Origin of the sequence: Mesorhizobium yinganensis, assembly GCF_040081985.1 — a bacterium.
GTDB classification, from domain to species: Bacteria; Pseudomonadota; Alphaproteobacteria; order Rhizobiales; family Rhizobiaceae; genus Kumtagia; species Kumtagia yinganensis.
This window is the reverse complement of sequence record NZ_JBEBMH010000002.1, coordinates 54,777-109,662: the sequence shown is the minus strand read 5'-3', so window position 1 is coordinate 109,662 and position 54,886 is coordinate 54,777. Positions and strand designations below refer to the sequence as shown.

The 54,886-nt window shown below is 62.1% G+C and carries 61 protein-coding genes (2 of these 61 only partly in view); 24 read left to right on the top strand and 37 right to left on the bottom strand.

Translation table 11 applies throughout. The annotated features are described in order from the left end of the window. Positions 1-1,253: the 5' portion of a M10 family metallopeptidase gene (locus ABMA59_RS04115; protein ID WP_349004041.1), read on the bottom strand. It extends 667 nt beyond the left edge of the window; the window shows 1,253 of its 1,920 coding nt (coding positions 1-1,253); it begins with the start codon at positions 1,251-1,253; its stop codon lies beyond the left edge, outside the window. A 225-nt stretch (positions 1,254-1,478) separates the two neighbouring features. Next, the gene (locus tag ABMA59_RS04110; RefSeq protein WP_349004040.1) at positions 1,479-2,798 is read right to left on the bottom strand and encodes a calcium-binding protein; all 1,320 of its coding nucleotides are present in this window, start codon (positions 2,796-2,798) and stop codon (positions 1,479-1,481) included. 157 nt (positions 2,799-2,955) lie between these two features. On the opposite strand from ABMA59_RS04110, the gene ABMA59_RS04105 reads away from it, so the two are divergent. Next, positions 2,956-3,687, top strand: a complete 732-nt coding sequence (locus ABMA59_RS04105) for a hypothetical protein (protein ID WP_349004039.1) — start codon at positions 2,956-2,958, stop codon at positions 3,685-3,687. A gap of 108 nt (positions 3,688-3,795) precedes the next feature. Then, on the top strand, positions 3,796-5,211 hold the full coding sequence (locus ABMA59_RS04100; RefSeq protein ID WP_349004038.1) for an APC family permease: 1,416 nt from the start codon (positions 3,796-3,798) through the stop codon (positions 5,209-5,211). A gap of 60 nt (positions 5,212-5,271) precedes the next feature. On the opposite strand, the gene ABMA59_RS04095 is transcribed toward ABMA59_RS04100, so the two are convergent. Next, entirely contained in the window at positions 5,272-6,252 is a 981-nt protein-coding gene (locus tag ABMA59_RS04095; protein ID WP_349004037.1) for an SDR family oxidoreductase, read from the bottom strand. A 151-nt stretch (positions 6,253-6,403) separates the two neighbouring features. Here ABMA59_RS04095 and ABMA59_RS04090 point away from each other — a divergent pair, with 151 nt between their 5' ends. Together ABMA59_RS04090 and ABMA59_RS04085 are read left to right on the top strand one after the other, a co-directional pair. Continuing rightward, positions 6,404-7,135 (top strand): dienelactone hydrolase family protein, encoded by a 732-nt coding sequence (locus ABMA59_RS04090; RefSeq protein ID WP_349004036.1) that lies wholly within the window; start codon positions 6,404-6,406, stop codon positions 7,133-7,135. 18 nt (positions 7,136-7,153) lie between these two features. Next, positions 7,154-7,591: a DUF1810 domain-containing protein gene (locus ABMA59_RS04085; protein WP_349004035.1), complete on the top strand. Its 438-nt coding sequence runs from the start codon at positions 7,154-7,156 to the stop codon at positions 7,589-7,591. Positions 7,592-7,641: 50 nt separating this feature from the next. Here ABMA59_RS04085 and ABMA59_RS04080 read toward each other — a convergent pair whose 3' ends face one another. After that, a complete protein-coding gene (locus ABMA59_RS04080) occupies positions 7,642-8,022 on the bottom strand; it encodes a COG4315 family predicted lipoprotein (RefSeq protein ID WP_349004034.1) in 381 nt (126 codons plus the stop codon). 139 nt (positions 8,023-8,161) lie between these two features. On the opposite strand from ABMA59_RS04080, the gene ABMA59_RS04075 reads away from it, so the two are divergent. The 4 genes from ABMA59_RS04075 (at position 8,162) to ABMA59_RS04060 (ending at position 12,103) form a co-directional block, all read left to right on the top strand. Continuing rightward, positions 8,162-8,728: an RNA polymerase sigma factor gene (locus ABMA59_RS04075; protein WP_349004033.1), complete on the top strand. Its 567-nt coding sequence runs from the start codon at positions 8,162-8,164 to the stop codon at positions 8,726-8,728. A 2-nt stretch (positions 8,729-8,730) separates the two neighbouring features. Further along, a complete protein-coding gene (locus ABMA59_RS04070; RefSeq protein WP_349004032.1) occupies positions 8,731-10,794 on the top strand; it encodes a vWA domain-containing protein in 2,064 nt (687 codons plus the stop codon). A 193-nt stretch (positions 10,795-10,987) separates the two neighbouring features. Beyond that, complete coding sequence (locus ABMA59_RS04065) at positions 10,988-11,584, top strand: PadR family transcriptional regulator (protein ID WP_349004031.1); 597 nt, start codon at positions 10,988-10,990, stop codon at positions 11,582-11,584. Positions 11,585-11,647: 63 nt separating this feature from the next. Next, complete coding sequence (locus ABMA59_RS04060; protein WP_349004030.1) at positions 11,648-12,103, top strand: hypothetical protein; 456 nt, start codon at positions 11,648-11,650, stop codon at positions 12,101-12,103. 4 nt (positions 12,104-12,107) lie between these two features. On the opposite strand, the gene bmt is transcribed toward ABMA59_RS04060, so the two are convergent. Then, positions 12,108-13,118, bottom strand: a complete 1,011-nt coding sequence (gene bmt, locus ABMA59_RS04055) for a betaine--homocysteine S-methyltransferase (protein WP_349004029.1) — start codon at positions 13,116-13,118, stop codon at positions 12,108-12,110. 118 nt (positions 13,119-13,236) lie between these two features. Then, positions 13,237-14,079: a helix-turn-helix domain-containing protein gene (locus ABMA59_RS04050; RefSeq protein ID WP_349004028.1), complete on the bottom strand. Its 843-nt coding sequence runs from the start codon at positions 14,077-14,079 to the stop codon at positions 13,237-13,239. Positions 14,080-14,300: 221 nt separating this feature from the next. Here ABMA59_RS04050 and ABMA59_RS04045 point away from each other — a divergent pair, with 221 nt between their 5' ends. The 4 genes from ABMA59_RS04045 to ABMA59_RS04030 all read left to right on the top strand — a co-directional run bounded on the left by ABMA59_RS04045 (position 14,301) and on the right by ABMA59_RS04030 (position 17,334). After that, positions 14,301-15,308: a fatty acid desaturase gene (locus tag ABMA59_RS04045; protein WP_349004027.1), complete on the top strand. Its 1,008-nt coding sequence runs from the start codon at positions 14,301-14,303 to the stop codon at positions 15,306-15,308. A gap of 992 nt (positions 15,309-16,300) precedes the next feature. Further along, positions 16,301-16,714 carry a coiled-coil domain-containing protein gene (locus ABMA59_RS04040; protein WP_349004026.1) on the top strand — a complete coding sequence of 138 codons (414 nt, stop codon included), beginning with the start codon at positions 16,301-16,303 and terminating at the stop codon, positions 16,712-16,714. After that, the gene (locus tag ABMA59_RS04035) at positions 16,711-16,938 is read left to right on the top strand and encodes a hypothetical protein (protein ID WP_349004025.1); all 228 of its coding nucleotides are present in this window, start codon (positions 16,711-16,713) and stop codon (positions 16,936-16,938) included. Before ABMA59_RS04040 ends, ABMA59_RS04035 begins: the two co-directional genes overlap by 4 nt. Before the next feature lie 12 nt (positions 16,939-16,950). Beyond that, complete coding sequence (locus ABMA59_RS04030) at positions 16,951-17,334, top strand: hypothetical protein (protein WP_349004024.1); 384 nt, start codon at positions 16,951-16,953, stop codon at positions 17,332-17,334. Positions 17,335-17,378: 44 nt separating this feature from the next. Here ABMA59_RS04030 and ABMA59_RS04025 read toward each other — a convergent pair whose 3' ends face one another. The 9 genes from ABMA59_RS04025 to ABMA59_RS03985 form a co-directional block, all read right to left on the bottom strand. Further along, a complete protein-coding gene (locus ABMA59_RS04025) occupies positions 17,379-17,984 on the bottom strand; it encodes a hypothetical protein (protein WP_349004023.1) in 606 nt (201 codons plus the stop codon). 77 nt (positions 17,985-18,061) lie between these two features. Further along, entirely contained in the window at positions 18,062-18,223 is a 162-nt protein-coding gene (locus tag ABMA59_RS04020) for a hypothetical protein (protein WP_349004022.1), read from the bottom strand. Between the two features lies 1 nt (position 18,224). Continuing rightward, positions 18,225-20,624 carry a glycoside hydrolase family protein gene (locus ABMA59_RS04015; protein WP_349004021.1) on the bottom strand — a complete coding sequence of 800 codons (2,400 nt, stop codon included), beginning with the start codon at positions 20,622-20,624 and terminating at the stop codon, positions 18,225-18,227. Positions 20,625-20,632: 8 nt separating this feature from the next. Next, positions 20,633-22,285, bottom strand: a complete 1,653-nt coding sequence (locus ABMA59_RS04010) for a terminase large subunit (RefSeq protein ID WP_349004020.1) — start codon at positions 22,283-22,285, stop codon at positions 20,633-20,635. Further along, a complete protein-coding gene (locus ABMA59_RS04005; protein ID WP_349004019.1) occupies positions 22,254-22,598 on the bottom strand; it encodes a phage terminase small subunit P27 family in 345 nt (114 codons plus the stop codon). Before ABMA59_RS04005 ends, ABMA59_RS04010 begins: the two co-directional genes overlap by 32 nt. Positions 22,599-22,644: 46 nt before the next feature. Continuing rightward, complete coding sequence (locus tag ABMA59_RS04000) at positions 22,645-22,968, bottom strand: phage head closure protein (protein WP_349004018.1); 324 nt, start codon at positions 22,966-22,968, stop codon at positions 22,645-22,647. Beyond that, positions 22,965-23,381, bottom strand: a complete 417-nt coding sequence (locus tag ABMA59_RS03995) for a DUF3168 domain-containing protein (RefSeq protein WP_349004017.1) — start codon at positions 23,379-23,381, stop codon at positions 22,965-22,967. Before ABMA59_RS03995 ends, ABMA59_RS04000 begins: the two co-directional genes overlap by 4 nt. Beyond that, positions 23,374-23,787 (bottom strand): HK97 gp10 family phage protein, encoded by a 414-nt coding sequence (locus ABMA59_RS03990; protein WP_349004016.1) that lies wholly within the window; start codon positions 23,785-23,787, stop codon positions 23,374-23,376. Before ABMA59_RS03990 ends, ABMA59_RS03995 begins: the two co-directional genes overlap by 8 nt. Then, entirely contained in the window at positions 23,774-24,091 is a 318-nt protein-coding gene (locus ABMA59_RS03985; RefSeq protein ID WP_349004015.1) for a head-tail connector protein, read from the bottom strand. Before ABMA59_RS03985 ends, ABMA59_RS03990 begins: the two co-directional genes overlap by 14 nt. A gap of 121 nt (positions 24,092-24,212) precedes the next feature. Here ABMA59_RS03985 and ABMA59_RS03980 point away from each other — a divergent pair, with 121 nt between their 5' ends. Next, on the top strand, positions 24,213-24,371 hold the full coding sequence (locus tag ABMA59_RS03980) for a hypothetical protein (RefSeq protein WP_349004014.1): 159 nt from the start codon (positions 24,213-24,215) through the stop codon (positions 24,369-24,371). Positions 24,372-25,256: 885 nt separating this feature from the next. Here the strand turns inward: ABMA59_RS03980 and ABMA59_RS03975 are convergent. The 12 genes from ABMA59_RS03975 to ABMA59_RS03925 all read right to left on the bottom strand — a co-directional run bounded on the left by ABMA59_RS03975 (position 25,257) and on the right by ABMA59_RS03925 (position 33,965). Further along, entirely contained in the window at positions 25,257-25,646 is a 390-nt protein-coding gene (locus ABMA59_RS03975; RefSeq protein WP_349004013.1) for a hypothetical protein, read from the bottom strand. A 10-nt stretch (positions 25,647-25,656) separates the two neighbouring features. Further along, on the bottom strand, positions 25,657-26,859 hold the full coding sequence (locus tag ABMA59_RS03970; RefSeq protein WP_349004012.1) for a phage major capsid protein: 1,203 nt from the start codon (positions 26,857-26,859) through the stop codon (positions 25,657-25,659). 16 nt (positions 26,860-26,875) lie between these two features. Beyond that, positions 26,876-27,376 (bottom strand): HK97 family phage prohead protease, encoded by a 501-nt coding sequence (locus ABMA59_RS03965; RefSeq protein ID WP_349004011.1) that lies wholly within the window; start codon positions 27,374-27,376, stop codon positions 26,876-26,878. After that, positions 27,376-27,822, bottom strand: coding sequence for a hypothetical protein (locus tag ABMA59_RS03960; protein WP_349004010.1), 447 nt, complete (start codon positions 27,820-27,822; stop codon positions 27,376-27,378). Before ABMA59_RS03960 ends, ABMA59_RS03965 begins: the two co-directional genes overlap by 1 nt. Further along, complete coding sequence (locus tag ABMA59_RS03955; protein ID WP_349004009.1) at positions 27,819-29,039, bottom strand: phage portal protein; 1,221 nt, start codon at positions 29,037-29,039, stop codon at positions 27,819-27,821. Before ABMA59_RS03955 ends, ABMA59_RS03960 begins: the two co-directional genes overlap by 4 nt. Further along, positions 29,020-29,424 (bottom strand): MerR family transcriptional regulator, encoded by a 405-nt coding sequence (locus tag ABMA59_RS03950; protein ID WP_349004008.1) that lies wholly within the window; start codon positions 29,422-29,424, stop codon positions 29,020-29,022. Before ABMA59_RS03950 ends, ABMA59_RS03955 begins: the two co-directional genes overlap by 20 nt. Before the next feature lie 634 nt (positions 29,425-30,058). Next, positions 30,059-30,496 carry a hypothetical protein gene (locus tag ABMA59_RS03945; RefSeq protein ID WP_349004007.1) on the bottom strand — a complete coding sequence of 146 codons (438 nt, stop codon included), beginning with the start codon at positions 30,494-30,496 and terminating at the stop codon, positions 30,059-30,061. After that, positions 30,493-31,857, bottom strand: a complete 1,365-nt coding sequence (locus tag ABMA59_RS03940; RefSeq protein ID WP_349004006.1) for a hypothetical protein — start codon at positions 31,855-31,857, stop codon at positions 30,493-30,495. Before ABMA59_RS03940 ends, ABMA59_RS03945 begins: the two co-directional genes overlap by 4 nt. Next, positions 31,844-32,086: a hypothetical protein gene (locus ABMA59_RS03935; protein WP_349004005.1), complete on the bottom strand. Its 243-nt coding sequence runs from the start codon at positions 32,084-32,086 to the stop codon at positions 31,844-31,846. The genes ABMA59_RS03940 and ABMA59_RS03935 overlap by 14 nt, the downstream gene beginning before the upstream one ends. Before the next feature lie 128 nt (positions 32,087-32,214). Continuing rightward, positions 32,215-32,499, bottom strand: a complete 285-nt coding sequence (locus tag ABMA59_RS03930) for a hypothetical protein (protein WP_349004004.1) — start codon at positions 32,497-32,499, stop codon at positions 32,215-32,217. 82 nt (positions 32,500-32,581) lie between these two features. Continuing rightward, positions 32,582-32,791 (bottom strand): helix-turn-helix transcriptional regulator, encoded by a 210-nt coding sequence (locus ABMA59_RS37120; RefSeq protein WP_425475862.1) that lies wholly within the window; start codon positions 32,789-32,791, stop codon positions 32,582-32,584. Positions 32,792-32,870: 79 nt separating this feature from the next. Then, a complete protein-coding gene (locus ABMA59_RS03925; protein WP_349004003.1) occupies positions 32,871-33,965 on the bottom strand; it encodes a tyrosine-type recombinase/integrase in 1,095 nt (364 codons plus the stop codon). 117 nt (positions 33,966-34,082) lie between these two features. On the opposite strand from ABMA59_RS03925, the gene ABMA59_RS03920 reads away from it, so the two are divergent. Both ABMA59_RS03920 and ABMA59_RS03915 read left to right on the top strand, forming a co-directional pair. Then, entirely contained in the window at positions 34,083-34,868 is a 786-nt protein-coding gene (locus ABMA59_RS03920) for a PhnD/SsuA/transferrin family substrate-binding protein (protein ID WP_349004002.1), read from the top strand. A gap of 180 nt (positions 34,869-35,048) precedes the next feature. Beyond that, positions 35,049-35,306, top strand: coding sequence for a hypothetical protein (locus tag ABMA59_RS03915; RefSeq protein ID WP_349004001.1), 258 nt, complete (start codon positions 35,049-35,051; stop codon positions 35,304-35,306). On the opposite strand, the gene ABMA59_RS03910 is transcribed toward ABMA59_RS03915, so the two are convergent. The 3 genes from ABMA59_RS03910 to ABMA59_RS03900 all read right to left on the bottom strand — a co-directional run bounded on the left by ABMA59_RS03910 (position 35,296) and on the right by ABMA59_RS03900 (position 40,955). Next, the gene (locus tag ABMA59_RS03910) at positions 35,296-36,615 is read right to left on the bottom strand and encodes a M24 family metallopeptidase (RefSeq protein WP_349004000.1); all 1,320 of its coding nucleotides are present in this window, start codon (positions 36,613-36,615) and stop codon (positions 35,296-35,298) included. The genes ABMA59_RS03915 and ABMA59_RS03910 overlap by 11 nt on opposite strands. A gap of 131 nt (positions 36,616-36,746) precedes the next feature. Beyond that, the gene (locus ABMA59_RS03905) at positions 36,747-39,335 is read right to left on the bottom strand and encodes a GcvT family protein (protein ID WP_349003999.1); all 2,589 of its coding nucleotides are present in this window, start codon (positions 39,333-39,335) and stop codon (positions 36,747-36,749) included. Positions 39,336-39,377: 42 nt separating this feature from the next. Beyond that, positions 39,378-40,955 (bottom strand): trimethylamine methyltransferase family protein, encoded by a 1,578-nt coding sequence (locus ABMA59_RS03900; RefSeq protein WP_349003998.1) that lies wholly within the window; start codon positions 40,953-40,955, stop codon positions 39,378-39,380. 93 nt (positions 40,956-41,048) lie between these two features. Here ABMA59_RS03900 and solA point away from each other — a divergent pair, with 93 nt between their 5' ends. The 6 genes from solA to ABMA59_RS03870 all read left to right on the top strand — a co-directional run bounded on the left by solA (position 41,049) and on the right by ABMA59_RS03870 (position 47,377). Next, positions 41,049-42,194, top strand: coding sequence for an N-methyl-L-tryptophan oxidase (solA, locus tag ABMA59_RS03895; protein ID WP_349003997.1), 1,146 nt, complete (start codon positions 41,049-41,051; stop codon positions 42,192-42,194). A gap of 313 nt (positions 42,195-42,507) precedes the next feature. After that, positions 42,508-43,692, top strand: coding sequence for an MFS transporter (locus ABMA59_RS03890; RefSeq protein ID WP_349003996.1), 1,185 nt, complete (start codon positions 42,508-42,510; stop codon positions 43,690-43,692). After that, positions 43,688-44,863 carry an MFS transporter gene (locus tag ABMA59_RS03885; protein ID WP_349004632.1) on the top strand — a complete coding sequence of 392 codons (1,176 nt, stop codon included), beginning with the start codon at positions 43,688-43,690 and terminating at the stop codon, positions 44,861-44,863. The genes ABMA59_RS03890 and ABMA59_RS03885 overlap by 5 nt, the downstream gene beginning before the upstream one ends. Before the next feature lie 203 nt (positions 44,864-45,066). Further along, positions 45,067-46,449 (top strand): aspartate aminotransferase family protein, encoded by a 1,383-nt coding sequence (locus ABMA59_RS03880; protein WP_349003995.1) that lies wholly within the window; start codon positions 45,067-45,069, stop codon positions 46,447-46,449. Positions 46,450-46,524: 75 nt separating this feature from the next. After that, a complete protein-coding gene (locus ABMA59_RS03875; protein WP_349003994.1) occupies positions 46,525-46,935 on the top strand; it encodes a carboxymuconolactone decarboxylase family protein in 411 nt (136 codons plus the stop codon). Between the two features lie 73 nt (positions 46,936-47,008). After that, positions 47,009-47,377, top strand: a complete 369-nt coding sequence (locus ABMA59_RS03870) for a hypothetical protein (protein ID WP_349003993.1) — start codon at positions 47,009-47,011, stop codon at positions 47,375-47,377. 286 nt (positions 47,378-47,663) lie between these two features. On the opposite strand, the gene mmsB is transcribed toward ABMA59_RS03870, so the two are convergent. The 3 genes from mmsB to ABMA59_RS03855 all read right to left on the bottom strand — a co-directional run bounded on the left by mmsB (position 47,664) and on the right by ABMA59_RS03855 (position 50,223). Then, complete coding sequence (gene mmsB, locus ABMA59_RS03865) at positions 47,664-48,548, bottom strand: 3-hydroxyisobutyrate dehydrogenase (protein ID WP_349003992.1); 885 nt, start codon at positions 48,546-48,548, stop codon at positions 47,664-47,666. A 78-nt stretch (positions 48,549-48,626) separates the two neighbouring features. Beyond that, on the bottom strand, positions 48,627-48,995 hold the full coding sequence (locus ABMA59_RS03860; RefSeq protein WP_349003991.1) for a four helix bundle protein: 369 nt from the start codon (positions 48,993-48,995) through the stop codon (positions 48,627-48,629). A gap of 61 nt (positions 48,996-49,056) precedes the next feature. Next, entirely contained in the window at positions 49,057-50,223 is a 1,167-nt protein-coding gene (locus tag ABMA59_RS03855) for an isobutyryl-CoA dehydrogenase (protein WP_349003990.1), read from the bottom strand. A 116-nt stretch (positions 50,224-50,339) separates the two neighbouring features. Here ABMA59_RS03855 and ABMA59_RS03850 point away from each other — a divergent pair, with 116 nt between their 5' ends. The 3 genes from ABMA59_RS03850 (at position 50,340) to ABMA59_RS03840 (ending at position 52,917) form a co-directional block, all read left to right on the top strand. Then, positions 50,340-50,939 carry a dimethylsulfonioproprionate lyase family protein gene (locus ABMA59_RS03850; RefSeq protein WP_425475861.1) on the top strand — a complete coding sequence of 200 codons (600 nt, stop codon included), beginning with the start codon at positions 50,340-50,342 and terminating at the stop codon, positions 50,937-50,939. Between the two features lie 2 nt (positions 50,940-50,941). Beyond that, complete coding sequence (locus ABMA59_RS03845; protein WP_349003989.1) at positions 50,942-52,411, top strand: cobyric acid synthase; 1,470 nt, start codon at positions 50,942-50,944, stop codon at positions 52,409-52,411. 86 nt (positions 52,412-52,497) lie between these two features. Beyond that, positions 52,498-52,917, top strand: coding sequence for a nuclear transport factor 2 family protein (locus ABMA59_RS03840; RefSeq protein WP_349003988.1), 420 nt, complete (start codon positions 52,498-52,500; stop codon positions 52,915-52,917). Here ABMA59_RS03840 and ABMA59_RS03835 read toward each other — a convergent pair. From ABMA59_RS03835 to ABMA59_RS03820, 4 genes are all read right to left on the bottom strand, one after another. Continuing rightward, positions 52,914-53,336 carry a cupin domain-containing protein gene (locus ABMA59_RS03835; protein ID WP_349003987.1) on the bottom strand — a complete coding sequence of 141 codons (423 nt, stop codon included), beginning with the start codon at positions 53,334-53,336 and terminating at the stop codon, positions 52,914-52,916. The genes ABMA59_RS03840 and ABMA59_RS03835 overlap by 4 nt on opposite strands. Positions 53,337-53,341: 5 nt before the next feature. Further along, a complete protein-coding gene (locus tag ABMA59_RS03830) occupies positions 53,342-53,764 on the bottom strand; it encodes a VOC family protein (protein ID WP_349003986.1) in 423 nt (140 codons plus the stop codon). 78 nt (positions 53,765-53,842) lie between these two features. Further along, the gene (locus ABMA59_RS03825; RefSeq protein ID WP_349003985.1) at positions 53,843-54,661 is read right to left on the bottom strand and encodes a helix-turn-helix domain-containing protein; all 819 of its coding nucleotides are present in this window, start codon (positions 54,659-54,661) and stop codon (positions 53,843-53,845) included. 97 nt (positions 54,662-54,758) lie between these two features. Beyond that, positions 54,759-54,886, bottom strand: partial view of a DUF805 domain-containing protein gene (locus ABMA59_RS03820; RefSeq protein WP_349003984.1) — the 3' portion only. It continues 421 nt past the right edge of the window; the window shows 128 of its 549 coding nt (coding positions 422-549); its start codon lies beyond the right edge, outside the window; the stop codon is at positions 54,759-54,761.

Sequence of the window (54,886 nt, the reverse complement as noted above, 5' to 3'; positions counted from 1 at the left end):
GTGTTGCCTGTCAGGTCGATCGATGAAGTGCCGGTGGTGCCGTTTGTGGTCAACAATTCGATGCAGGCCTTTGCACCCAATACATAATCCACCGCCGCCATGACGCGGTCGGCCGTGCCCTGCGTCGAGGCTTCGACGATGATGTCGCCCGAATTATAGACCCTGTAGGTGTCGTTGCCGCCGAGGCCCTGCATAGTGTCCGCAGCGCCCCCGCCGCTGCTGAGCACATTGGCTGCGGCGTTGCCGGTCAGCTCATCGGCGAATTTGCTGCCGGTGACGTTTTCGATGACCGTCGTGAAGGACAGGCCGAGATTGTTTTCCCACTCATAGGCCGGTGTGCTGGGATTGTTCATCGCATTCGTGATGAAGCTCGCGAACTGGGATCCATGCTGGGCGATAAGGTCGTCGATCTGGTCGGCCGTGCTGTAATAGGCGATGTCGGAATAGGCTCCTGGCCGCAGATCGACCTTCGAGCCGCGGCTCAGGGCCGAAAGATCGATCGTGTCGGTTCCGCCGGCGTCGTAGATCGCCTGCCTGCCGTCGAGGCTGGTGTCGGTGAAGGTATAGACGGTGTTGCCTGCGGCGGTCGTTTTGTCGGCGCCGTAGAGGGATTGGATGGCGGCGATGTCGAGCACCATCGGGGTGAAGTCGACCGTGGGTGCATAGTTCAGGAAAATGCTCCCGCCGCCCGAGGACCATTGGTAGAAATAATCCTGGGTCGTATAGCTCATCACCGTATAGGTCTTGCTGTCATAGCCGGCCGGCAGCGTGGGCGACTCGAACGGATGCTTGAGGCCGAGCGAATGGCCGGCTTCGTGCAGCAGCGTCTGAAATTGCGACGTGCCGCGCGCGAAGGTCGCGCCCTTGAGCGTCTCGTCGATCCACACGTCGCCATGCACCGGAACCTCGGGACCGATCGGCGGGCCATAGGCTGAGGCGCTGATGTTCGGGCCTTGCCGGGCGGTCACGTCGGTGAACGCCACCCTGATGTTGCCGGGCGTGGCGTCGTCGACCTCGCTGATGGATGGCGCGATGTAGGAATCCCAGATCGCCATCACGGCGCCGAAATTGGCCGCCTGGGTGCTGTCCAGCGTGCCGTATTGCGCGTCGATCGGCTCGCCCGTGCCATAACCCGCCAACCACGTGGCTCCCGGTCCCGGGATGGAATAGGTGATGTTCCCAGCCCACTTTGCGTTGCTTGGGTCGACAAGACCCGCATGCGCCTCGGCCGTCGTCACATTGGTTGTGGTCATGAATTTCCTCGCGCGGAAGTGATGCCCCGCGCGACAATTACGTGTGGGATGGCCGGTTGTCTATCCGAATACAATCAGCGATATTTGCCGGGCGCATCGCAGGTTGAACAAATGCTCGGCCAGCTTGCCGGAATCTTCGCCATCACGGGAAGCTTCGCAGCCAATGCATACGGTTTTTGCGATCTCGCCGGAGCCGCGCTCCACAAGTACCTTGCGGTATCCGGTTCAGATCACCACGAAATCCGCATTGGTGAGCCCGAGACCGATGCCGAGTTTTGCGAACAGGATGCCGTCGCCCGAGGCGTTGCCATTGGCGTCGTAGTAGAGTTCGCCGGTATCGTTCTCGTAGATGATGCGGTCGTCGGCATCCTGCGCCAGCCCCGTCGTGTTGGAGCGGAAGGCGCCGGCGGCGAGCACGCCCGCCGACAATGCCGTGAAGATTGCGTCGTCGAGTTGGATCGTGTCGGCGGCGAAACTGAAATCGGTGATGGCGTCGGCATTGGTCGAGGCATTCAGCGCGGTGTTGAAGACAAACGTGTCGGCGCCGCTGTAGCCGGTCAGCGTGTCATTGCCGGCATAACCCTTGATGGTGTCGTTGCCGGCGCCGCCGTTGATGGCATTGTTGCCGCCGTTGCCGTTGAGCGCGTCATCGTAGTTCGAGCCGCTCAGGTGCTCGATCGACACGAAAGTGTCGCCCTTGGCGTCGCCGCTGTTGATCGCGGGATTGGCAAGGCTGACGATCACCGCCTTGCCTGACGAGGCGTAGGATACCCGGTCGCTGCCGCTGCCGCCGCTGAGATAGTCGGCGCCGGCGCCGCCCATCAGCGTGTCGTTGCCGTCCTGGCCGAAAAGCCGGTCGTTGCCGGCGCCTGCATAGAGCCGGTCCTTGCCGACGTCGCCGAAGACGTCGCCGTCGATGGTGCCGAGGCGGCCATCGTAAAGATCGTCGCCGCCGCCGAGATACGCATCGCCGATCATCGTGCCGTTGTTGGTGATCTCATCCTTGGCCACCCAGATGGTCAGCGAGTCGTAGGACTCCCCGCCGCCTTTGATCGTGCCGGTGTTGAAGACGGTCAGGGTCTCGGTGGTCGTGCCGCTGCCTCCGTGGGAGATGGCTACCTTTTCGGCGTCGATGATCCCGGTGTTGACGATGGAGGACGCGCCGGTGGCGGCCTGGCCGTTCATGACGATGGCAAACCCGGCGCTCTCGATCAGGCCGTGGTTCACCAATCCCATATCATAGCCGTTGATGCGGATCGCACCCGCCTCGAAATTGCGGACCTGTCCGGTCTCCTCGACCGTGATGACGGAGCTGTGTTCGATTGCGGAACTGGTTCCGATCGAGATGGTGTCGTTGCTGGCGTTGGCAACCGTTCCGGCGATGACGACCTGGTGGTTGCTGAGCGTGCCGCGGATGGTGTTGTATCCTGGACCTTCCACGGCGAGGTAGACTTCGCGCGCCACAAACACGCTCTCGCCATCCTCGTCGAGGATGACGGCGTTGGCGCCGGTAACTGTCTGCGATTGCGGAAATTGCCATGCCATGAGACTGCTCCTTCGATCTGTCGAAATGAACGTCGGAAACGAATGCAAATCCTGGAAAGCATAGCACGATTGCGCAGATCGGAATTGTGCCGCCGGCGATGGCGAAAGTATCCACGAAGCATTGGCGCGGCGGCGTTTGTCGGCATAGGGTGCCGGCATGGAGCCAGCGAAGGCCAAAACGGGCACAAACACCATTCCCGCCGGAACTGTCGTCGAGGCCGATGCCGACATAGCCGTCGCGCTGTCCACCTGCGGCCTTATTGCGCGCGGCGGCTTCGATTTCCTGCCGGATGAAGACGCTCCGCCCGGACCGAACGGCGCGCCAGCGAAGGCTGTACTGCTGGTGGGGCAGGCGGGTGCCGGCGCCTGGCCGCACTTTCTCGCGTGGCGGGAGCGACAGCCGGCTGGCCTTGCCAATCCGCTCGATACATGGGCGCGCCAGACGATCGGCGCGGTTGCGGAACGATTCGGGGCGAGGGCGGTGTCGCCGTCCGACCGGCCTTATCTGCCGTTCCAGCAATGGGCGATGCGGGCGGAGGGGCTGAAGCCGTCGCCGCTGGGCATATTGATGCATCCCGAATACGGGTTGTGGCACGCCTATCGCGGCGCGTTGCTGTTCGATGTCGCATTGGATTTCCCACAGGCTGAGAAACCGATCCACCTTTGTGAAGGATGTCTTGGAAAGCCTTGCATGAAAGCCTGCCCGGTCGGGGCGCATTCGGATGCCGGCTTCGACCATGAGGGCTGCCTGCGTTTCGTCCGCGGGGCGGCAGGACAGGATTGCATGGAGGGCGGCTGCCTCGACCGCAACGCCTGCCCCTACGGCACGGCCTATCGTTACCCGGCAAGGGTACAGGCTTTCCACATGCAGGCTTTCGCCGGTCGTTGATATTTGTAGCCGGATGCGCAACCATTGCGCGCAAGGGGGTGGTCAAGGCCGGCCGCGGGAGAGGCCGGCGCATCGCGCGAGGCAGATCGCGCATGGAGGCACTTTTACATGACCGACGTCACCGCTTCCCATCAACCAGCGACCGTGGAACCCAGCCTGCACCGTGTCATGGGACCGTGGCTGCTCCTGCTGTTTATCGTCGGCGACATTCTGGGCACCGGCATCTACGCGCTGACCGGACAGGTGGCCAAGCAGGTGGGCGGGGTGGTCTGGCTGCCTTTCCTGGTGGCCTTCGTCGTGGCGCTGATCACCGCCTTCAGCTACCTCGAACTGGTGACGAAATATCCGCGCGCGGCGGGCGCGGCGCTCTATACGCACAAGGCGTTCGGCATCCACTTCATCACCTTCATTGTCGCCTTCGCGGTGATGTGCTCGGGCATTACCTCGGCCTCCACGGCGTCGCGCGCCTTCGCGGTGAATTTCTCAAGCGCGTTCGCTTTGGGGCTGGAAGGCGGCACCGGCATCATCCTGCTCGGGCTGGCCTTCATGGCTGTTGTGGCGGTGGTGAATTTCCGCGGCGTCGGCGAGAGCGTGAAGGCAAATGTCGTGCTGACCTGCGTTGAGCTCACCGGCCTGCTGATCGTCATCGTCATCGGCATGTGGGCGATCGGCATGGGGCAGGGCGACGTGGCGCGCATCACCGAATTCCACACGCCGGAAGGCGTCAGCGCGTTCTGGCCGGTCATCGCCGCCACCACGCTCGCCTTCTTCGCCATGGTCGGCTTCGAGGATTCGGTCAACATGGCCGAGGAAACCAAGGATCCGGTGCGGATTTTCCCAAAAATCCTGCTGGCGGGACTGCTCATCACCGGGCTGATCTATGTGCTGGTGTCGATCTCCGCGGTCACGCTGGTGGAGCCGGCGCAACTGGGAGAGGGCGAGGCGCCGCTGCTGAAGGTCGTATCGGCCGGCGCGCCGAATCTTCCGATCGGCATCTTCGCCTTCATCACCATGTTCGCGGTCGCCAACAGCGCGCTGATCAACATGCTGATGGCAAGCCGGCTGGTCTACGGCATGAGCCGCGAGCACGTGTTGCCGCCGGTGCTCGGCACGGTCCATCCGACAAGGCACACGCCCTACATCGCGATTGCCTTCACCACGCTGCTCGCCTTCGGGCTGATCACCTTCGTCGGCAGCGTGCCGCAGCTCGGCGGCACCACGGCGCTGCTGCTTCTGTGCGTGTTCACGGTGGTCAATGTCGCGGTGCTGGTGCTGCGCAAGGACACGGTGGGCCACAAGCATTTTCGCGCGCCGACCATCCTGCCGGTCATCGGCGCTATCGCCTGCGGTTTCCTGACCGGCCCGTGGACCGGCCGCAATCCCGAGCAATACACGATCGCCGGCGTGTTGCTGGCGATCGGCGTGGTGCTGTGGGCGGTGACCGTGGTGATCAACAAGCGCATTGGTGTGACGCCGAAAGCGCCCGACATCGAGGAACTCGGCACCGGCAGCACGGTGAACTGAGCCGCGAGGCTGCGACGGCTGACCGGTTTGCGGCCAGCCGTCACGTCTGGACCGGCTCGATCAGTAGCCCCCAATGATCGGCAGCACCTCGCCGGTGATGTAGCTCGAGCAGTGCGGAGAGGCCAGGAAGACATAGGCTGGGGCAATCTCTTCAGGCTGCGCCGGCCGTTTCATTGGCGTCTTCTCGCCGAATTTCGACACGTCCTCGGCTTCCTTCTCGGATGGGTTGAGCGGCGTCCACACGGGGCCAGGCGCTACCGCGTTGACGCGAATGCCCTTGCCGATCAGGTTGCCCGACAGCGCCCGCGTAAAAGCATGGATGCCGCCCTTGGTCATCGAATAGTCGACCAGCTCCTTGCTGCCGTCGATGCCGGTCACTGAGCCGGTGTTGACGATCGCCGAGCCGGGCTTCATGTGCGGCACGGCCTCCTGCGCCATGTGGAAATAGCCGTATAGATTGGTTTTCAGCGTCGTGTCGAAATGCTCTTCGGTCAGGTCCTCGAAATCGGTCGAATGGATCTGGAAGGCGGCATTGTTAACCAGAACGTCGATACGGCCGAATTTCTCGACCGTTTCGGCGACCGCCTTGCGGCAATAGTCCCGCCCGGTCACGTCGCCGGGCAGCAGGATGCATTTGCGGCCTTCCTTTTCGACCGCCTTCCGCGTTTCCTGCGCGTCCTTGTCCTCCGACAGGTAGGAAATGGCGATGTCCGCGCCTTCGCGCGCGAACAGAACGGCGACGGCCCGGCCGATGCCGGAATCGCCGCCGGTGATCAGCGCCACTTTGCCCTCCAGTTTCCGCGAGCCGACGTAGAACGGCGCGTCGTAAAGAGGCGCCGGCTCGATCTTCCATTCCTCGCCGGGCTTCGGATGGTGCTGTTTTGGGAAGGGCGGCTCCGGATATTTTCGCGCACCTGCCTGCATGGCGCTGCCATTGGCTGGTTTTTTCTGCTTGGCGGCATCCTTGGTGTCGACGCCTTTCTGGATCCGGCGTTGTTTCTGGGCTTCGTTGGCGGCGTGCGCCGGGTGCTCCGTCTGCATGGTGGCGTTCCTCGTTGATGACGCCCAACGCCCGAGGCGCCGAAAGGTTGAGCAAACCTTGCGCCGTTTCATCGGCAATTCATGGTGAGGCCCTTGAGATGGCAGCACAGGACACTACTCTCCCGGCGCAACCAGCAGCATCGGGGCCAATATGAGCAAGCGCGAGATCGAGATCAAAACAGAGGACGGCGTGGCGAAGGCGCACCTTTTCGAAGGCGGCACGGCCGGCGTCATCGTCTACATGGACGCTTTCGGCGTGCGCCCGGCCATGGATGAGATCGGCGAAGGGTTGGCGGAGGAGGGCTATACCGTGCTTGTGCCTGACCTGTTCTACCGCAACGCACCCTACGGGCCTTTCGACGCCAAGACCGCCTTCGACAACGATGATACGCGCACGAAGCTAATGGGCCTTATCACCGGCACGACGCAGGAGATGACGCAGCGCGACACGGCCGCTTTCCTGACCGCGCTGGATGCGGCTGGCGCCACGGGACCCGTCGGGACTGTCGGCTATTGCATGGGCGGCGGACGTGCCTTGAACGCCGCGGCCACCTATCCCGATCGCATCGCGGCTGCCGCCAGTTTCCACGGTGGTAATCTGGCCTCCGACGCGCCCGACAGTCCGCACCGCCAGGTGGGCAATATCAAGGGCCGGGTCTATGTCGGCGTCGCCGGGGTCGACCGCAGTTTTCCGCCGGAGCAGTCGGCAAGGCTGGCGCAGGCGTTGCGCGAGGCGGAAATTGACCACATCATCGAGAATTATGTCGGCATGAGCCATGGCTGGGCGGTCTCCGACCACGGCGCCTATGACGAGCGCGGAGCGGAGCGCCATTGGGAGCGGTTGACCACCTTCTTTGCCGAAGCCCTATCGGATAAGGTCTGATCTTTCCGCAGGGCTGCGATGTCCGACGATCCTTTCGACCTTTCCCGCTTTATCGACGCGCAGGCGCCGCTGATCGACCGGGTGCTTGCGGAATTGCACCAGGGCCGCAAGGCCAGCCACTGGATGTGGTTCGTGTTTCCGCAGTTGGCGGGGCTGGGCATGAGTGCGATGTCGCAGAGATATGCGATCGGCTCGCTTGCCGAGGCGAAAACCTATCTGGCGCATCCGTTGCTCGGCGAGCGGCTGCGGGAATGCGTCGAGATATTGCTGGAGCAGGAGGGCCGCTCGGCGCATGCCATGTTCGGCAGCCCCGACGACATGAAGCTGCGCTCCTGCCTGACGCTGTTTTCCGAAGCGAGCGGGGAGGAGGTGTTTTTGCGCGCGCTCGACAAATATTTCGACGGCGAGGCCGATGCTGAGACGCTACGGATTTTGGGAGATTTGCAGCCGGGCTGACGCGCGGGCCGCACTGCCGGTGGCTATCCCGGCAGTGCGGGATTGGAGGCTCAATCCGCCTTGGCGATGTGCCAGGTATTGTCGGCCTTGCCTTCGCCGGTGACGTCGCCGACTTTCTTGTCCATGATGAAGGTATAGAGGGGGTGGCCGTCGTAAGCCCACATCTTCGTGCCGTCCTTGCGCTCGACCACGGTCCATTCGCCCATGGCCTTGGCGTCGGCGGCCGCCTTCAGCGGCGGCCAGTTGGTGGCGCATTTGTCGTAGCAGTTCGACTTGCCGGCCGCGTCCTTGTCGTAGGTGTAAAGCGTCATGCCGTTCTGGTCGGTCCAGATTTTCCCGGCCGAGCTGTCCATGACCTTTGCCGGATCGGCCGCATAGGCCGCGGCGGTGGCGATCAGCAGCGCCGACACTCCGATGAGCACAGTCTTCATGATGATCTCTCCCTGATGCGCCCGCGCGGGGATGCGGCGGGCCTGAGAGGTCAACGACCCGGCCAGGCGCGGTCTTCCCGCAAAAAATTCTTCCAACACCCCAAGGAATGGCCGATAGGCTTCGTCTCATCGGCAAATGATGGCGCTTGCGGTGGACGAGATCGAAGCTTCCGACGCCGACCTGATCGGCCGGGCGCGCGAAGGCGACGGACAGGCTTTCGGCCGGCTGGTCGAGAGGCACTATGATTTTGTTTATCGCGTCGCGTATCGCTGGTGCGGCCGCAAGGCCGACGCCGATGACGTCGCCCAGGAAGTCTGCGTGCGGCTGGGATCCGCCATCAGAACCTATCGCGGCGCCGGCGCCTTCACCGCCTGGCTCTACACGCTGACCCTCAACGCGGCCCGCGACTTCTCGCGCAAGACCGCGCGCGAAACCGCCAGGACCGAGGCCTACGGCGTACAGGCGTTGATCGGCGGCGGGCCGCTGCAGGAGCCGGAACCAGAAAGCCAGGTTGAAGCGCTATGGGCCGCCGTGAGGCAACTGCCGGACAAGCAGCGCGATGCAGTGCTGCTGGTCTATGGCGAAGGCCTCAGCCATGCGGCGGCGGCGGATGTGATGGCAATCTCGGAGACGACGGTTTCGTGGCACATCCATGAAGCGAAGAAACGGCTGAAGCTGCTGATGCGTTCAGCCGGGGAAGTTTGACCATGGTCGACGACAACGAACTTTTCGCGCTGCGCGACATTCCCGCGTCAAAACCCTCGGGCGAGGCAAAGGCGCGCGCCATGCATGCCGCCATGGCCGCCTTCGAGGCGGAAAAAAATTCTCAAGCCACCCAAGGAACTGTAAAACCGCTTCGTCTCACCGACAGAGCAATCAAGCTTTGGAGTGGGATGATGTTTAAGAAACTGTATGCGACGCCGGCCCTGGCGACCCTCGTGGCGCTGCCGATTGCCGGCTACACGACCTTTTATCTCCTCGACAAACCGGAATCGCCGTTCGTATTCGGCACCGGCCAGGAGGCGGCCGACGTGCCGCGTGAGCAGAAGCAGGAAGTGGCGGTCGCCGACAGGAAGAAGGGCGACCAGGACGAGTCCGAGCGCGACGTTTTGGCCGACCTGACGGCTCAGCCGGCGCAGCCGCCGGCCGCGCCGGAACCGGCGAGCGAAGCGGTGGTAGCGGCGGAGAGCCGTACGGACGGCGGAGCGCGCGGCGTCGCGGCGCCCAAACCGATGGCGGCCGGCCGTGTCGCGCGAGACGCAGCCGTCGCCAATTCAAAACTGATGGCGCAGCCTGCGCCGAGCGTGGTGCCTTCCGACGTGCCGGTCATGCAGGAGGAAAACCGCGACCGCGTGCAGGATTTCGACACCAATCCGGTGCGTTCGGCGCTGGAAAGCCCCGTTTCGACCTTCTCCATCGACGTCGACACGGCGTCGTATTCCTTCGTGCGCCGTTCGCTGAAGGAGGGCTTTTTGCCCGATGCCGACAGCGTGCGGGTCGAGGAGATGGTCAATTATTTCCCCTACGACTGGAAGGGGCCGGACGCTGCGTCGACGCCGTTCAATTCGACCGTCACCGTCATGCCGACGCCGTGGAATGCCGGCACCAAGCTAATGCATGTGGCCATCAAGGGATATGACGTGAAGCCGGCGGAGAAGCCGAAGGCCAACCTCGTCTTCCTGTTCGACGTATCCGGCTCGATGAACGAGCCCGACAAACTGCCGCTGCTGCAGGCCGCCTTCCGGCTGTTGGTCAACACGCTCGGTCCCGACGACACGGTGTCGATCGTCACCTATGCCGGCGAGGCCGGTACGGTATTGGAGCCGACGAAGGTTTCGGAGCGCGACAAGATTCTGCACGCCATCGATAATTTGACGCCGGGTGGCTCGACGGCGGGCGAGGCGGGGATCCGCGAGGCCTACCAGCTGGCGGAAAAATCCTTCGTCAAGGACGGCGTCAACCGCGTTATGCTGGCGACCGACGGCGATTTCAACGTCGGCCAGAGTGACGACGCGGATCTGAAGCGCGTCGTCGAGGAGGAGCGGAAATCCGGCGTGTTCCTGTCGGTGTTCGGCTTCGGACGCGGTAATCTCAACGACCAGATGATGCAGACCATCGCCCAGAACGGCAACGGCACAGCTGCCTATATCGACACGCTGGCCGAAGCTGAGAAAGTGCTGGTGCAGGACGCCTCCTCGACGATCTTCCCGATCGCCAAGGACGTAAAGATCCAGGTCGAGTTCAATCCGGAAAAAGTCGCCGAGTACCGGCTGATCGGCTACGAGACCCGGGCGCTGAAGCGCGAGGACTTCAACAACGACCGCGTCGACGCCGGCGAGATCGGCTCCGGCCATTCGGTGACGGCGATCTACGAGATCACGCCGAAGGGCAGCCCGGCGACGGTGATGGACGATCTGCGCTACGGCCAGGCGGCCATCGACAATGGCGGCGTGGCGAACGCTGGCGAATATGCCTTCGTAAAAATCCGCTACAAGGCGCCGGACGGCGACGTCTCGAAATTGATCACCACACCGGTGACGGACGCCAATGTGGTTTCGTCCTTCGACGCAGCCTCGACCGACCAGCGGTTTTCGGTGGCGGTCGCGGCCTTCGGCCAAAAATTGCGGAACGCCGACCAGGTGGCGGGTTTCGGCTACGACAAGATCACGGAGGTCGCCACCGCCGCGCGCGGTGCCGATCCGTTCGGTTATCGCGCCGAGTTCCTGTCGCTGGTGCGACTGGCGGCGGCGCTGGACGCGGGCAAACGGTAAACGGCCCAGTCCTTCGGACCTGTTGTGTCCGGTAAGAACCTTCCAGGGTGGGTGAGGCAGGCCGGCGGAGATGGGCTTCTCCGCCGGCCTTTTTCGTCTGGCGGAAAGCTTCTCAAAATTCACCCTTGTCAAAAGATATATCTTTGCATAGATATGTCTCATGAGAGATATAACTGACAAAGGAGAATCCACAATGTTTCATCATTTTCGCAGGTCGCATGATCATTGCGGCGGCTGGTCTATGACGGCTGGCGAGGGCGGCGGGCGGTTCGGTGGTCGTCGCGGCGGCGGCATGGGCGGGCCTTTCGGCCGGCACCGCGGCGGGCCGTTCGGCGGCCGTGGGCCGCGCATGTTCGATCCCGGCGCGCTGCGGCTCGTCGTACTCGGGCTGATCGCGGAAGAACCGCGCCACGGCTACGACATCATCAAGGCGCTGGAGGCGAAGTTCCAGGGTGCGTACAGTCCCAGCCCCGGCGCTATATATCCGATGCTGCAGATGCTGGAGGAGGCCGACCTCGTCGTCTCGCAGGCGAACGGCAACAAGCGCCTCTACTCGATCACCGAGCAAGGAAAAGCCTATCTTGAAGAAAACGCCGAGGAACTGGCGCGCATCAACGCGCAGATCGACGAAGTTTCGGCCGATCGCGGCGAGATCTCGTTGGGCGACGAGGTGAGGGGGGTCGCCAAGGCGGTGTTCGTGCGGATGCGGCGCGGCGAATTCTCGCCCGAACAGGCTCGGAAAGCCCGCGACATCCTCAAAAAGGCCCGCCGCGACATCGAGGATCTGTGATAGACCCCGGCCGCACCGCGCGGCAAACGGGCCGCGCGGCGGAGACGGCAGGGGCAGAAAACCATGGCGAAAGGCGACCTCGACGAGTGGGATTTCGCGCGGGGTCTGCGCTCGATCTCAGCGGCCGAGATCAAAATGTTCTGGAACGCCTACATCGCCCGCCGCGAAAACTGTCCGGTCAAATACGGCAGCCTCTATTCACGCTGGCGCCATGTCGCCGACGATCTGGTGATCTCGCTCTACCTGACCAACCGCAGCGTCGGCCTGTTCGTCAGAGGCCAGCGCGGCGAGCGCTGGGCGACGACGCTGAATCGGTTGTCGGCCTTTGAACCCGCGCTCGGCGAGGCGCTCGGCGCCAGCCTGCGCGGCTATGAGGGCTGCTGCTATCTCAGCAACCACCCCTTGCCGGTGACCGATCCCGGTAGCTGGCCCCAGGCCTATCAATGGTTGGAAGCACGCGAAGAGCACTATTTTCGCGTGCTGGCCGAACAGTCCGAACGACAGGCCGACCCGGACTAGCGGATCAGCCCCGCCGCCGCCGGCGGGTTTCGCCGCCCTCGGCCGCGCCGCTCTGGTCTGCGGTCTTGTTGCGCAGCGGGCCAATGCGCTCGACGATCGTCGCAACGGTCGGGCGGGCTTGGCGCTGATGCGCGTCCAGCGATTTGCGCATGGCGGCCAGATGCTCGAACGAAGTGCCGCAGCAGCCGCCGATGATTTTTGCGCCGGCGTCGACCGCCAGCCGCACATAGTCGGACATCAGTTCCGGCGTGCCGGAATAATGGATGTCGGTGCCGCGGAATTCGGGGATGCCGCAATTGCCCTTGACGATGATCGTTGCGTCCGGCTTCGCCTCGGTCATGTCGAGCAGCGAGGCAAGGATGTCGGAGGCGCCGACGCCGCAATTGGCGCCGCAGGCGACAGCCGGCTCGACCAACCCATCTGCGACGCCGTGGATATGTTTCGGCGCCAGGCCCATCATCGAGCGGCCGGCGGTGTCGAAGGAGAAGGTGTAGGTGTAGGGCAGGCCGACGGCGATCGCGGCTTCCGCCGCGGCCTTCGCCTCGTCGGGAGCCGACATGGTCTCGATCCAGGCGATCTCGGCGCCGCCGGCCTTCAGGCCCTCGATCTGCTCCTTGAACGCCGCGACGGCCTCGTCATAAGTCATCGCGCCGAGCGGCTGCAGAAGCTCGCCGGTCGGGCCGACGGAACCCGCGACGATCACCTTGCGGTTGGCGGCGTCGGCGACTGAACGGGCGATCTCGGCTGCCTTCCTGTTCAATTCGTGGACACGATCCTGCGCATCATGCAGCTTCAGCCGGTGGCGCGTGCCGCCGAAGGAATTGGTGAGGATGATGTCGGCGCCGGCCTCGACGAAATTCCGGTGCAGCGCGGCGATTTTTTCCGGTGCGTCCTCGTTCCACAGTTCCGGCGCTTCGCCGGAGGCAAGACCCATGTTAAACAGGTTCGTCCCGGTCGCGCCGTCGGCCAGCAGGATGCCCTTTTCGGCGATAAGGGCGTCTATGGAGTTGGTCATGGAACGATACTTTGTGCTGAAATCGACGGGATAAAGATATAAAGAAGTCTTTATGTCTGGTCAAGGAAGTTCGGCGGGCTTGAAGGCGATTTGTGAGCCCTAACCGCGGCCGCGCCCTTCAAAATCGCATCTCGGCGAGATTGGCGGCAAAACCCGGCGCCTCGTGCGGGTTGATCTCGGCGGAGCGGATGAGATTGTCGAAATGCCGGGTCAAGGTCCGCACCGCCGAGGTGGCGTTGAGCACCAGATACATGTCTCCGACATAGACCGCGACGCGGTAGGGCCCGAAGATGGTGTAGGGCACCGAATAGCGCATGCGCCCATCATAGAGGAACATCCGGAAGGTCGGATAGAGTTCGTCGAGCAGGGTCGCCATGTGGCGCAGTTGCGCGCGGCGGGCTTCCTCCGGAAAGCCGGACCAGACGCCGAGCCCGCGTGTGAAGATTTCCAGCGTGTGGCGCGGCATGCAGACTTCCATGTCGGTCTCGGGCCGGCGGTTGTAGTCGATGCGGTAGCGGGTTTCGCCGGCCTGCGCCTCGCGGCTGCGGTTTGATATTTCCGCTTCGTAGTCGATCAGCGCCTCGGTGCGCAGCAGGTCGGGAATGCCGGCCGGCACGTAGCGGATTTTCGTGCCGACGGCCTCCGCATGCCAACTGGCGAGCAAGGTGTCGTCGAAATTGCCGGAGCCTTCCTCGATCTCGAAACTCTCGCGGATTTCTCCGGTCAGGCCCTCGTCGTGGCTCAGCCCCATCAGCCAGTCGAGCGACACCTTGTGCTCGGCGGCGATGGTGAGCAGCGTTTCGGCGCGGGGGAGGCGCGTCGAGGCTTCCGACAGCATCTGCGACAGGGCCGAGCGATCGATGCCGATGGAAGCCGCGAAAGCCGACTGATTCCCGGCATATCTTTGCAGGAGCGTGCGCAAACGCTCGCGAAACAGGCTTGAAAGATCGCGCTTGTCCACATCGCCTCCTTGCGGAGTATGCCATACCCCTTTGGCCTGATTTTGGGCCCGATACGGGCATATGAATCCGCAGAATGTTTACTTTCCATAACATTTGAGGCCAGAAGTGCGCAATCACAACATTTTCTGCGCATTGTCGCGTTGAGACCCGCGCCGACTCCTGACACAATGCTGTCAGGAATCGATTTGGATTCCGGCGACTGGGGGCAGTGGTCGATAGAATGAAAGCATATGGGCGCAGGGGGCAGGCGGTCGGGCCACTGGAGTGGCCGACCGTCCTCCTGATCATCGCAACTTACGGCGCCTGGGCGCTGCTTGGCGGCATCGTCTGGCCGGCCTATCCGGTCGTTGCGATCTTCCTCATGGGCATCGTGCTGGCGCTGCAATCCTCGCTGATGCACGAGGCGTGCCACGGCCATCCGACGCGAAAGGGTTGGGTCAACGAGTTGCTGGTGGGCCTGCCGATCGGGCTGGTCTATCCGTTCCGGCGGTTCCGGTCGCTGCATCTCAAACATCACGCGGACGAGAGCCTCACCGATCCCTTCGACGACCCCGAATCCTATTATCGTTGCTTCTACCAGCACGGCGCACTGCCGGGCTGGCTGCGTTTCCTGCTGGACGTCAACAACACCATGATCGGCCGCTTCGTTATCGGGCCACTGCTCGGCACGCCCGGTTTCCTGCTGGCCGAAGCGAAGCTGATCGCCGCCGGCGACCGCGCCGTGCGAAAGGCGTGGCTGCTGCATGGCGTCGGGCTGGCGATCGTGCTGCCGATCCTGCTGTTCGGCTTTGGTATTCCGATCTGGGATTATTTGCTCGCCGTCTGGTTCGGCCAGTCGCTGATTTCGGTGAGGACTTTCGCCGAGCACCAGTGGTCGGAGCGGCCGGACGGGCGCACCATCATCGTCGAGCGTTCGCCCTTCGCCTTCCTGTTCCTCAACAACAATTTGCACCTGGTGCATCACAAGAACCCGACCGTCGCCTGGTACAGATTGCCCGCTATGTTCCGCGCCCGCCGCGACGAATGGCTGGCGATGAACCACGGCTACGTGTTCCCGAACTATCTGGCGCTGCTGAAGAGTTACGGGTTGCGCGCCAAGGAGCCGGTGGTGCACCCGGCGCTGCGCCGCGCACCGGAGATCGGCCGCGCGTTCAAGCCGCGCGTGCGCGCCCGTTCGCTGAACGGCATGGGCTCGGTGCCGGTGCCGGCCGAGCCGCCGAAGGAGTAAGGACGTCGCCCTTGCATTCCGGCGCCGCCTGATCTCAATGCCTTCCGCATGAGCGATTTCATAGCCGCATTGCCGATGTACGACTGGCCGGAAAGGCATATGCCGTAAGGCTTTCAGGTGTCGTGTTGTACGAATGTCGTACCGGCTAGCCAAGAAAAACCCCGCCGAAGCGGGGTTCTCGTAGGATAGGGCAGGGCGTTCAGGCGCACTGCCGTCTAGGACACAACCCCGTCGCGCATAGCAGACACACTTTGCAATCCGCCTCGTCCGGCACCTTGAGGCTGCTGCCCAGGATAAGCCTGTCGCGGTTCGGATCCTCATAAGCGAACGATCGAACGCCATAGAGTTCCATACCTTTACCTGTCTTTGATCGGCACATGACCAGCGATGGCATCGGGTGGTCCCGGTGCGAGACGCAGGTGCCGACTTCGTAGGTGTATAGGTCGGCAGGCGGCGGGGCGGCTGGTCGGGCGCGGGTGGTGGGTCTTTCAAGGGTGGTGAGGGTCATGAGTTCGACTTTCGAGTTGGCTTGCTAAAGCCGTTCTCCGGTCGTGCGGCCGGCAGCCGGGAGTTAGCAACCCGCTCGAAACGGGTAGGACGCGTTTAAGCTTTCGCTCTGGACATTACGGCCTCTCCCGGCCATAACAGCCGAGTTAGGCCGCCCGCCAAGGCGTCCTGGTTGCGCCTCGATCCCGCCAAGGATCTTGCGCTTCATCCGGCGCCCGCCAAGGTGCCGAAGATATTCGAGTCCGGGTTGCTACACCCACCGGACACTTTCCGCCCGATTCGTGAAAAAATCAACACCCCACACGGGGGAGAGACGCGCGGCCGTTACCAACCAACCGCCCGCCCTGACCACGGAGCGCCGCAGTCGTTCACCGAACCACGCCCCGCGATCTCAGGACGCATTTGTTGATGTAGCGCAGGCAAGTCGGGCGGCAAGGATCGACTCCCGCCCGTGCCCGTGAGAGAGTGTCGTGGCGGAGGCTACAATGGCAACTTTTGTCGAGACACTTGCGGCAGCATCACAGGTACTTGGTGTCATCAAGGAACTGCGTGACATTGATAAGGGGTTGAGTCAGGGTGAACTCAAAGCACGCATGGCCGACCTTTATAGTTCCGTAGCCGATATTCGAATGGCTCTCGCGGATGCAAATGAGGAACTACGCGCGAAAGATCGAGAAATAGCCGAACTTAAGGCACGCTTTGAGCAAACATCGCAACTTGTCGAGTTTCGAGGATATCAGTACAAAGCAGGACCTGACGGAAAACCACGCGGCAAGCCCATGTGTCCTGTGTGCATGGGCGACGGAAAACACGTTCCGCTATCAAACATCCTAGATGTTATGCACCAATGCCCCAAGTGCCAAGGCAACTTTGGTCTGCTTCAGGAATTCCCCGGATGAAGAAGGATGAAGCTGAAAAGGCAATTCGTCACATGTGCGCTTTATGGGCAGGGGAATGCAACATCCCCATTGACCCGATGATTCCGCCAAGCTTTTCCGACTTTAAGACTTGGGCGGAGAAGAAGGGCTATGGCCAGTATTTCGAGTTTCGTTCTATAATGGGCGCGCGGCACGATGTAGAGCAGTGGTTCGATGAAGAGTTCAAGCAGACTTGGCGCAACTGACTGGAGGGAATGATGCCAGAGAGATTTGAAGCAGGAGTCCAGTATAACGATTGGAAAGGCACTGTTGCTGCGGACGAGGCCGACAATAAATCGATTCAAAGCTTTTTCCGCGAGCGATGTGGACTTGGAAAAGATTCTTATGTCGTCGGCATTCGCATGCACGAGCATACTTCTTCTCGCGGAATGTGGGTGCGAGCAATTGTGGCGGATGGTGAAGGGTTCGACGATGTCAATACGCAGATTACCGCGGAAGGAACGCTCCGATTCAAGGAATTTGATCTAGAACTGTCTTATGATGAGTTTTTCAAGCTCTTCAAGAGATTCAGTTTGGTACTTACAACGCCAAGCCTTAAGCTTGACGGGCGCGAATACGAAATAACTAATCCTTCGTTTTAACCCGCCAACCCCCGCGCCTCGTCGACGATCGACGCCTGCGCGGCCTACGCCGCCACGCCCATCATCATCGGACCACCGACTGCGCCGATGCGCCGCAATGGCTCGGATGGCGACGGCACCTTGCCCAGCAAATCCAGCCAGTACGCGATGACTTCGGCCTTGAAGCCGTCCGCCGTTATCGTCGTCAACACCACTTGGCCGCCGAGGGCCGGCCCACCATGGAATACCGGCTTGCTGCGGCACGCTTCGAACAGCCGCAAGGTAGACGGCACGAATGCCGCCTCCGCGTCGATGTCGATGCCGGTTGCCGCAACCTCGCTATCGTCTAGCGGAATGCCGGCGACGAAATCTGGGAGATCGGTTCGCCATTTCGCGCCTGCATCGATCTCGGCATGCCAATGAAACGCGCCGCGCGTCTCCGAAAATCCGGCTATGAAGAGATCCTGTTCCTTCGGCCAATTGCGGTTAGCGGCCATCTCCGAACGCAGGAACGCATTAAACTGGTCAAGCGCGCCGTCGACCGAACCTGCCGCAGAAGCCGCCATCAACCCCTGGCCGAAGTGCGCCAGCACCCCCATGTCGCCGCGTGACGTGAGTATGAGCGGAAGTTGTCCGGCCGGCTGCAGCTTGAGCATGACGGCCTGCGCCATGCCCGTCTGCGGATCCCACACGAGCGTGTCAGATAGGATTTCGACACGATCGGTAAAGCGGCGGCTTGCGTATACACTCATCGCCGCACCAACTTCGCGCCGGCAGACGTACCGACGGAGAAGCCGATATTGATCACGCCAGCTACCAAAGCCGAGCCACCGAAGAATGTGCCAGATACGGCGCCACCGATGCCGCCGGCTGCGATAATGCCGGGGAGTGCGAGTAGAGCTTGTGGCATTTTAGAAATCCCTAATTTGTGCTTCAGCCATGCGTTTCGGAAATGCTCGCTTGGCCTCTCGGTCGTACTGCCCGATGCCCTGACGCACAACGCGCACGGCGACACCCTGGCTTTCGGCTTGGATGGTCGGGCGGAACATGGGACCTTCCTCGCCAATGACGCGAAGGGTCACTTCCTGCGACGTTACTGCCCGCTGCGGGATGGCTGGCGTACTAATGCGCGGCATGGCACCAACAAGCCCACCATCGACTAAGTGCGGCACGCGGTCGGCGTTAATGGCATCGAGCAAAGCACCATGTTTTCTGACCATGGCCGAACGTGTGACATGCTCGCCATCACTAAGCATTGCGGGAATCTTGTCGCCTGTCGGCCCGCCCGGACCGCGGACCCTGCCACCACCGGCTAGCCGTAAGCCAGCCCACGGGTCGCTGCCCCCGCCGCCTAGTCCGCCCAGCAAAGCGCTAAGGATACTGCCGCCCAGCGAACCACCGCCACCCGTCCCGCCCGCCGTGGGGAACGCAGGCATAGATAGAAGTTGCTGCGCAACGTCGGCTAGGATCGCCACAAGCTCGCTGGCTTCGAGCTTCCCGTCGGCAAGGGCATTCGCAAGCGACTTAGCCGCACCCACGCCGATATCGGCCAGGCTTTCATAAGACGCCTGCAGGTCATCGATGGCGGCCTTATGCGCCTCGGCAGCTTCGATGGCCGGCGTATTGCCACTGCCGCTCCCGGAGAGGAATAGGTCTGCCTCGGCTGATCGCCGCTTGCGGTTTATGCCGTCATTGTCGTCGCCAAGGTCGCGGATGGCGATACCGATCTTCTCCGGGTTGCCGGATTCGATAGCCGCCACAATCCTGTCGGGCAGGCTGCCATAGTTATAGGCGACCGACGTTAGCGCGGCCTGCTGTTCCTCGCTAAACGACCGCCATACATCGCTGCCAATCGTGTTTTGGATAGCGCCTTGGAACTCCGCAATCCGCCGCGCAAGGTCGCGGTTGGCGCCCTCCAAAGACGTGACGGACTCTGCCGTGACCTTGCTAATGCGGCCAGCCGCGTCCGTCATAGTGTCCGAACCAAAGCCGACGCGGAAGTGGTTCACATCCCACTTGGCTTTGGAGATGAAGCCTTCGAACTTCTTTACCAGTTCCACCGCGGCGCTCTCGCCGACCTTCTTGCCCGCCTCATCCGCCTGCGCGTCGGCGAAGTAAGGATCGGTGCGCCGCGTCGGCGTTTCGCCCACTGTGTCGGGCAGTATGAATGCATCCTCGCCACGTGCGCGAGTAGCGCGGTCCTCCGCAATCGGTGTCTCGGACATGGCCTTATTCTCGGCTTGCCGCGCCTTCACCACGTCCATTATTCGGCGTTCGTTTTCGGCCAGGGCCTCGCTGTCGCGCTGAAGCTCCTGCCGTGCCGTACCGAAATCGGTTTCGCCAAAGCCTAGAACGCCGTCGCCCATGCCACGATCGCCACGTGCCTGGCGGGTGTCGATGTCGATGCGGCGGCGTTCTAATTCCAAGCGCTGCTTGCCAAGGTCAGCAAGGTCTTCGTTGATCGTGCTATCCATCCGCACTTCGAGCGGCTTGATACGGTCCAGCAGTCCGAGCACGTCGTCGAGGAACGAAATGACCTTCGGCTGCACCCAGCCGGCCACAGTCGCCGAGATGGCGTTGAATTTTTTATCGATCTCGTCGGCGCGCTTGATGACGTCGGCATCGAGCACCTGGCCCATGTCGTGCGCGGCTTTTATCTGCTTGCGGATGCCGGCTTCGCCCTGGCTTATGAGCTGGACGAATTTCTCGCCGCCAGTCCCGCCGAACACCTCATCAGCAATGCGTATCTGTGCGGCCTTGTCCAGTTGGCCAAGCTTACCGATGATCTCGGTAAAGAGTGCGGACGGGTCTTTCAGTTTCTCTTTCAGCGTGGTCGCGTCGTAGCCGAGACGCTGGAACGCCTCCGCGGAACTCCCGGCGCCCGTGGTTATGAATTCGTCGGCACGAAGGGCAAGCTCCTTCATGCCATCCGTGAGGGCGTCAACCTCGATGCGGTTGGCCTTAGCGACCGCGGCCAATTCCTGGAACGCAGTGGTCGACAAGCCGGCACGCTTCGCAGCATCACCGACCGACGCCACGCTCTTAGCGACTGCGCCAGCCGCCGCTGCAAGGCCGGTAAGTCCGCCCGCACCGCCAAGTAATCCAGCCCCGAAGTTCTTCAGCAGACCGCCTACACGGCCCGCTGCGCCGCCAATGTCGGCCTCCAGCCGGGCAGACATGCGCTTGCCGCGATCTTCTATTTTCGAGAAGTTATCATTCGCCGCCTTGGAGCCTTTGCGGAGTTCTTTCTCCAACTTGTCGACGCGCGCAATGACGTCGATCGCTAGGCGTTTAGATTCGGGATTGGCCATGTAATTCCTTAAACAAAATAGACTGCGTCATCGGGCGCGCTGTCATATGAAGAGCGGCCGGATGCACCCTGTTCTGCTCTCGACGCGCTCATGATGGCTGCCACGGCCGGATCAATGCGGTCTGCGGAGCGGGCTTTATTGGGGCGCCTATTGTCGGTCTGGTCCCGCATCATGACGGTGTTGCCTACCGCCCATCGCAACATGGGATTGCCGCCGTGGCATAGCCGCCGATTGAGGAACAAGTCCTCGAACGTGTCGACCGGCTTGGCGAAGTTCATCAACGTCTGCGGAAATGCCGCAACCGGGATGCCGCTGGCCTCTAGGTTTTCCATTAACTCGCGCGCAAGGGCGACGTCGAACACCACCTCTTGCACGTCAAACATGTCGCACAGTGCGCGTATGTGATCTTCAATAATCAGCCGATCGATGATGTCGCCAGGACAGGCAACCAGCCATCCCTGTTGCACCCATAATGGATACGGTGCGGAGTCATTGTCGGCACGCCTGCGCAACTGTGCTTCGGGACTGAAGCCGGTGACATGCAGTGCGAACTTATCGTCGTCCATCTCGATAGTGCAGGCGACGGCGCTAAGGTCGATGCGTTTGGATAGATCGACTGCGAGCCATGCCTTGCGTCCGCGTAGCGCCTCTAGGTCATAGGGCGTGGCGTTCTCGTCCCATATGGCCAAGTCCCATTCGGGGTTGGCCGCGCCGTCGAGCCAGACATTAAGGTGGAGTTGCCGGAACATCTCCCGATCGGCAGGCCGATGCTCCGCCTCCCGCACCATTTGGCGCATGCCGTCGATGTCGGGATATGGCGGGCTGCAGCTAAGGCCAGGATTAACGCGATGCCAAACGGCTTCGTCGCGCCAGTCCTCGTCGGCATCCGCCTCGAATAGTATTGGTAAAAATGCTTCGTCTACGATCTGCCCGGACGCCACCGCCTTGGCGTATTTGTACATATCATATGCAAGGTTCTCGTGGCCTACGCCTGCCGTTGTGGTGACGACAAGCAAACTGCCTGGCGTCTTAACCAGGCCGGTCTTAATAGCGTCCCACAGCCCGCGCTTCTTCCATGCGTGAAGCTCATCGACCAGAGCGAACACGGGCGTCCTGCCATGCGCCGTGGCCGCATCTGCAGACATGGCTCGGTACTGCGCGCTGGACCTTTTATGCGTTATGCGTGACTTGGTATCCTGAACCGCAAAGGCTTCTTCGGTGCGCGGGTGGGCGCCGATAATGCCGACCATCTCTTCCAACGCGATGCGCGCCTGGTCTCGGTCGACCGCGGCGCTGATCACCTGCGAACGCGGTATACGCTCCGGGCCAAGGTGTAGGAGTGCGAGTGTGGCGCCGAGTGTAGTCTTGCGGTTGCCGCGCGGGATTAGCGCGAAGACTGTCTTGATTTTCCTCGTGCCGTCCGGGGCGGTGTCGCCATAGACGCGGCGAATAATGCGCTCCTGCCAAGCATCAAGCTGAAATTGGCGGCTGGCGTGCCCCGACTTAGGGTGGCGCAAAGCCCTGATAAATCGGACGGCACGCTCACCCTTGCCATGGGGGTCTTGGATTTCACTTTGGTCGAATATCCAGTTGAGGTGTTTCGAAGTATCTGCGCCTGCCGTGTATCCGTCAGATGTCGCCAAGGGCGTCGTCTTCGTCATCTCCAACGGCGCCTCCCTTGTTTTTAGTGCGGCTTGCGGGCGTCAGCCCAAGCTCGCCGGCAAGCCGGGCAAGGGTGGCGTGGAACTCTTTGAGCATGGTGGTTTCTGGTCGGCGCTTCGTCTCGCCAGTGGGCGAAACCATCGTGAGTCCGTGTATGGCTATCGCCGCTTCGCAGTCGGCAATGTGCGAGACGATACGGCAGTATGCATCGACAATGGGAAGCTCGTGGCTGGCTATCTTACGCTGTGCGACAAGCACGCCGAGCACCTTGCGCCACTCCTTAGCAGCCCGCTCCGGCATGGCTTCAGGCACGTTAGGCACCTTGCTTAGCGCGCCGTCCAGCGCCCGGACTTCTGCCTTACGACCCCTGGCCAATTCGCGTACAGCGCAGTTCAAGGCCGCGCCGCCTTCCGATCTCTTTGACCTGGACAATGCCTAGGTGCGAGCCTTGATAGGCAACGCGGTCGGCCACGGTTACGCCGTCCAACCACCTTGTGCGGAACACCGTAGCGGTCTCGCTGGAGGCACCATATGCACGCTGGAATTCGTCGGTAGTCGCTTCGATAAGCTGCGCTCTCAGGGTCGCTACAGGCCCCCAATGGGCGACCGTGGCGCCATACTCGTTGACGACAGACGATGCGCGTTCCACCGCAATTGCACGGTCTAATCTACCCGCTCTCATAGGATCCCCACGGTGTCTTCGGCGATGGCATGGAACGTCAGAACGCCGTGCGAATGCTCGCCGGAAGGGTCGCGTAGATAGCGCGCGTCCTCGAAGTCGAAGACCAGGTCAAAGCCGTCGACCAAGCCCGTTACGTCACGCATCGCGCGCCTGACTTCTCCGGCGATCGACTTGCACTGGACGAAGCTGTCTTCCTTCGTCCAGACGTGGATGGTTAGGTAGACGTCGCTGCCGTCGACACAGTCCGCGGAATCGTCGACAACTTGCGCCTCGCCCAATACGATGCACGGCCATATCTCTGGCCGGCTATGCCGATCAAAGATGCTCTGCCCGTCGACCAGCGCTAAAAGGGCAGGCCGCGCAAGCATGGATTGGCGCGCAAGCTTCTGCGCTGCCAGGCTGGCTTCACTCACTCCAAGCCTCCTTTACGGCCTTGCTAATCGCGCGGTCGACACGCCGCCGGACACGCTTTTTCGTCGTGTTGACGGATGGCCAAAAGAACGGCTGCGCTTCGCCACCTTCGCCTTGACGTCCATACTCGGCGGCCAGCGAATAGTCGTATGGCCCGCGCTCGGTCTGCCTCGTAGTCGTCGGCCCGCCCGCCGTAACCGTGATGGACAACGGGTCCGGTCCCGGTTCCTTGCGGATGGAGTCCAGCAATTCTCCGCCGTCCTCGTCGTCCACGGGCGCCAGGTACTTCATACGCGCCACCATTTCGTCCGCGCCCTGTTGGAGCGCCTTGTCGATCACCTTGCGGGCGGCCTTCGGGATGGCGGCAAAGGCACGCTGGACGGAGATAAGGTCTCTACTCTTCGCCATCGATATACCCAAAACTGTAGGCTCGCCGCTCCGTTACGACGCTCCACACGCCTAGCGGTAGCTCGTTTACGGACACGCCGACGACGCTGGCCTCTCTGTTCTCGTAGTAGTGGGCGGCAAGCATCTTGACCGCGCCAACGATGTCGGCCGGTGCCCCGTCGGGAAACTCTGTCTCAATGACGTAGCCGAATAGGGACTCGAGATGCGCCTGCGCCGCATCAATTTGCTGGGTAATGAGGGCGTCGTCGTTGTCCAACGTCACGCCGAGGTGTGCTTTCTGCTCGTCAAGCGTGACGATAGCCATGGGTTCAAATTCCTATTTAAGGAGAATTGCGAATTGTTCGCGGCGGGTGGTCTCCCGTCACGAGGGCAAAGTTGCCGACCCGCCCCCGGTCGTGCGATGGTGGCGCGAGCGGAGGCCAACGATGGACCGAGACGAAGTAGTCAAAGTGCTAAAGAAAGCACTGAACGATGTTCAGGATTGCGAGGCCAACATAAAGCGCGGTAACGCTGACCGTGCTCTCTATGACATAGGTTTCGCGGAAGATAACATAAGAAAAGCATTGAAGGCGCTGAAAGACTAGCGACCAAACCCGCCTTCGGTCCTAATGTTCTTCCGACGATTGCAGGCACCGTTATACGGCTGCCAGTTGTTGCGATCCCAAAACAGTTTTATGTCGCCCTTCGGGGCAATGCGGTGGTCGACCATGTCTGCCGGCCTGCCGCAGCCGCATGCACACAGCGGGTCGCCTAGGGCCGCCAGATACGCCTTGCTCTCGCGTGCCCACTTGCTGTCGTAGCCACGACTAGCCGCGCTACCGCGTGCCACGTCGTTGGCCTGTTGGCGTTGCTTAGTTCGCGCCTGCTCATGGACGCAACGCATGCCTTTGGGCACGCTACACCCGCATGCGGTTATGCGATTGGGCATCAACACTCCCCGCTTACGCAGCGTTAGCTATTGGACTCGGATTGTGGTATAAGGGGCGTGGCGCGTCTGCCGGAATTCACCGGCCAGCCGTTTGTCCAGTCACCCCAAGTGAATGAGGTGAAATATGATCGAAACAGTCATCTACAGGAGTAATGGAAATGGAGATCGAAGATCTAGCTAGTATACTTGTTATAGTCCGTGCGGGCATTTCAGTAGCCCGTGGAATTGCAAACATATTCCAAAAGAAAGGAGTCAGAAAGAAAGCGAACAGAAAGCATTAGGTAAATTTAAGTTTGAGAGGGCGCTTCGGCGTCCTCTTTTTTTGAATCAACGAAAAGGCGGACGGTAGCGTCCCGCATACCGTCCGCATGATGCCTTCGCCGCTATAGGTTAACGGCTAGCGTCTGGACTTTGAGCAATTGTACGGCATTGAAGATCGTTTTGGGCGCCCGCATTGCTCTATCGTTGTTGGACAAGCCCGCTGATCCCTCGCTCTTGGAAGGCGAGTAATCGTGCCCGCATTATGACGCGCCCGATGGTGTTAAGCTACGGGTGCCAGATGCGGCATGCCGAGCTGGAATACGGCGCCGGCTGCAATGCTGGTTCCGCCCGTCTTGGTGATGACGGCCCGGAGATATCGCTTCTCTGCGATATATGCCTGCCGATAAACCGTGCTGGCAACCAGCGTGGCCGGCAGGGTGCCGATCTTGTCGGCGGTCGGAACCGTGACGAAATCGCCGTCCGTGGTTGTGTCGCTGTGCTCCATGGTGACCACGTAGTCGCCAGCGCCGACAATGGCGCCGGTGTTGACGATGAGCAGGGCCGAACCGTAACCCTTGGTGTCGACGGTCGATCCCTTGAGGGTCGCCGCCTGCACGGCCGGGACCAGGGAGGCCACGACGTTACTGTTCGAATAGCTGTCTTTCCGCATGGTGGCCTCCTTACGATGCCGCAATCTTGATGAACTTGATGGCGTTGAAATCGCCCGCGCCGCCGCCTACCCGTTTGTAGACATCGAAGATCACGCGGCCTTTGACCGTGAGTTCATCACGGTTGATGCGAACGCCCTGGCGATCGACGATGACGTAGCCCTGTCGGAAATCGCCGAAGGCGATCGGGAAGGTGTTCTCGCCGATGTCGGGCATGTTTTCGTCGATCTCGACACGGTAGCCGAGAAGCGGGTGCTCGACGCCCTCGATGAGGTTGCCGGTGGGTGCCCAGAGACGGCGGCCATTCTCGTCGACGATCGCCATAAGGCGCGCCGCCGTGGTCGAGTTCATCAGCCAGGTCGCGTTCGGCTTATAGGGCTTGCGCAACTTGGCCACGATGTTGATGCACGCCGTAACGAGGTTTGCATCGGTCGGCGCCGAAGCATGGCCGGCGGCGATGTACTGATAATTGCCCCAGGCGCGGGTGAAGTCCTTCGTGGCAAGCGTCGGATAGTCGAGCAGGCCGCGCGGCTTTCCTTCCACACCATCGCCTTCAAGGAATGCCTCGCCTTCGGTCTCTGCGAAGTCGTGGGTGGCATCGTTGACCAGCCAGGATGCAATGTCGGTGGCCGCGTCATCGAGTAGATGACGGGTAGCTGCCGGCGCCGCATAGAGTTCCGACACCGGGTAGCTATGCTTGATGAGTTCCGGACGGGCCGTGTCCTGCGGACGGCTGTCACGTTCGGACACCCACTGCGCACCACGCGCGCTCTTGGAATAGAAACGCTCGTATCGGTCGGTCGAGATCGTGACGACTTCGGCCAGGCCGCGAAGCGGCGATAGATCGGTCATCAAGTTGCGGATGGTCAGGTCGATAGTCGGCAGCACGAAATAGCCGCCGGCCGGGTCGCTGTCCGACGATGCCGCCTTGATCTCGGCGTCCAGTCCGGTGCGCATGAGCGAGATGAGCGCCTTGCGCTCGATTTCGATCTGCTCGTCATTGTCGGTCTTGGTGCCGGCCGGGCGGTTCAGCTTGGTCTCAAGCTTGTCGAGGCGATCAACAAGTTTGACATTGTCATTAGCCGCGGTCTTGGTCTCAATGACCTTAAGTCGATCGTCGACCGTCTTCTGAAGATCGGCGAGAGCCTTGGTGACGATGTTGGACGCGTCGTCTTCGTCGCCCTTGTACTCAAGGGCAGCGTTATGAAAATTCATGTAGTAGGATCCTAGTTTAGGTACGGAGGGCTTGCGCCGTCCTGTTGATAGCTGCCGCCAATTGAATCGCGCGAACGGCAGATTTTGCGCTGGTAACCCGCGCGCCGGGATGCATGGGGATCGTCACTAACGACGCCTCCAGCAATTCCAATTTAGAGATGCTGCGCCCGCCGCCCTTACGAGCGACATGCTTCCTAGTGATGAAGCCGATGCTTATGCCGCGTACGGCTCCAGACTTAACGAGGGCATGCACTTCGTCTGCACGCCGCACCTCACCGACTAACAAGCGCCCCTTAAGCCGTAGTCCATCGGCTGCCTCTACGGCCTCCGACCACGAGCCGAGCGGGTCGTTACCGTCGTGCCCAAAAAGCATAGGCAGGGGCAGGTTAGCGTCGGCAAAGGCGCCTTTTTCGATGACGTCGCCAACACGGTCGGGCGTGCCGAACGGCCACGCTAGCCCCTCGATTTCGCCGGTATCAGCCGCGGCGAACTTGGTTTCAATAAAGAGGCGTTCCACTATGCCGCAGCCTTCTGCTTAAAGCTGTCGAACTCTGCTTCATCATCCTCAATGCCCATCAACGCGGCGCGCAAAATCGTCTCTGCGAGGGCCGCGTAAGCAGCGTGCCCGTCGCGCTCGATGGCTGGCATGGGATTGAATAGTTTAGCGTCGTCGCCGTTGAGGTCGTGGCCAGCTAGGCGGGCTGCCTTGGCCATTTTCGCGAACATGGCCTCGTTCGGCGATGGCGTTTCGCCGGCATAGGCGAACGTCAATTCTATATCGTCGGCAGTCCATCCGCCCTTATGAAAGCGGCGCATTGCGGCATATGCCGAAGCGCCCATCTCCACGTCTTCCTGCTTGGCGCCCCACCGCATTGCGCGCTCCAACGCTGCGATGCGGTGGCGGCGTAGTTCAAAACGCCGCTTCTTTCCGTCGAAGGTCGCAGTCACATAGTTCACCGTCATGCGGCTTCTTTCTCAGGTTCGATATTGTCGTTATCCGGCGTGGGAGCCGCGGGTGTCGCGTCAGGCTGACTGCTGCCCGTGTTCGGGTTCGCATACTCATCGCCGCCCTCGCGCGGTTGCAGGCCAAGCCAGTTGCGGCCTTCGTTCGGCGAAATGGTGCGGCTGGTAATCAGGCCGTTGATGGCAGTCGCGCGCTCGGTCAAACTGCCTTGGCTGAAGTCGTCCAGGTCGAAGCGGAAGAAGTGGTCGGCGCGCTCTTCATCGGTCAGCAGCGCTCTATCGAGAGCCGACTCCACCGCCCGCATCCACGGCAACACGGTGGCGGTTAGATACTCTTTCGCGGCCTGGCTGTAGTTGCCCCATGTTGCTCTCTCAAGCACTCCCAGCATGTGCTGCGGAATGCCGAACGCTCTGGCAATTTCCGAGAGCTGGAACTTCCGAAGTTCTAGCAATTGAGCGTCGACGGACGTCATGGTCATTTGCTGCCAGGTCGCGCCGTCATAGAGGATGGCCGTCCGCCCGGCCTTCTCGGCGCCCCCAAATGCGGCTTTCCAGCCGGCGAGCATTTTCGTTACACCGGCCTCGCCGATCGCCTTCGGGCTACTGATCACGCCCCCCGGCCGGGCGCTCTGCTGCCAGAAGTTTACGACATAGGACTCCATCGTCTTGGCCGCCGTGATGGCGTCGGCAGCGAGAGATAGAGGACACCGCTGGAACGGCCCGCGGACGTGGATCGCGTTCGCAGAGGGGATGACCTTCCCGGAGATTCGGAAGATCGGTTCACCAGTCCCGTCGGAGCTATAGGCGACCGCGAGGATGCCGGAGTCGTAACGGATGATCTCGCGAACTTCACCGTTGACCTTATTGGCGTAGGCCAGGCCGCCCGCATCCTGCGACAAGGCCTGGACAACGAGGTCTCGGAGGAACTCGTATCCCGACGTCCATCCATTCACCTGGCCGCGCAGTAGCGCGAGAGCGGGGTGTTCGGGGACATCGACTTCCTCTTCGCCTACGCGTCGCTTGACGCTCAGGTGTGCCAGCGCCACCGACTCGGAAATGAGCTTGATAGCGTTTTGGACGGCGGGCACAGTGAATGCCTGAGCGCGACTAATAGTGCTGCAGCCACCCAAGCCGCCGCCGAGCAGCGCCAATAGTTCTTCGTCGGTTTGCAGGCTCTTCTGCTCTATCGGCGCCGGCTTAGTTTTGAATGGCCACACGCGGCGCCTCCAATTTTGAGATTACGTGATCGGCAATGTGGCCAATCCACAAACAGGTGACGCTCTCCGCATTCGATGCGGCCAGGTTGAAATCGCCTCGCACACGCCGCGGCTGGCCGTCCTCGATAACCAGGATCGTGTCGGCTTCCGGCGGGTCGTGCAGGGCTTGCTCCAGCACCCGGAGGGCTTCCGGCACGGCGAGGCCGGCGCGCTCCAACTTGCGGGCGTTGGCGATGATGGCGACGTCCCTAGGCGAAAACAGCCTGGCGCTGCCACGCTTGCCGCCTACGTGGTAGCGGTGCACCCAAACGTCTAATGTGTTGATCGGGACGCCGGCCGCACGGGCAGCGTCCTCGCGCGACAGGTCGCGCAAAGCGTAGCGCATGGCGCGCCTCTTTTCTTGCTAGTGTAAGTTTGATGAGGTTTAAAAAAAGCCGCGCGAGGCGGCTGGAGAACATTCTCTGCTACTACTACGGCTCCGGAGCAGGTTTGAGACCGCACCAAATGCCGTTCTGTCTACGTCGGGGCAGAAAGTGTAATGATTATGCTTCGCCCACTATTCCAAACTGGATAGATGGCGCGGGTGAGCGAGGGGTAATTTTCACACCCTCCTATTATACTCCCCACAGGAATGCCAAAAACCGCCATTTCGCAGAAAAATGTCTACGCCGGCCCGAAAAGCTCAATGAATTGGTGAGTTATCCACATTGGCCACAATATGTGGGTATCGGGCTGTTCCGTCTGTAGATTCGCTGTTTGTTCTGCTATGATCTCTTAGTCGATACGGTCGGCAGAAAGGAGGTGATGGAAATGGCCAAGTCATCCAAGATTGGACGCAACGCAGGTAGTGGACAGTTCACTACGGTGAAAACCGCAACGAACAAACCCGCTACCCATGTCGTAGAGACTATCAAGCGCAAGTAGGCTGACGCCTACGGAGACCGGGCGGACGGTTTGGCGACTCCCGCCCGGTTCTCTTTTCTTCGCATTGCCCTCGGGTTGCGGTCAAATCAATTCCACTAAGATAGTAACCAATCCAGCCGCGCATTCGGCTTCGGCTCCCGGAACGGCACGTCGATGGGTACGGCACGCCACGCCGCCTTCGCCTCGATCCGGTAGGCTTCCGCCCGTCGAGCCAGTACTGCTTCCCGGCTCGCCGCGGCTCGGCGCTCATCAACCAGGGCGTAGGCGCGAGGTATGGCATACAAGGCCGCACATAGCCGCCCGGCAGCCCACGCGGCTCGCTGGGCGCGAGTGGCGTAGGGTCCGCCCTTGCCCACGATCTCAAGCGGGACGCCCTCCACAAGCGCGCCGTGGGCGATTGCGGCTAGGTCGAGCAGGTCGGGGCGATTGGCGTCCGCGACGTACCGTGCCGCCGCCTGGCTGAGATCGAATACGACTTCGTGGGCGATGCCAATGACTGCCTGCCGAAAGTTCTTCCGGGCTTTGGCGTTCATGCTGCGGCCTCTTCCTGCTCTGCGCATCCGGCCGCATATGCCTTGGCTCGGGCTGCGGTGTCGGCTTCGTCTTTCGAGAAGGGCGACATTCGTACTCTGTCCAGGAATCGCGGCATGGGCGGCCGGGGCGGCTTCACAGGCGGCTTCCATTCATAGTCGAGGTCCGGTCCCCAAAACGCTCGTTGCACAGCGGCGGCGGACGGCGGCGGCTCGTATTCGAAGTCGGGGGCGAACTTACTCGGCATAACGCGCACAAAGCTTTTGCCTATCAGCTCGCTGGTATCGTCAGGGGCATCGATGCCGGCTGCTTCACATATACGGCGTAATGTCCGCTGGCCTTTCATCTGCTCGTCTTCATTCAAGGACTCGATGGTAACGGTGAATTCGTGGTTCTTCCCGTCGTCCTCCGTGAGGTCGAGGTGGAGCCACTTTGTGCCATCGTAATCGTCCAGGTACGCGTTCGATATCGTCACCGACTCGCGCCGTGGGTAGACCACGCCGTCGGTCGGCTTCGTATACGCCTTGGGCCTTGCCTTCGCCGGCCGGTCCTTCTTCTTCGCTATAGCGGCCTGCTTCGGGTCGACATACACCTCGGGGATATCCTCGTCGTAACGCTCTCCGGCCAGCCAGTTCGCGGGTGCCGGGATCCACTTTTTCTCGACAGGGTTGGCCGTGTAGTGGTCGGCCCAGGCGCCGGCCGCGATGATGATGCGCTCGGCCTTGTCGGCGTCGGGCGCCACCTTGGCCCATGCCGTCTTCGCCTTCGGCTTCTGGTACTTGCGCGGATATGCGCTCCAGAATTTTTCGAACGGGTCCCGTGGCGTCTCCGCGTCCGCTGCCGATAGGCACGCGGAAAGCGGCGCCGAAGGCGCGCCAAGGGTATTTTCATTCCTACTAACCTTTACGCCATGCCTTTCGGCAGGCTCAGGTAAGTAGGATTCGTTGCACATGGGTGGAACGCTAATCTCGCTAGCGTTCGAGTCATGTGGAACGCTAGTGTTCGACTCCTGTGGAACACTAGCGACAATGGCCTTAGAGTTCGACAGGGGTGAAACACTAGCCCAACTAGGAATGTATTCTGACGGTCGGGTGCCCTCGCCAATTATCTGCTGAAAATACCCCCACTCGACCAGTTCCCGGCATGCCTTGATGATGATGCCCTTGGACAGACCAGTCGCGGCTTCGATGAATCGCACCGACGCTCGGCCCCTGCCGTGCTTCTGCATGAAGCGCTCGATGATAACCCAGGCTACTTTGCCGTGGCGGCCAGTCGTGCGGCGATCGGTAAGGATGGTGCCGACACTCCACCATTGAGACAGGAGGCTGGCGGGCTTCGCCGTACGCGGCTCAGCTTCGGTCATGGGCTGCACCGCCGAGCGCGGCTGTCGCCGCCGCTGTAATCCGGGTAGCCAAGTCCGGGTGGAAGCTGGCGACGTGCTTGCCGCAAGAGTTGGGCGCGTATGTGCGCCACTGGCCGCTCTGCGACCGTTTCAACAGCAGGCCGAAAAGGCGAAGCTGCTCGTTAATCTCGACGTCGAAACGCGCTTCCGCGCCCGGTGCCTGCAGGCGCCGGATGGATAAAATCTTCAAGTGAGTGTTCCCTGATTTTCATAGGCAGAAGCGCCCGCGACTGCATTGCCGCGGGCGGTATCAGCGATTTAATCGCAGCTGGATTAGTGGCCGGATGAGCCGCCTATAACCCGCAAAATTTTGCGGAATTAGTCGTCTTCTTTAGAAGTAGAGATTTTTATCGCCGACTCCACAACTTCGGTGATTTCGCCCAAGAACTTATTGTAAAGAAAAAGGTGGCCGGCCTCTTGCGGGTCGTCTGCGCTAGTTGGGGTATACTCTTGTGCCAATTGAAGATGTGTAACGAGTAGTTCATAATTGAATTCCGGGACATCTCTTATGATTCTTTGTATAAGCATGCCAAGAAATTGCTTCTCGGCATTCTTCCACATCATAAAATAGTCGCTGACTTGCTCCAGTTCCGGCGCGGTCATGCTGCATTCCTCCGTTCAGCCATAATTTCATCGACCAGGGCGGCGAACGCGTCGAGTTCTTCCATGGTGAGTTGGTCGAGGTTCATGCGGCCCTCGCGCGCTCATTGTCGTTGCAATGCGCATAGACGCCCGTCCTGCGCTGGCCGGCGAGCCAGGCATCAAGGTCCGCGGCAAGGTAGCGGACGGCGCCGCCAACCTTTAGGTAAACCGGGCCTGTGCCCGACATTCTCGATTTGTTTAACCATGAGGCGGATAGGCCGATATAGTCCGCTGCAGCTTTGGTCGTGAGCATTTCGCCTCCTGCATAAATACAGGGTGCGACATTGCCCCTGTATTATTGATGGGTAAGTTTGAGGCACACGTGTCAAGCGCTATCCGAGTATAGGCGCGATTTTTCCGAGCCATTCCCAATTTGCCCACTTGTCGCCGGTCGCGCGCAGATGGCTATAGCGCTGCAAATTCTGCCATGACCGATGGCCTGACACGACCGCAACCTGTGGGATGGTCATCGACATTTCGAACAGCCGAGACACGCCCTCGTGCCTCAAGTCGTGAAACTTCAATCGCTTTTCGTCGGGCGTGTCTTTCGTATTGATGCCGACGACCTTGCAGGCTTCGCGGAACATCCAAGAGACGGTTTCGGAGTTGAACGGGAAAATCTCTTCGGCCACGCGCGGCATCGCCCGTACGATGCGCAGTGCTTCCGGCGGGAGGTCAACGTAGACGTCGTTTCCCGCCGCGCCGCCTGGATCCTTCATATCGCGCACGAGGATGCGGCTGTGGGCCTCATCAAGGTCGGGCCAGCGCAGGCGGGTGATTTCAGCCTGCCTTCGGGTCGAATACATCGCGAACGCAGTGACGTGCGCCATCGGCAAACTGTCCGCTTTCCGACCGCAAAAGAACGCCATCAACCTATTCATTTCATCGACAGTCGGTCGCCGGTCGCGGCGGTTCGATCGGCCCGTCAATTCGAGCTTGGACGCAACGGCGAGCGCGTCCTTCATCGCCATCTGGTCGAGCGAATAACCCCACGCCGGACGGGCAATTGTGAAGACACCCGATAAGAACAGCATGTAATTTGAAACCGTGCTGCGGTCCCGCGTCTCGGCGAGGTGTCGAGCAAGGGCAACGAGGTGTTCGGATCGGATTTGCGAACACCGCTTGGCGGCGAGATCGAAGCCCTTGAGCGTATTGAGCACTTGAAGTTTGGTTCTGCCGAGGCGCTTTGATTCGTTAATGTACCTGTCAATGACACCGGCGAGGGTAGGGTCGGTGCGCGTCGCATCGGTTAGCGTAGCCGGGTCCGAAAGTTGATCTTTGCGCAGTTTCCCCCACGATACCGCCTCGCGTCGATTGGGGAATGTCTTGTTCTCACGGTGCGCAATCTTGCCGTCGCGCTTGATCACAATCTGCGCCATAAAGGACGACTTGCCATCTTTTTTCTTGCGCTCAATGATGCTGGCCATTGGTACAACACGCCTCCGCCTCAGTACGACAATGTTGTACTCTAACGGAATAAACTTGGAAAGCACGGAATTGGCAGGATGAAATCGGATAACCTAAATGATTGAAATTGCTATCATATGACACATCGCGAAAAGACGTGGATAGCTGCCTTGCCGATGTATGACTGGCCGGAGGCCCGCGCCGAGGTCGATGCCGAGTGGGCGGCGATCCGGGCACGGCTGCTTGCGGCCGGTATCGACGCGCCGGAAAGGCTGGTGCGACGCAATGCCGACATGCCGGCTGTGCCGGGAGGCATCCGCAACGCGGCGGGGGCGGTGGTCGCACCGGACCCGGCGACGCTGCCGCCCGACCAACTCGATTTTCCGACCGTGTGGCGGCACCCGAGGCTGTTGTTCGGACAGGCGTGTTGGGGGCCGCTGGAACTCGGGCTGGCCGCGGATGTGCGCGTCATCGGCCAGCCGGATTATTCGGGCTATGAGGGCGGCGAGGGCGAGTATTATTCGAGCGCGCTGGTCATGCGGGTTGACGATGGGGGGCATGTTTCGAGCCCGGCAGACGGAAGACCGCTCCTTCCGCTCGACCTGATCCGCGGCAAGCGCCTCGCCTTCAACAGCGACGACTCCATGTCCGGCATCATCGCGTTGACACGCGACCTGGCGACGATGGACGAGAGCATCGATATTTTCTCCGAGCACATCGAGAGCGGCGGCCATCGCGATTCCATCGTCGCGGTGGCCGAGGGCGGGGCGGATTTCGCGGCCATCGACTGCCGAAGCTGGGCGCTGGCGCGGCGCTTCGAGCCGGCAGCAAAAGACGTCCGTGTCGTCGGCTGGACGGCAAGGCGAAAAGGTCTTCCTTATATCGCAGCTCTCGGCTCGCCGGTCGTGCGCTGGCCGATCTGACAAGGGCGCTACGCCGGCCACAGTGGTCTGTCCCCGTTGACCCGGCGCTCCGCGGCCGGGGCTCGACTCAGCCCTAAACCGTGGCTGCGTATAGTTGGGGGCATCGAACGGGACCGCCGAGGGAACGGCGGCGTGTGTTTCGCGTTACCGGCACATGCTCAATCTTGAGAGGAGCGTGCCATGTTCGATTCCACCTCTTGGATGCTGCTCATTGTGGCCGGCCCCGTGCTTCTCGCCGCCGCCATGGCCTACGCGCTGATCAAGCAGCAAAAGCTGACACCGGCTGAACGCAGCGAGTTGCGGGAGGCGGTGGGAGAATTATATGCGGACACCGAGGAGAACGATCAATGCCCGGTGCGCGTAGACACCGAAAGGCGCAGGAAGGAGCGCGATCCGCGCTCGCGACGCTTCGACAGGCTGGCCGGCACTATGCGGTGAGCGAAAGCGGATAAGCCGACAAAGTTTCGCTTCCCGTTGCGGTGACCAGCACCTGTTCCTCGATCTTGACACCCTCATGGCCGCCCAGGCGGCCGACATAACTTTCAACGCAAACCACCATGCCGGATTCCAGCACGCCGTCGGGCGTGTCCGCCGTCCAGTCGGAGGCATGCGGCAGGGTAGGATATTCGTCCGCCAAGCCAACGCCGTGATAAAGCACGCCATAGCGCGCCGGGTAGCAATCGGGCGGCGGCACTTTGGATTGTTCCACCAGTTGGCGGAACGACAGGCCCGGTCGGATCAATTCGATGTTGCAGGCGATCTGGTCGACGGCGATGGCATGAAGCTCGCGCTGTTCGGCAGACGGCTCGCCGTCGCCGCAGAGCCAAGTGCGCGAGAGATCGGCGCAAAATCCATAAGGACCGATCAGGTCGGTATCGAAAGCGATGAGGTCGCCCTGTTCGATTTTTCGCGACGAGCATTCCTGGAACCAAGGGTTCGTTCGCGGTCCGGAGGAGAGCAGCCGCGTCTCGATCCATTCACCGCCACGCGTGATATTGCCGCGATGCAATTCCGCCCAAAGCTCGTTTTCCGAAATACCGGGTTTCAGCGCCTTTTGCATTTCCGCCATCGCCGCCTCGCAGGCCACGATCGCCCGGCGCATAGCGAGGATTTCGTTGGGCGACTTGATCAGCCGGGCCTCTTCCATCACCGCTTCGCCGTTTTGGACGGAGATCCCGAGGTGGGCGAGTTCGGAAACACCTTCTGGGTTCAGATGGTCGACGGCGAGGCGTTTATTACCGCCACCATGCGCCTTGACGAGATCGGCGATCGGCCCCGCCCAGCGTTTGACGCGCTCGCCACTGAGTTCGCCGCCATAGAGGTACATCCACGATACCGCCGGCCGCACCTCATCAACGACGCCGGAATGGTCGGAAAGATGCTCGCAGGAGAAATAGTCGAACAGCACCACCGGGCCGTCGGTGGCGACGAAGCAGTGACGAGTCGGATTGTGAGCGACCCAGAGCTGCATGTTCGTGCTGTCGGTTGCGTAGCGGATGTTGACCGGATCGTAGAGCAGCATGCCGGCATAGTCGCGGCGCTTCAGTTCGGCGCGGATGCGCTCCAGCCGGTATCGTCGCATGGCCGGAAGGTCGGGCGCCGCGATTTTCGCCGCCGCCCATTCGGCTTCGGCGAGATCGCCATAGCCGAGGACGTGCTGGTTGAGTGCGGCGGCTTTTTGCCGGGCGGCGGCGCGCAGTGTCGCCTCCTCGTCGGGCAGGAAGGGCGCGATCTTGCGAGGGCGCACTTTACCCTCCCCCTTGTGGGGAGGGTCGCCCGCAGGGCGGGGTGGGGGTCTTTTGTCGCACGTAAATCATTCTACCCCCACCCCTGCCGGCTTTGCCGTCCGACCCTCCCCACAAGGGGGAGGGTAAAGTGTCACCCCCGCATCTTCTCGCCGGCCGGGTCGAAAAGTGGCTGCACATTGATACGCGCCGGGCGGCGGTGTCCGAGAATCTCGATCTCGAACATGCCTTCGCTCTCGTCCTCGGAGAGTTCGGCCGGCACATACCCTTGCGCCAGCGACTTCTCGACGAAGTGCGCGTATCCGCCCGACGTCACCCAGCCGACCACCGACCATTCGCCGTCATGGATGCCGCGCACGGCGGACGCGCCGGTGGCCGCCGTGGAGCCTCGCGCCTCCTTGCCTGTCGTGTCGAAACGCGGCGCGCCGAAGTCGTGGGTCTTGCCGACCGTGCCGAAATCCTTTCCGTTCACCTTGGCCCAGATCGGCTCGTCGCCCATGACGTCGGCATCGAGCGCTTCGACGACCAACGAGACCCGGCGCAGTTTCGGGCCGTCGGCCTTTTCCTTCGCGGCTGCCTCGCGGCCGATGAAGTCGTTCTTCTCCAGCCGGGTGAAACGCTCCATAGCTCCTTCGAACGGGCCGTAGATCGGCCTGAGTTCGCGGAACCAGGTCGGAAAATTCTTCTCCAGCCGCATGGAAAGGAGGGCGCGCATGCCGAAATCGACGATGCCGAATTCATGACCGGCGGCCTTGATCGCCGCATAGACCAGCCGCTGGTAGGCCGGCTGCATCCAGATCTCGTAGCCGAGGTCGCCGGTATAGGTCACGCGGTTGACCATACAGGGCGCGCCACCCACCGCCATCTCGCGGAAATCCATAAACTTGAAGGAGGCGGTCGAAACGTCGTCGTCGACCAGCTTTTGCAGCAGCGCCTGCGCCTTTGGCCCAGCGATCGAGAGGCCGACCAGTGTCTGGTCGAAGCGGTGGATTCTTACGCTGCCGTCCTTCGGCAGGTGTTTTTCGAACCAGCGCATATGGTATTTCTGCGCGGCTGACGAGCCGAAGATCATGAAGCGCTCGTCGCCGGCCCCCTTTGCACCAGCATTGGCGATGGTGAAGTCGCCGATCAGTTTTCCGAACTCGTTCAGCATCGGGGTCAGCACGATGCGGCCCTCCTTCGGCATGCGGTTCGTCATCAGGCGGTTCAAAAAGTCCTCGGAACCGCTGCCGCTGACTTCGTATTTGGCGAAGTTGGCGATCTCGGTGACGCCGACGCTCTCGCGCACGGCGCGTACTTCGTTGCCGATATGCTCGAAATCGTTGGAGCGGTGGAAGGAGACGATGTCCTTGGGCTCGGTACCCTTCGGCGCAAACCAAAGAGGGGTTTCGAGGCCCCAGGAATCGCCCATGACCGCGTTCTGCGCGACCATGATGTCGTAGAGCGGAGTCGTTTGTGCCGGCCTTGCGGCCGGGAGCTCTTCATTGGGGAAGCGGATGGAAAAACGGCGCGAATAGTTTTCGCGGACCTTTGCGTTGGTGTAGCGCAGGCTCGCCCATTCGCCCCAGCGCGCCACGTCCATGCCCCACACGTCGAAGCCGGGATCGCCATTGACCATCCAGTTCGACAGCGCCAGGCCGACGCCGCCGCCTTGCGAAAACCCGGCCATCACGCCGCAGGCCACCCAGAAATTGGTCAGGCCCTGCACCGGGCCGACCAGCGGGTTGCCGTCGGGCGCGAAGGTGAAGGGGCCGTTGATGATCTGCTTGATGCCGGCTTTTTCGATGCCCGGGAAATGCTTGAAGCCGATTTCGAGCGACGGCGCGATGCGGTCGAGGTCGGGCGGCAAGAGTTCGTGGCCGAAATCCCACGGCGTATTGACCGGCGACCACGGCTTGCAGGCCTTTTCATAGGTGCCGAGCAGGATGCCGTTTCGTTCCTGGCGGGTGTAGATCTCGCCCTTGAAGTCGAGCACGCCGACCATTTCGCGGCCGGTCTCCTTGTTGAACGCCTCGACCTCCGGCATCGGCTCGGTGAGCAGGTACATGTGCTCCATGGCCAGCACCGGAAGTTCGACGCCGACCATGCGACCGATCTCGCGCGCCCACAGGCCGCCGCAATTGACGACGTGCTCGGCGTGAACGACGCCCTGTTCGGTAATCACGTTCCAGGTGCCGTCCGGCTGTTGCGTCAGTTCCTTGACCGGGTTGCGCAGCACGATCTCGGCGCCGAGTTTTTTAGCCGCCTTGGAATAGGCGATGGTCGTGCCGGAGGGATCGAGATGGCCCTCGACCGGGTCCCACATGGCGCCGACGAAATTCGTCTCGTCCATCAGCGGGAACATCGCCTTGGCCTCGGACGGCGTGATCAGCTCGGTGTCCATGCCGAGATAGCGGCCTTTTGCGTGCGCCAGCCGCAGAAAGTCCATGCGCTCCGGCGTGTCGGCCATCATGACGCCGCCGGTGAGATGCAGCGAGCAGGACTGGCCGGAAATTTCTTCAAGCTCTTTGTAAAGCTGCACCGTATAGGCTTGGAGTTTCGCGACGTTCGGGTCGCCGTTCAGCGTATGGAAGCCGCCGGCGGCGTGCCAGGACGAGCCTGAGGTGAGCTCCGAGCGCTCGATCAGTATGATATCGGTCCAGCCGGCGCGGGCCAAGTGATAAAGCACCGAGCAGCCGACGACGCCACCGCCGATGACAACCGCTTTGACGTGGGATTTCATGAAGTTGGGTCCGTATTGAATTGAGAATGATAAAATGGTGGCTCAAAAATCCGTCGGCGCGCCGCCCTCGGCGCGGCGTTTTTCGACGAAGGCTTCGAGTTCCTCGCGGATGGCGGGGTCCATCCATGGCTCCTCATAGCTTGCCAGCCGGTCCTTCCAGACACGGTTGGCCTTTTCCATCGCGGTGGGAGAACCGGCTTCCGCCCAGGTCTCGAAATTGCGCCAGTCGGAAAGGATCGGCGAATAGAAGGCGGTCTTGTAGCGGTCCTGCGTGTGCTGGGTGCCGAAGAAATGGCCTCCGGGCCCGACCGAGAGGATGGCATCCACGGCCAGCGCATCCTCCGACAGGTCGAGCGGGGTCAAGAACTCCGCCACCATCTGCAACAGGTCGATGTCCAGGATCGTCTTCTCGTAGGAGCAGCGCAGGCCGCCTTCCAGCCAGCCGGCGCCGTGCAGCATGAAATTGCCGCCGGCCTGGATCGCACCCCATAGCGAAAACACGCTTTCATAAGCCGCCTGCGCGTCGACCGTGTTGGCGGCGCAGGTGTTTGAGGTGCGGTAGGGGATTTTATAGCGCCGCGCCAACTGCCCGCCGACAAGTTGCGCCTTCATGTATTCCGGCGTGCCGAAGGCCGGCGCGCCCGATTTCATGTCGACATTGGAGGTGAAGCCGCCGTAACCGACTGGCGCGCCCTTGCGCACCATCTGCGTGAAGGCGATGCCGGAAAGTGCCTCGGCGTTCTGCTGCACCAGCGCGCCGGCAATCGTCACAGGCGCCATTGCGCCTGACAGCGTGAACGGCGTGACGATCACCACCTGGCCGGCCGACGACATCTGGATGATGCCCTCCATCATCGGCACGTCGAGTTTCAGCGGCGAATTGGTGTTGATGATGGTGTAGACCGACGGTTCCTCCAGCAATTGCTCGCGCGAAATGCCGCGGGCGATGCGGGCGATCTCGATTCCGTCGACATTGCGCTCCCGCCCCAGCGAATAGATGTGAAACACCTTGTCGGTGAGCGTCGCGAGATCGCGGATGCATTCGAGGTGGCGCACCGAGGGGTGGATATCGATCGGCTCGACCGGATAGCCGCCGGTGGTGTTCAGGATGTTGTGCATCTGCGCCAGCCGCAAAAAATTGCGGAAGTCGCGCTGGTTGCCGGGGCGGCGGCCGCCGTCCATATCCGAGCAGTTTGGCGCCGAGGCCATCTGCGACAGCACAAGATTGTTGCCGCCGAAGCGAACATTGTGTGCCGGGTTGCGCGCGTGGATGGTGAATTCCGACGGCGCATGAGCGACCAGTTCCAGCATCATGTCGGCATCGAAACGCACGCGCTCGCTGCCCTCGCGCACGTCCGCGCCATGCTCCTTCATGATTTTTCGCGCGCCCTCGTGCAGCACGTCGACGCCGATCTCCTTCAGCACGCGTAGCGAGGCGAGGTGGATCGATTCCAGTTCGTCGTCGGAGATCAGCTTGGTCGGCTGGAACGGGATTTTCAGCTGGCGGAACGGCGGCTGCTCGAAGGCGGCGCTGCCGCCGGCGCGTTTGCCCGCCCGTCCGCCGCGGCGGGGACGCTCGGTTGCCACGGCCGGTTCCGCTGGCTGGACGGCTGCGTTCATGCTGGTCCTCACTCGTGCTATTCGGGCGGCATAATGGACCGGACGCCAACCTGCCATTGCGGAGGCGGCGACCCGTTGGACGAGGGAAGCGACATGACGTTAGGGACGGAGAAGAACAGTTACGACGTCGCCGTCGTCGGCCTCGGCGCTATGGGCAGCGCAGCGCTGTTCCATCTGGCGCGGCGCGGCGTGCGGGCCATCGGCACCGAGCAGTTCCAGCTGGGCCATGACCGCGGCTCGTCGCATGGCGAATCGCGAGCGATCCGGCTGGGCTATTTCGAGCACCCTTCCTATGTGCCGCTGGTGCGACGCGCCTATGAGAACTGGCGGGAACTGGAGCAGTTGACGGGCGAGACTGTGCTGACCGTCACCGGCATTCTGGAGGCCGGCAAGCCCGACGGCATGCTGGTCGCGGGTTCGCTCGAAGCCTGCCGATTGCACGGGCTGGACCACGAATTGCTCGATCCGGCCGAGGTCGCGCGCCGCTTTCCCGCCATCCGGCTCCCCGAAAACTATTCGGCCATGTTCCAGCCGCAGGGCGGCTTTGTACGTCCGGACCTCGCCAGCACCCTGCATCTGCGACTGGCGGAGGAGGCCGGCGCGGCGGTCCTCACGGACACAAAGGTTTTGGCGATCGAGCCGCGCGGGGAGGGCGTGCGCGTGGTGCTCGCCGACCGGGTGATCGAAGTCGGTTCGGTCATCGTCGCGGCCGGCCCATGGATTGCGGAACTCGTGCCGGAACTGAAGCCACAGCTGTTCCTGAACCGGATGGTGCTCACCTGGTACGAGCCGAAGCGGCCGGAACTGTTCGGGCTCGGGGCGCTTCCGGTGTTCGCCATTGAAGGAGAGGATGACTTCCTCTACGGCTTCCCGGATTTTGCCGGCCTCGGATTCAAATGCGCCTCGCACTTCGGCAGCGGCAGGTTGGCAACAGCCGACGACGCGCGCCAGGACGCCGGTCCCGCGGACGAGGCGCGAACGCGGCGGTTCCTGGAACGTTACCTGCCCGACGCAGCGGGGCGGCTGAAGGCGATGAAGACCTGCGTCTACACGATGACGCCGGACGAGGACTTTGTCATTGACTGCCTGCCGGAAGACCCGCGCATCGTCGTTGCCTCGCCGTGCTCGGGGCATGGGTTCAAGTTCGCCAGCGTCATTGGCGAAATCGTTGCGGATCTGGCCCTTGATGGCGAGACGCCGCATGACATTGGACGGTTCAGGATGAGGAGGTGGGGTTAGGGCAGTAGGGCAGTAGGGCAGTAGGGAGTGCTGGTCTGGGCATCTATCCGAGGTCGGTGGATAAAGACTCGGCCGCGACAACCCTTGACCGTTTTGCAACCGGGAGTTCCTCTTCTACTGCCCTACTGCCCTACTGCCCTACTGCCCTACTGCCCTACTGCCCTACTGCCCTACTGCCCTACTGCCCTACTGCCCTACTGCCCTACTGCCTTGCGCTCCTGGCAGGTCGAAATCGCCCGCCTGCCGCAGTGTGTTTTGCCACCCGCCATGGCAAGCAGCCGGTTCGTTGTTCTCCAAAGCGCCAGCCCAACCCATGACGGCAGAAAATCCGCCGACATCCGAACCCTCCGATATGCCCGTCGCGGCCATCGCCGGCATCATCGCGACCGTGGCTGTGTTTGCGATCAGCCAGGGGCTTAGCTATCCGCTGCTCAGCTTCATCCTGCAACGGCAAGGTCTGTCGCCGGCGATGATCGGCATATCGGCCGCCATGACGCCGCTCGGCTTCATCGTTTCGTCTTTCTTCATACCGGCCTTGTCGCGGCACTTCGGGGCGGCGCGGCTGGCGTTGGCCTGCGCGGCGTCGGCGGCCCTGTTGCTGGCTGCTATCGCCACGTGGCAGGACGTATGGGCGTGGTTTCCGTTGCGCTTTCTGATCGGCTTCGCCGCCAACCCGCTCTATGTGATCAGCGAGACGTGGATGATCGCCATGGCGCCACCTGCGAGGCGCGGCCGGCTGATGGGCATCTATGCGTCGGTCGTGTCGGCGGGTTTCGCCATCGGGCCGCTGACGCTGACCCTGGCCGGCACGGAAGGTTGGCCGCCCTTCCTCGTCGGCATCTCCGCCTTCGTGCTCTGCGGCGCGATCCTGTTGGCCGTGCTGCCGCGCATGCCCGAAATGCGGGACGAGAAGCAGCCGACCTCGGTCGCGGGTTTCGTGCTGGTCGCGCCGCTGCTGATGTTTGCGGTGTTCACCGCGGCCGCCTTCGAGCAGGCGCTGCTGGCGCTGTTTTCCGTCTATGGCGAGGCGCACGGCAGTTCGGAACAGAGGATTGCCACGCTGCTCACGGTTTTCATCGCCGGCAACGTCGTCCTGCAGATTCCGCTCGGCGCGTTGGCCGAGCGGCTTGGGGCGGATCGTGTCATGCTGCTCTGCGCATTGTTCGCGGCGGCCGGCTGCGCGCTGTTGCCGGTGCTGCTCCCCACGGTGCTGATCTGGCCGGTGACCTTCGTCTGGGGCGCCGTCGCCTTCGGGATCTACACGATGGGCCTGATCCAGCTTGGCGAGCACTTTTCCGGCGCGATGCTGATGACCGGCAACGCCGCCTTCGCGCTGGCGTGGGGCGCCGGCGGCATCGCCGGGCCGCCATTTACCGGTACGGTCATGGACCTGATCGGCGTGCAGGGACTGCCCCTTGCACTGGCCTTGCTGTGCGGCGCGCTGGCGGCGGGTATTGTTGCAAGCCTCTCGTCGCGGAGGAGCACGGCCGGTGATTGAGGCTGTCGAGCACGCCAAGACTGAGAGTCCCTTGAGATGGGGTGCGCTCTCTGGCGTCACGGCCGCTCTGGCGGTGTTCGGCGCCGCGCAAGGGTTGAGCTATCCGCTGTTCACGATCCTGATGCAGCGGCAAGGCATGTCGCCCACACTGATCGGGGTCTCCGCCGCGATGATGCCGCTGGGGCTCATCCTGTCGGCGTCGCTGGTGCCGGGCGCGGTGCGCCTCTTCGGCGCGCGTAACCTTGCCGTCGGCTGCGCTATCGCGGGCGCGCTGTGCTTCCTAGCCATCGGCGCGCTGCAGAATGAATTTGCTTGGTTCGCTATCCGCTTCCTGATCGGATTCGTCATCAATCCGCTTTATGTGCTGGGCGAGGTCTGGGCGCTGGCGCTGGCCCCACCCTCGCAACGCGGCCGCGTGATGGGCGTTTTCAATTCGCTGATGGGCGCGGGTTACGCGGTCGGACCGCTGGCGCTGACTTTGGTCGGCACGGAAGGCTGGGCGCCGTTCCTGATCGGGATCGCGGGTTTTGTATCCTGCGCAGTCGTCCTCGGGCTCGTATCCTCGTCCTTGGCAGGCTTCGAGGCGGACGAGGAACCGTCCGGCGGGTTCTTTTTCTTCATGCGCGCCGCGCCAGCATTGCTCACGGCTGTCTTGGTGTCGGCGGCGACACAGCAAAGCACCTATTCGCTGATGCCGGTGTTCGGAAGTTCGTTCGGGCTGGCCGCGGCGACACTGGCCGCGCTGATCACCGCCTTGTCGATCGGCAACATCGTGCTTCAGATTCCGCTAGGGCTTGCGGCGGAAAAGCTTGGCGCGCGCTCCATGATCATCTTCTGTGCGGTGGCGACCGGAACATGTGCGCTGCTGCTGGGCCAATTCATCCTCACGCCGTTCATCTGGCCGCTTCTCGTAGTCATGGGAGGGGTTGGCTACGGCGTTTACACGATGGCGCTGGTGGAACTCGGAAACCGTTTCAAGGGCTCGGCGCTGGTTGCCGGCAATGCCGCCTTCGCGCTGCTTTGGGGTCTTGGCGGCATCGTCGGGCCGCCGAGCGCCGGCGCCTTGATGCAGGGGATAGGACCCTTCGGCCTGCCGATCGTCATAGCCGGCCTGACCGGCCTGCTGGTGGCGCTGGCGATCTATCGGTCGGCGCGCAGGCGATGGGCTTGAACCTTCGCGGGAAGCTCGACTACAGTCCAACCATGTTCCGAAACCGGCACCGCAGCGATGGTCATGCCTCGACGCCGTCGAGCCGGACCATCCATGCCGAATTGCTGCGCCTATGCGCCCGCATCGGTTATTCGCCGCCTGGCTCGTCTCGCTGAATTCTCCCCGGCGCCCGCCGGATTGAATCAAGACGAGAGGGTAACCCGATGACTTATCAGAACTATTCGCTAAAACAGTTGCAGCAGATCGATGCCGCGCATCATCTGCATCCGTTCACCGACCACAAGGAACTGCGCGCCGCCGGCAGCCGCATGATCGTGCGCGCCGACGGGCCATTCATCTACGATTCCGAAGGCAATGAGATTTTGGACGGCATGGCCGGCCTGTGGTGCGTCAATGTCGGCTACGGGCGCGACGAACTCGCCGAAGCCGCCTACAGGCAGATGAAGGAACTGCCTTATTACAACGCCTTCTTCCGCTGCTCGACGCCGACGCCGATCCTGTTGGCGAAGAAGATTGCCGAACTCGCGCCGAAGGGCGTCAATCAGGTGTTCTTCGGCTCGTCCGGCTCGGAATCCAACGATACGGCGCTCCGCCTGGTGCGCCACTATTGGGCGCTGGAGGGCAAGCCCGAGAAGAACCGCATCATCTCGCGCAAGAACGCCTATCACGGCTCGACCATCGCCGGCACGTCGCTGGGCGGCATGGAGCTTATGCACGGGCAACTCGGCGGCGCGGTTCCCAACATCGTGCATGTCATGATGCCCTATGCCTTCGAGCTGGCGCTGCCCGGCGAGAGCGACCATGAATTCGGTCTGCGGGCGGCGAAGGCCGTCGAGGACGCCATTCTCGAAGCCGGCGCCGACAAGGTCGCCGCCTTCATCGGCGAGCCTGTGATGGGGGCGGGAGGCGTAAAAATACCGCCGGCGAGCTACTGGCCCGAGGTGCAGCGCATCTGCCGCAAATACGACGTGCTCCTGATGCTCGACGAGGTGATTACCGGCTATGGGCGCACCGGCAATTGGTTCGCCGCCGAGACCTACGGCATCGAGCCGGATACGATCACCACAGCCAAGGCGCTGACCTCCGGCTACCTGCCGCTGTCCGCCCTGCTGGTCGGCGACCGGATCGCCAGAACGCTCGAAGAGAAGGGCGGCGAGTTCCACCACGGCTATACCTATTCCGGACATCCGGTGGCCTGCGCGGTCGGTCTCGCCAATCTCGAGATCATCGAGCGGGAAGGGCTGGTCGAGCGGGTGCGCGAAGACACCGGGCCGTATTTCGCAAAGATGCTGCAGGAGAAGGTGGCGGACCATCCGCTGGTCGGCGAGGTGCGCAGCATCGGCCTGATGGGCGCCATCGAGATCGTCAAGGACAAGGCGACGCGCGAGCGTTTCCTGCCTGCCGGCAGCGCCGCGGTCGTCATCCGCGACCACGCGATCGCGCAGGGCATGATGATGCGAGCGACCGGCGACACGATGATCCTGTCGCCGCCGATCATGTGGACGCGCGACACGATTGATATGGCAGGCGACCGGATCGCGAAGGCCCTGGATCTTGCCTTCGCGGATTTGAGCAAGGCGAAGTAACCAGGCGCGGCGTTGCAATTCAACGGGGGCGGAGCTTCGGCTTCGCCCCGAAACATTTCAAATCGGAGAAAGTGGATGTCGGGCAAGGCGCTGGTGACTTTGGTGGAATACGAGATGGCAGACGCCGAGGTGCGGGCCGTCTATGACGACATCATGGAGACCCGAAAATCCGACTGGATCAACAATTTCTGGAAGGTGCTGGCGCATGACCCGGCTCTGCTCAAGCGCACGTGGGAATCGATCAAACAGGTGATGGCGCCCGGCGCGCTCGATCCGCTGACCAAGGAACTGATCTACATCGCCGTCTCGGCAACCAATGGCTGCGAATACTGCACCTATTCGCACACGGCCGGTGCGCGCGCCAAGGGCATGACCGAAGAGCAGTTCATGGAAGTGCTTTCGGTGGTCGGCATGGCCAATGAAACCAATCGGCTGGCCAATGCGTTGCGTCCTCCGGTCGATGTGCAATTCCAGCCACACGACTGATCGGACGTTCGACTTTCCGCTGTCTATCCAAACTATTGCAATCGATTCCGAAGCTTCTGGGGGATGTTCCATCATGGCAAGACGTCGCGCGGGAAATCTCCGCAATGCTGCCGAAGTGGCGTCCAACCTGATGCTGGCGCCGATGGTGATGTGGATGCGGATTCCGCTGCTTGCCAGTGAAACCAATGCCGGGGCGGGCGGCATAGAGACAATGAGGGCCGTAACCGAGAAAGGCATGGCGATGGCGCAAGGCATGGCCGCGGCGCAAGTGTCCGTGGCGGGCGCGGCCATGCGCTTCTGGCCCGAACTGCTGTCCGGCAGGACGCCGTCGATGCTGAACGGGGTGGCCGCCGAGCAGGCGATGCACGCGGCGCTGAAACCCGTGGGCAGGAGGGTCAAGGCTAACTATCGACGGTTGAGCGCGCGATCCAAGGGCACGTGACAGCGCGCCTGATAGTGGGTTCCGAGCGGAAGGGTTGGCGAACTGGAAAAACCGCGCCTTTCGATGGGCGAAAGGGCGCGGTCTTGCCAAAATACGCATGGCCTTCGCTACGCATTACACTGCGAAGATGACGGCTCCGGTACGCAATACCTGATCCGGAGCGTGAGAGCGGCTGCGATGACCGATCTGGGTTGTTTGTACCTGGATAGTCTTACCGCACGGTTAGCAAGAGCTTAAGCAAACCTAAACGCGCCTCTTTTCGACCTTAACAGAAGAGATTTCGCGATTACCCAACGTCACCGCGCAGCATGCGGATGATGCCGGAGAAATCGCTGCCGGCATGGCCGAGTCCCGAGAACAGCGCGTAGAGTTGCGCGGCCTGCGCGCCGAGCGGCGTGGCGACGCCGGAGGATTGCGCGGCCTCCTGCGCGAGCTTCAGATCCTTCAGCATCAGTGCCGCGGCGAAGCCGGGCTTGTAGTCGCGATTGGCCGGCGAACTGGGGACGGGGCCGGGCACCGGGCAATAGGTGGTCAACGACCAGCACTGGCCGGACGAAGTCGAGGCGACATCGAAAAGCGCCTGATGTGTCAGCCCGATCTTTTCGGCCAGCACGAAGGCTTCGGCGACGCCGATCATCGAGATGCCGAGCATCATGTTGTTGCAGATTTTCGCCGCCTGACCGGTGCCGGCCTCGCCGCAATGAACGATGCGACCGGCCATCGGCTTCAGCACAGGCTCGGCCTTGGTAAAGGCCTCGGCGCTGCCGCCCGCCATGAAGGTCAGCGTGCCGGCGACCGCGCCGCCGGTGCCGCCCGACACCGGGGCGTCGACTGAAAGCAGGCCCCGCCGCGCCGCGATACCGTGCGCCTTGCGCGCCGATTCGATGTCGATCGTCGAACTGTCGATCAGGAGCGCGCCGTCGGCGACGTTCGGCACGATGTCTTCATAGACCGAGACGACATGCTTGCCGGCCGGCAGCATGGTGATGACGATTTCGGCGTCCTTCACCGCCGCATGGGCGTTGGCCATGATGGCGACGCCGTGGTCCTTTGCCGTGGCGAGGTTTTCGGGGATCAGGTCAAACCCCTGTACCGCGTGCCCGGCCTTTACCAGATTGGCCGCCATCGGGTTGCCCATGTTGCCGAGGCCGATGAATGCGATGGTTGGCATGTGCGTGCTCCTGAATGGCGGTGGAAAGGGCAGTAGGGCAGTAGGGCAGTAGGGCAGTAGGGCAGTAGGGCAGTAGGGTTAGTCGTTCGAGAGCCTTCGGATCAGAAGGCGCAGCAATTTTCCGACGCTCTCACTGCTGGTTAGCAAGGGGCCGATTCCATCGCGCGATGCGATGCCTATGCGTTGTGCGATCAATAGATGCGTCTCCAGCTCTTTTAACGATCCTTGCGCGATCCTCAGGAACTGCTGATAGGAGCCAACATTTTCCCTGCCATATCCTTCGGCGATGTTGGCGGGAACGGACGTGGCCGCCCTACGAGCTTGCCTGGTTAACCCGTAGACTTCGTCCCTCGGCCAGTTGCTTGTCGTTTCGTACACGGCCACAGCCAAATCTATCGCCTGTTGCCAGACGACCAGGTCCCTGTAAGAATCGATCTTCTCGGGCATCCTTTTCCTACTGCCCTACTGCCCTACTGCCCTACTGCCCTACTGCCCTACTGCCCTAGATCTACTTCCCCACCAACGTCCTCGCCACGATCATCCGCATGATCTCATTGGTGCCTTCGAGAATTTGATGGACGCGCAGGTCGCGCACCAGTTTCTCGATGCCGTAGTCGTGGAGATAGCCGTAGCCGCCGTGGACCTGCAGCGCGTCGTTTGCCACCTGGAAGCCGATGTCGGTGACAAAGCGTTTTGCCATCGCCGACCATTTGCCGGCTTCTGGGCTTTTTGCATCGAGTTTTGACGCGGCGGCATAGAGGAAAATTCTTGCCGCCTGCAACTCCGTCTCCATGTCGGCCAGCTTGAACTGCAGCGCCTGGAACTCACGGATCGCCTTGCCGAATGCCTTTCGCTCGCCGGCATAGGCGACAGCCTTGTCCAGCGCCGACTGGGCGCCGCCGAGCGAGCAGGCGCCAATGTTAAGGCGTCCGCCGTCCAGTCCGGCCATGGCGATCGAAAATCCGGCGCCTTCCTCGGAGAGGCGATTTGCAACCGGCACGCGGCAATCCGAAAAAATCACCTGGCGGGTCGACTGCATGTGCCAACCCATCTTGTGCTCCAGCCCCCCGAAGGAGAGCCCCGGCGTGCCCTTCTCGACCACCAGCGTCGAGATGCCCTTCGGTCCATCGGCGCCGGTGCGGACCATGACGACGTAGACGTCACTGTCTCCTGCGCCGGAAATGAACTGTTTCGTACCGTTCAGCACATAGTGGTCGCCTTCACGAACGGCGCGTGTCTTCAGCGCCGCGGCATCGGAGCCGGAACCGGGCTCGGTGAGGCAATAGCTGGCGAGCCACTCCATGGTTGTCAGCTTCGGAAGGAAACGCTGGCGCTGTTCCTTGCTGCCGAACCGGTCGATCATCCAGGCGCCCATATTGTGGATGGAGATGAAGGAGGCGAAGCCCGGGCAGGCACGTGACAGCGCCTCGAAGACAAGCACGGCATCCAGGCGCTTCAGGCCGGAGCCGCCGACATCGTCGCGGACATAGATTCCGCCAAAGCCCAGCGGACCGGTCTCCCTGATCACGTCCGCCGGGAAATGCCGCTTGCTGTCCCAGTCGAGCGCGTTCGGCGCCACACGGTCGGCGGCAAAAGCCTCCGCCATCTCCTTGATGGCACGCTGATCCTCGGAAAGATCGAATTGCGTGGCGGCCGGATCGACTGCGGTGTCCATGGGCGTCCTCCCGACGTTTTTGGCTATGCCTCGGCCTCAATCTAGACCAATGATGCCGCCGCGCAAACCGGCCAGGCCGCGCATCGGTTGTGCGAAAATTATAGATCGAGGTTTGCGTGACTGCGACTGCTGCAAGGCTGCTCCAGGCTTTCCTGGGCTATCTGACCGAAATCTCGGATCGGCTGCCGCCGAGGTTTTTCGCGGCCTTGGATAATGCGATGGAGGAACGGGCGCTAACTCCGAATCGGCTGGCATGCCTTGGTCATCTCGACAGGATCGTCGAGATAGCGCCGACGCCGGGTGAAGCGTTGGCAACTGTTGTCGCAATGCAGCGCGACCAGTTCTGCTGGGGCCAGACCTACACGGCCGCCGATTTCGGCCAGAACTTCGTCGACAATTATGGCTGGCTCGAAGTTCTCGGCTCGCGCGGGCATTTTGTGCATGACGATATCGCGGCAGGATTCCTCATCCTCGGGCCGCACGCGCATTATCCCGATCACCATCACATTGCAGAAGAGATCTACGTTCCGCTGACCGGTGGCACCGAATGGCGCAAGGGCGTTGGTGATTTTGTGGTTCGCGAGGCAGGTGACATCATCCACCACCCGTCCAACGTCAATCACGCCATGCGGACCGGCGACGATCCACTGCTCGCCGTCTATCTGTGGCGCGGAGGGCCGCTGGCGCAGCGCTCGGTCATCGGCGAGGGACGCTGAGCATGGCACGTGCGATCATGCTTCAGGGAACCGGCTCGGATGTCGGCAAGACGGTGCTGGTCGCGGGGCTCTGCCGCGCGGCGCTAAGGCGCGGGCTGAAGGTAAAGCCGTTCAAGCCGCAGAACATGTCGAACAACGCCGCGGTGGCCGACATTCCCGGCGAGGCCGGTGGCGGCGAGATCGGCCGTGCGCAATGGCTGCAGGCGATTGCCTGCGGGGTCGCGCCCTCGGTGCACATGAACCCGGTGCTGCTGAAGCCGCAAAGCGACATCGGCTCGCAGATCATCGTTCAGGGAAAAATGTTCGGCCAGGCGAAGGCGCGGGACTACCAGGCACTGAAACCCAAGCTGATGGATGCCGTGATGGAGTCTTGGGCCAAGGTCGGGGAGGGTGCCGACCTCGTCATCGTCGAGGGCGCGGGCTCGCCGGCGGAGATCAACCTTCGGCCGCGCGACATCGCCAATATGGGCTTTGCGACGCGCGCCAACGTTCCGGTCGTCCTGGTCGGCGACATCGACCGCGGCGGGGTGATCGCGTCGGTGGCCGGCACGCATCTCATCCTGCCGGACGAAGACCGGAGAATGATTGCCGGTTATCTCATAAACAAGTTCCGCGGCGATGCCTCGCTGTTCGACGACGGAATCAAGGCGATCCAGGGTTTCACCGGCTGGCGCTGTTTTGGCGTCGTGCCTTGGCTGAAGGCGGCCGCAATGCTGCCGTCCGAGGATTCGGTCGTGCTCGAGAGGCTGGCGGCCGGCGAGCGGCGGGCTCTCAAGATCGCGGTGCCGATGCTGGCGCGCATCGCCAATTTCGACGATCTCGATCCGTTGAAGGCCGAGCCACAGGTGGAGGTCGTGTTCGTCCCGCCCGGCGAGCGGTTGCCGCAGGATGCCGGGTTGGTCGTCATCCCAGGCTCGAAATCGACGATTGGCGACCTGATCGAATTTCGCAAGAATGGCTGGGACGATGACCTTAAGGCTCACCGCCGGCGCGGCGGCCATGTGGTCGGCGTCTGCGGCGGGTTCCAGATGCTCGGCCACGTCGTGCGCGATCCAGATGGCATTGAGGGCAGCGTGCGTGAGACGCCGGGGCTCGGCCTGCTCGATATCGAGACAGTGATGGAGCCGGAAAAGACAGTGCGCAACGTGACCGCGCGGTCGCTCGCCTTCGATGCGCCGCTGTCCGGCTATGAGATCCATCTTGGCCGCACCTTTGGCCCGGATTGCCTGCGTCCTGCGACGCTGATCGGCGGTGTCGAGGATGGCGCGACCTCCGCCGACGGAAAAGTGTTCGGCACCTACATGCACGGATTGTTTCACGCCGACCTGTTCCGCACCCGCTTGCTGGAAAGTCTCGGCGTCAAGGGCGGCGGCATCGACTATCGCGCGGAGGTCGAGCGCGCACTGGACGACGTGGCTGCGGAACTGGAGAAGCGTCTCGACTGCGATGCGGTTTTTGCGTTGGCGCGGTAAGAACGGAAAAGTATCCGAGCCATAACGACTTGCGGAACGAAAGCATTGGCAGCAAGATAAGCTCGCACCGATTAGGGAGGGTTATTATGTCCGATAGTAAGAACCTCACGAATTTGAAGGCTGCTTATGCCGCTTGGGGCAAGAGCAAGTTGACGGCTAATGTCAGTCAGCTAGAGGCGCTTATGGCAGAGAATTTCCGTATTGCCAGCGTCGAACAGGCGACGCCAGGTTTAGAGTTTGCGATGGGTCGCATGGAGAAATCAGCTTCGGTTGCCTATCTCAATGGAATATTTGACGAATGGGAAATGGTTCACTTCACGCCGGAGACCTACGTAGAGCAAGGTGACAAAATCGCAATGTTCGGCAAATGTGCGTATAAGCACAAAATAACCGGTAGGAAGGCTGAGTGTCGCATTTCCAATCTATGGGAGTTTAAGGACGGCAAGGCCGTTTCTATGATCGATCTGTTCGATTCCGCCAAAGCGGTGGCAGCCGCCACCCCTTAGTCATCCGAGTTCGAGTAGGTTCGGCCCTTCTCCTCGAACCATTTTACGATGCCCTGCATGTTCGTCTCAAACCCGCCGGGCACGAAGACGTTGAAAGGGCCCGCCGGCTTGCCGGTGCGGTTGGCGAAGTCGTGGGTCGTGCCGGCCGGAATGAAGACGAATGAACCGCGCTGGGCGTCGATCCAGCGGTCGCCGACCATCACCAAGGCGGTGCCCTCGATGACGTAGAAAATCTCGTCATTGGCTTCGTGGCTGTGAGCGCCGGGGCCGGCGCAGTGGGGCTCGACCCACCATTCCGAGACCGAACAGCGGTTGCCGGTCTCGGCACCGTCCGCCTTGAAGACGGCACGCATCGCCGGCATGGCATAGCAGCGGCCCTCGCCGGGGCCGAGCACGATCGGGGTGACGGGAGCGGTCATAGCATTCACGCCTTGTCAGTCGGCTTGGGCCAATAGGTGCCGAAGGACCAGATATTGCTTTCCGGATCGACGCAGACGAAATCGCGGCTGCCATAGTCGCGGTCGGTCGGCTCCTCCAGGATTCCTGCGCCGGCGGCCTTGGCGCGGGCGTAGACGGCGTCCGTATCGTCGACGGCGACATAGACGCTCTTGCCGCCATTTTCGCCGGGTCCGCCAACCATCGCGCCGTACCGGTCGTCGCGCACGCTGCCGAGCATGATCATCGACGAGCCGAAGCTCATCTGCGCATGGGCGACGTGATCGCCGTCCATATATTTTGCGTGAACGGCAAAGCCGAAAGCCTCCTCCAGCCACTCGATCATCTTGGCGGCGTCGTGGTAGCGGAAAGTCGGGTAGATGCGGGGCGGTTCGATTGCCTTGTCGGTCATGTCTTTCTCCTGTGGCTCACCTGCTTTGGTAAGCCACGATGGGGCGCATCGGTTGCCGGGTCTTGAAGGAATGTAACGTCAGGCAAAATCCTCGGCCCGCCACGCTGCCGGCGAGAGGCCGGCCATTGCCTGGAACTCGCGGGTGAGATGCGCTTGGTCGGCGTAGCCGCAGCCGGCGGCGATGTCAGCCCAGCCTTCCCCGCCGGAGCGCGCCGCTGCCAGCGCACGGTTGAACCGTACGATACGGGCGATCGATTTCGGCCCAAGGCCGACCTCGGCGTTGAAGCGGTCGGCGAGGTGTTTTCTGCTCCAGCCGATGCGCGCTGCCAGCCGCGATATAGGCGCCCGGCCTCCAGAGATTTCGATATGGCCGAACACCTCGCGCACTTCCGCCGCCGGGGTTTTCGCGGCGTCGATACGGGCGGATACGAAGTCGATGACCAGTGCGAAGCGAGTCCGCCAGTCCGGTGCATTGCCGAGGCGCTCGCGCAACGCCGCACCTTCGTTGCCGAGCACGTCGTCCAGCAGCACCATGCGGTCGGCGAGTTCATGCATCGGCAGCTTGAAGAACCGCCGGGCGCCCAGCGGTGAAAAATCGATCTGCAGGCAGTGGGAAGCGCCGAAGGATTCGATCAGCACCGGACCGGCATAGAGGCCGGCTGCAAAGCTGGCGATGCGGTCGGCTTCGCTTGGCGCGCGACCGAGGCCGATGTAAAACGGCTCGCCGAAGCTGATGATCAGGGGAACGGTCAGCGAAGCGGTCTCGCGCGTGCGGATATGCCGGCGCGCCATTTCGCGGTAACCGACGATGCGCGTGACGATGCCGCGCAGCAGGCCGCCCGGACGGGTTTCGACCATCTCGAACGCGCCGACATCTGGCTGGATCGGCGAGGGCATGCGCTGAGGCTAGCAAGCCGGGGCGGATGCGTCAAAACAAAGCCGCCGGTCGCTTGGTCGGGCATGTACGGCCAGCCGTGATCGCGCCGCGCGGTCGCTACAGGCCACGCCTGCCGAAGCTTGCCGGCTTCGGCCGAGTGAGGCCCGCCGACCGGCGAACAACGGCTGGCGCCGACGCTTGCGGAGGCTCGACGTTGCGCTCCGCCTTCATGGCGCGGCTTTGGC

Bases quoted from the DNA above. Each gene is read 5' to 3' on its own strand.
- ABMA59_RS04060 (WP_349004030.1), top strand. From the start codon at position 11,648: ATGGCGAAAGGCGACCTCGACGAGTGGGATTTCGCGCGGGGTCTGCGC.
- ABMA59_RS03970 (WP_349004012.1), bottom strand. From the start codon at position 26,859: ATGAATTTTCATAACGCTGCCCTTGAGTACAAGGGCGACGAAGACGAC.
- solA (WP_349003997.1), top strand. From the start codon at position 41,049: ATGACGTTAGGGACGGAGAAGAACAGTTACGACGTCGCCGTCGTCGGC.
- ABMA59_RS04100 (WP_349004038.1), top strand. From the start codon at position 3,796: ATGACCGACGTCACCGCTTCCCATCAACCAGCGACCGTGGAACCCAGC.
- ABMA59_RS37120 (WP_425475862.1), bottom strand. From the start codon at position 32,791: ATGCTCACGACCAAAGCTGCAGCGGACTATATCGGCCTATCCGCCTCA.
- ABMA59_RS04025 (WP_349004023.1), bottom strand. From the start codon at position 17,984: ATGGCGCAGGCCGTCATGCTCAAGCTGCAGCCGGCCGGACAACTTCCG.
- ABMA59_RS03930 (WP_349004004.1), bottom strand. From the start codon at position 32,499: ATGACCGCGCCGGAACTGGAGCAAGTCAGCGACTATTTTATGATGTGG.
- ABMA59_RS03830 (WP_349003986.1), bottom strand. From the start codon at position 53,764: ATGACCGACAAGGCAATCGAACCGCCCCGCATCTACCCGACTTTCCGC.
- ABMA59_RS03845 (WP_349003989.1), top strand. From the start codon at position 50,942: ATGGCACGTGCGATCATGCTTCAGGGAACCGGCTCGGATGTCGGCAAG.
- ABMA59_RS03920 (WP_349004002.1), top strand. From the start codon at position 34,083: ATGACACATCGCGAAAAGACGTGGATAGCTGCCTTGCCGATGTATGAC.
- ABMA59_RS03945 (WP_349004007.1), bottom strand. From the start codon at position 30,496: ATGAACGCCAAAGCCCGGAAGAACTTTCGGCAGGCAGTCATTGGCATC.
- ABMA59_RS03975 (WP_349004013.1), bottom strand. From the start codon at position 25,646: ATGCGGAAAGACAGCTATTCGAACAGTAACGTCGTGGCCTCCCTGGTC.
- ABMA59_RS04000 (WP_349004018.1), bottom strand. From the start codon at position 22,968: ATGAGAGCGGGTAGATTAGACCGTGCAATTGCGGTGGAACGCGCATCG.
- ABMA59_RS04110 (WP_349004040.1), bottom strand. From the start codon at position 2,798: ATGGCATGGCAATTTCCGCAATCGCAGACAGTTACCGGCGCCAACGCC.
- ABMA59_RS03905 (WP_349003999.1), bottom strand. From the start codon at position 39,335: ATGAAATCCCACGTCAAAGCGGTTGTCATCGGCGGTGGCGTCGTCGGC.
- ABMA59_RS03825 (WP_349003985.1), bottom strand. From the start codon at position 54,661: ATGCCCTCGCCGATCCAGCCAGATGTCGGCGCGTTCGAGATGGTCGAA.
- ABMA59_RS04030 (WP_349004024.1), top strand. From the start codon at position 16,951: ATGCCAGAGAGATTTGAAGCAGGAGTCCAGTATAACGATTGGAAAGGC.
- ABMA59_RS04020 (WP_349004022.1), bottom strand. From the start codon at position 18,223: ATGCCACAAGCTCTACTCGCACTCCCCGGCATTATCGCAGCCGGCGGC.
- ABMA59_RS03875 (WP_349003994.1), top strand. From the start codon at position 46,525: ATGTCGGGCAAGGCGCTGGTGACTTTGGTGGAATACGAGATGGCAGAC.
- ABMA59_RS04085 (WP_349004035.1), top strand. From the start codon at position 7,154: ATGTCCGACGATCCTTTCGACCTTTCCCGCTTTATCGACGCGCAGGCG.
- ABMA59_RS03900 (WP_349003998.1), bottom strand. From the start codon at position 40,955: ATGAACGCAGCCGTCCAGCCAGCGGAACCGGCCGTGGCAACCGAGCGT.
- ABMA59_RS04010 (WP_349004020.1), bottom strand. From the start codon at position 22,285: ATGACGAAGACGACGCCCTTGGCGACATCTGACGGATACACGGCAGGC.
- ABMA59_RS03950 (WP_349004008.1), bottom strand. From the start codon at position 29,424: ATGCGCTACGCTTTGCGCGACCTGTCGCGCGAGGACGCTGCCCGTGCG.
- ABMA59_RS04090 (WP_349004036.1), top strand. From the start codon at position 6,404: ATGAGCAAGCGCGAGATCGAGATCAAAACAGAGGACGGCGTGGCGAAG.
- ABMA59_RS04095 (WP_349004037.1), bottom strand. From the start codon at position 6,252: ATGCAGACGGAGCACCCGGCGCACGCCGCCAACGAAGCCCAGAAACAA.
- ABMA59_RS04105 (WP_349004039.1), top strand. From the start codon at position 2,956: ATGGAGCCAGCGAAGGCCAAAACGGGCACAAACACCATTCCCGCCGGA.
- ABMA59_RS03915 (WP_349004001.1), top strand. From the start codon at position 35,049: ATGTTCGATTCCACCTCTTGGATGCTGCTCATTGTGGCCGGCCCCGTG.
- ABMA59_RS04015 (WP_349004021.1), bottom strand. From the start codon at position 20,624: ATGGCCAATCCCGAATCTAAACGCCTAGCGATCGACGTCATTGCGCGC.
- ABMA59_RS03990 (WP_349004016.1), bottom strand. From the start codon at position 23,787: ATGGCGAAGAGTAGAGACCTTATCTCCGTCCAGCGTGCCTTTGCCGCC.
- ABMA59_RS03980 (WP_349004014.1), top strand. From the start codon at position 24,213: ATGGACCGAGACGAAGTAGTCAAAGTGCTAAAGAAAGCACTGAACGAT.
- ABMA59_RS03870 (WP_349003993.1), top strand. From the start codon at position 47,009: ATGGCAAGACGTCGCGCGGGAAATCTCCGCAATGCTGCCGAAGTGGCG.
- ABMA59_RS04040 (WP_349004026.1), top strand. From the start codon at position 16,301: ATGGCAACTTTTGTCGAGACACTTGCGGCAGCATCACAGGTACTTGGT.
- ABMA59_RS04080 (WP_349004034.1), bottom strand. From the start codon at position 8,022: ATGAAGACTGTGCTCATCGGAGTGTCGGCGCTGCTGATCGCCACCGCC.
- ABMA59_RS03860 (WP_349003991.1), bottom strand. From the start codon at position 48,995: ATGCCCGAGAAGATCGATTCTTACAGGGACCTGGTCGTCTGGCAACAG.
- ABMA59_RS03840 (WP_349003988.1), top strand. From the start codon at position 52,498: ATGTCCGATAGTAAGAACCTCACGAATTTGAAGGCTGCTTATGCCGCT.
- ABMA59_RS04065 (WP_349004031.1), top strand. From the start codon at position 10,988: ATGTTTCATCATTTTCGCAGGTCGCATGATCATTGCGGCGGCTGGTCT.
- ABMA59_RS03880 (WP_349003995.1), top strand. From the start codon at position 45,067: ATGACTTATCAGAACTATTCGCTAAAACAGTTGCAGCAGATCGATGCC.
- ABMA59_RS03940 (WP_349004006.1), bottom strand. From the start codon at position 31,857: ATGACCGAAGCTGAGCCGCGTACGGCGAAGCCCGCCAGCCTCCTGTCT.
- mmsB (WP_349003992.1), bottom strand. From the start codon at position 48,548: ATGCCAACCATCGCATTCATCGGCCTCGGCAACATGGGCAACCCGATG.
- ABMA59_RS03985 (WP_349004015.1), bottom strand. From the start codon at position 24,091: ATGGCTATCGTCACGCTTGACGAGCAGAAAGCACACCTCGGCGTGACG.
- ABMA59_RS04070 (WP_349004032.1), top strand. From the start codon at position 8,731: ATGGTCGACGACAACGAACTTTTCGCGCTGCGCGACATTCCCGCGTCA.
- ABMA59_RS03925 (WP_349004003.1), bottom strand. From the start codon at position 33,965: ATGGCCAGCATCATTGAGCGCAAGAAAAAAGATGGCAAGTCGTCCTTT.
- ABMA59_RS03960 (WP_349004010.1), bottom strand. From the start codon at position 27,822: ATGACGGTGAACTATGTGACTGCGACCTTCGACGGAAAGAAGCGGCGT.
- ABMA59_RS03855 (WP_349003990.1), bottom strand. From the start codon at position 50,223: ATGGACACCGCAGTCGATCCGGCCGCCACGCAATTCGATCTTTCCGAG.
- ABMA59_RS04045 (WP_349004027.1), top strand. From the start codon at position 14,301: ATGAAAGCATATGGGCGCAGGGGGCAGGCGGTCGGGCCACTGGAGTGG.
- ABMA59_RS04035 (WP_349004025.1), top strand. From the start codon at position 16,711: ATGAAGAAGGATGAAGCTGAAAAGGCAATTCGTCACATGTGCGCTTTA.
- ABMA59_RS03890 (WP_349003996.1), top strand. From the start codon at position 42,508: ATGACGGCAGAAAATCCGCCGACATCCGAACCCTCCGATATGCCCGTC.
- ABMA59_RS03835 (WP_349003987.1), bottom strand. From the start codon at position 53,336: ATGACCGCTCCCGTCACCCCGATCGTGCTCGGCCCCGGCGAGGGCCGC.
- ABMA59_RS04075 (WP_349004033.1), top strand. From the start codon at position 8,162: ATGGCGCTTGCGGTGGACGAGATCGAAGCTTCCGACGCCGACCTGATC.
- bmt (WP_349004029.1), bottom strand. From the start codon at position 13,118: ATGACCAACTCCATAGACGCCCTTATCGCCGAAAAGGGCATCCTGCTG.